Genomic DNA, 57,671 nt, shown 5'->3' with positions numbered 1-57,671 from the left:
TCTTTGGCAGCAAGCGCATGGAGAAGGCAGGTCCTGCCTCTACCCCGTTTGGCAACTCCCAGGAGACCATCAGAGTATCTCGCACAATAGCCTTGGCGAATCGCTCAAGAGCGAACGGCGGATCGTTTCGGAAATAGCAGTAAGTCCATCGAATTGCCCCGCTGCTGTCGTTATAATAGTCCCCGACCATCAGATCATCTCGGCCAGTGCCTCTGTAATCTGCTTGCAGTGCACCGCCATCGTGCCCCATCTGCAAAGGGCCCACGACCGCCGTCGTATCCTCACACGCAGTGTCCTTGGCGGCAAGAGCGGCGCCACCTTTGAAAAGGAGGCAGAAGACGGTGTCTTTCGAGGCATCCGCAAATGGAATGTAACCTATCAGGAGAATATCATCGATCGTGTCGCTTGTGAGGTGGGCAATGTATGCTGGAATGATTGGACGCTCCTCATTGGCTATTCCTTGAACGTACGTCCCCAAGGTTGTGACCCGCGCGGAATCGTAATTTCCCGCATCATTAGCCCAAAATATCTGGGCGCCTGTGAAGAGATCGAGCGTCTTGCCTGTCCGGAGGTGGGCAAAGATGGGTTTGCTCCCGATTTGCTGGTCCGTGAGAATCATCCGCTTGCCGCTGAGGTTGTGCAGATTGAATCCAGACCCCGTCATTGCCTGGTAGTAGGTGCCGGAGATGCTGTCGTGATTGACTCGGTCCAGATCGCCGACAATGATGTTACCCGGGCTGCCGTCTGGACTTGGCCCCAGGTTTTTGATCAGATTGCCTCCCAGCCCCTGACCGTACACCGCGCCATAAATCGTATCGATCTCGCCCGGCACACCGAACTGCGGGAAATAGCAATTCGAATCGAGCGCGGGGCTACTGAATGGCGTGTTTTGAGAATGAGCTTCCCCTCCTACAAAAAGGAGTGCTATCAGGACTATCAAACCCACCGACCGTCTCAGGGCACGTTGCTTCATACTCATAAGAAGACCCGCGAGAAGGCAAAAGGTTACACCCTCTCAGTACAATGGTACGGGATAAATAAGTGACCTGCTTGGAAATGCTTGGATCGCGGGGATCGGTTAAGGAGCCACGATCTGATCCACACACCCCAGAAACAAGTGCCCTGAGCGTCGGCAATGGGCCTCTGGGCCGACTGTACTGGGACATAGAGTTTAATAATCTTAAGATCCGTCGTTTCTGGCAGCTTGAGAGCTTGGCTTCAATGATCAGCCGATCCGTTCTTCCGTTCTTGCTCCTGCGAAGGTGGGTGATAGTTGCCGCCAGCTCGTCCTAGAGACTCCAGTTTTGCGATGAACTCATACGCCGCCAGACCTGAATCCAGGTTCGCGATTTCACGCGTAGTAGTCTTGTCGATGAAGACTCGCGCGATGGCAGCGAGAAATTTGAGGTGATTTGCACGGCCGACCGCAGGTGAAAGAAAGAGGAGGACGATGTAGGCTTTCTCGTCGCGCCCCAACGACATGACGCCTTGCGGAGTAAGCGCCATCATGGCATGAATGTCCGTGATCGCTTCGTAACCCGCCGAGTGAGGAATGGCAATACCGGTATCGAGGAATGTGCTCATCAGCCGTTCGCGCCGCATAATCATATCCAGAATCTCCGTCCGATACTGCGAGAGGCCGGGCGCCTGCTGGATCAGTTGATCGATAAGCACTGAGATTGCTTGTTCCACCGTTTCGACATTTCGAAGATTGGCAACAATAAATTGAGGCCGGAGGAAGTCCGACAGTCGAAGTCGTTCGTCGTGCGGTGGTAGCACCGATGGCGGTGCGGGAAGTAAGTCGCCATCTGAGTCCTCTTTCCTCATCGGCACGATAGAGACACCGACCTCGCCCACCTGCTTCAGCAAATCGCCGACCACTGAGCGCGAAATGAGTCGCTTCCACCAAGCGCGTTGTGTCGCGCCGATCACGAATTGTGTTATTCCTTCTTCCTTGGCAAAATGGATAAGCGTTTCGGCGGTTGAGCGACCCCGCAATTGAACGACCGTCGCGCCAAGCGAGCGAGCCAGCGCGAAGGCTTCTCGCAATGTGTTGGCCTCTTGCTCCGTGGGTTTCGTATCCTCCGCTTCGACGAAGGCGGCAATCCATTTCGCGTTCATACGACCGGCCATGCGGGAGCCATAGCGAACAAGCTTTTGAGCGGCTGATGTCGCCGGTATTGCCACAAGGACCTTTTCGCCGCTCGCCGCAGTGCCCGGCGTATTCGTTTCGTGCCGCGCTTCTTTATCCTTTTGCTCAACATCGTTGGCGAGTTCCCGTAATGCCAACTCTCGCAACATGCTAATATTGCTGCGAGTGAAAAAATTCTTGAGCGACCGCTCGATGCGCTCTTTTGGATAAATCTTGCCTTGTTCGAGACGTTCGCGGAGTTCGTCGGGGGTTACATCGACGATAATCATTTCGCGCGCAAGACTAAAGAATGTGTCGGGCACGCGTTCCTTTACTTCCACGCCGGTCATCCGTTCCACCATATCGTGGACACTCTCCAAATGCTGGATATTGCAGGTGCTGAAGACCGCAATTCCTGCTGCGAGAATATCCTCGATGTCCTCGTATCGCTTTACGTGCTTCGTACCTGGAGCATTGGTGTGTGCAAGTTCGTCAACGAGGACGACTTCGGGCTTCCTGGCGATGACTGCATCAGTATCCATTTCCCGGAGCGACACACCCTTATACTCGTAAGTTTTCGGAGGAATGACTTCGAGCTCACCGACCTGGCTGAGCGTGTCAGGGCGCTCATGCGGCTCGACATAACCGACGACCACATCGACGCCGCGGCGCTTCAGCGCATTCCCGTCCTGGAGCATCCGATACGTTTTTCCAACGCCCGGTGCCGCGCCGAGATAGATTCGGAGCGGACTTTCCTTCGCATATTTGATCTCGTGCAGGAGATCTTCGACTGATAGAGATTCGGTCACGTTACGGTTGCTTGCGATGCTTCAGCAGATCGAGATTGAGTGCAAGTACGTTGACTCGTGGCTCGCCTAAAAATCCCAGATCGCGGCCCTGAATGTGCGACCTCACAAGTGCTTCAACGGCATCCATTTGAAGATTATTCGTTCGCGCCACGATCTTCGCCTGCAGCATGGCATTCGCAATGGTAATGTCCGGATCGAGCCCCGAAGCCGAACTGGTAATCATGTCGGCGGGTAACGCACCAGCAAGCTCAGGATAGAGTTTGCGAAGCGAATCGCGATCGTGAGTCAGGCGATCCATGAGTGCCTTGCTGGTCGGCCCGAGATTGGTCGCGCCAGAGTTTGCCGCATCATAGCCAGTGCCGGCAGCCGACGGTCGGGATCGGAAGAACTTCGCGTCTGCGAACTGCTGCCCGATCAATTCCGAGCCAATCACTTTGCCATCGCGTTCGATGAGACTGCCATTCGCCTGCTTCGGAAACACGAGTTGAGCGATTCCCGTCATCGCCAGCGGATAGACGATGCCAACGAGCACCGTCAGGATGACAGTCATGATGGTAGATGTGATGATTGTCTTTATCATAGTCGTAACCTTCAAATTCCGAATGCCGATACAATGAGGTCGATCGCCTTGATGCCGACGAATGGGATGATAACACCACCTACGCCATAGACCAGAATGTTGCGCCGGAGCACCGCTGCCGCGCCAAGCGGACGGTATTTAATGCCTTTGAGCGCAAGTGGCACAAGAGCTATGATGATAAGCGCATTGAATATGACCGCTGACAGTATCGCACTTTCTGGAGAGTGCAATCCCATGACGTTCAGCGCGCGCAGTTCGGGGAACGCCGCCATGAACATCGCTGGAATGATCGCGAAGTATTTCGCGACATCGTTAGCAATACTGAACGTGGTCAGGGCTCCACGAGTCATGAGCAGTTGTTTGCCGATCTCGACGACCTCAATGAGTTTGGTCGGGTTGCTATCGAGATCGACCATATTAGCCGCTTCTTTTGCGGCCATGGTGCCGGTGTTCATTGCGACGCCGACATCGGCTTGCGCCAGCGCCGGTGCATCGTTTGTGCCATCGCCAGTCATGGCAACAAGCTTGCCACTCGCTTGCTCTTTGCGAATAAGGGCCATCTTGGTCTCGGGCGTGGCCTCGGCGAGGAAATCATCTACGCCGGCCTCCATCGCAATCGCTTTGGCGGTCAGTGGATTATCGCCGGTAATCATCACCGTCTTGATTCCCATGGTGCGCAACTGATCGAACCGCTCGCGCATCCCTTGCTTCACAATGTCCTTAAGATGGATCACACCAAGGATATTTCCATCCTCCGCCACGGCGAGGGGCGTTCCGCCTGAAGTGGCAATTCGCTGGACCTGCACGGTCAGTTCGGCTGGCATTCCATTCAGGCCAGCAAGTTTTGAGATCGCATCAACTGCGCCTTTGCGAATCGCACGACCGCCAATATCCACGCCACTCATGCGCGTATGTGCGGAAAACGGAATGAAAGTCTTATCGGCCTTGAACAAGTCCTCTGGTAACTCCTTGACAGTCTGTTGTGCGAGCGCGACAATGCTGCGGCCCTCGGGAGTCTCATCCGCAAGACTGGATAAGTGGATCGTTTGTGAGAGATATTCGAGCGTAATGCCAGGTGCGGGCAGAAACTCCGTTGCCATCCGGTTGCCAATGGTGATCGTCCCCGTTTTATCCAGAAGAAGTGTATTCACATCGCCGGCGGCTTCGACCGCGCGACCCGACATGGCAAGCACATTGCGTTGCAACACTCGGTCGATACCCGCAATACCAATCGCTGACAGCAAGCCGCCGATGGTCGTAGGGATCAGACACACGAGAAGCGAGATCAAAACGACGACGGAGATCGTGGTCGATAAGTACTGCCCCAAAAAACTCAGTGCGACGACGGCGATCAAGAATATGATCGTCATGCCCGCGAGCAGGATCGTGAGCGCAATTTCGTTCGGTGTCTTCTGGCGTGAAGCACCTTCGACGAGCGAAATCATCCGGTCGATGAACGTCTCGCCCGGATTCGAGGTGATTTTGACTTTGAGCCAATCCGAAATGACGCGCGTGCCGCCAGTGACTGCGCACCGGTCGCCGCCGCTTTCACGAATGACCGGTGCGGACTCGCCGGTGATCGCGGACTCGTCAATCGAGGCGATGCCTTCGATCGCATCACCATCGCCGGGAATGACATCACCGGCCTCGACCAGCACCACATCGCCTTTACGGAGCATGGTGGCGCTGACTTGTGCGGTATTGCCATCCTTGCCTATTTGCTTTGCAACGGTTTCGGTCTTCGTCTTGCGAAGTGCGTCAGCTTGAGCCTTGCCGCGCCCTTCGGCCATGGCTTCGGCAAACGTTGCAAAGAGCACCGTGAACCACAGCCACGCCGAAATCAGACCTGAGAACAAGGCATCGCCATGCACGGCCCTATCCAAGTCGAGAACCCAATAGTAGGTCGTGAGCACCGCGCCGATCTCGACGACGAACATCACCGGATTCTTGTATAGAATGCGCGGGTCGAGTTTCTTCAGCGCATCGAAGCTGGCGCGTTTGACAATCGGCGCGTCGAAGAGCTTCTTCTGTTGATGGATTTCGTGTTTTGCCATGTCCGGTGACGATTAGAATAATTTGCCGGCACCCATAAGCAGGTGCTCCAGAATAGGACCGAGCGATAGCGCGGGAAAGAAGGTAAGTCCAGCGACGATAATAATGACCATCACAAGCAAGGTGCTAAAAAGTGGGGTATTGGTCAGGAATGTGCCTGATGAAGGTGCGACCGCCGTCTTGCGCGCCATGCTTCCGGCAACAGCAAGCATCGGCACAATCACGAAGAAGCGACCGACCAGTTCGGATAGCCCTTGCGTGAGATTATAGAACTGTGTGTTGGCACTTAGTCCCGCAAAGGCCGACCCGTTGTTCCCTGTCGCCGAAGCGAAAGCGTAAAGGATTTCGGTGAGTCCATGAGGCCCAGCGTTGGCAAGGCTCTTGAGCGCCGCCGGATTGACTACCGCCCATGCCGTAAAACCGAGGATACAGAATGCCATCGAGAGAAGCGCGAGCATCGAGAGCTTCACCTCTTTGGATTCGATTTTCTTGCCGAGATACTCAGGCGTTCGTCCAACCATGAGGCCTGCGATGAAGACCGAAAGAATCACGAAGATCATCATCCCATACAGCCCTGCTCCGACACCACCAAAGATCACTTCGCCAAGCAAGATATTGAAGAGCGTGACCATCCCGCCGATCGGCGTGTAACTCTCGTGCATCGAGTTCACCGCACCGCAGGATGCATCGGTCGTTACAGTTGCGAAGAGGGTGCTCTGCGCAATCCCAAAGCGGACTTCTTTCCCTTCCATGTTGCCGCCAGGCTGTGTGTCGGTTGCTGTGCGCTGGATGCCGAGCTTTTCCGTGATCGGGTTTCCAGATTGTTCTGCGGTGTAGCATGTCATCAGCCCAGCCAGAAAGAGGAACGTCATTGCACCCCAAATTGCCCAGCCTTGCTTTTGGTCTTTTGCCATGCGACCGAACATATAGGTCAGACCGGAGCCAATGGAAAAGATGAGGATAACTTGAATGAAGTTGGTCAGCGCCGAAGGATTTTCAAATGGGTGCGCGGAATTTGCATTGAAAAACCCGCCACCGTTCGTGCCAAGAATCTTGATTGCCTCTTGGGATGCGACTGGTCCCATCGCAATGGTTTGTTTGGCGCCTTCGAGCGTTGTGGCCACTACGTATGGCGAGAGGTTCTGGATCATCCCGGTTGCGATGAAGATGATGGTAGCGACAATCGACATCGGCAGTAACACATAAAGCGTGCAGCGAACGAGATCGACCCAGAAGTTGCCGATTGTTTGTACTGACGAACGAACCAGACCTCGCACGACAGCCAAAGCGATTGCGATGCCGACCGCAGCCGAAGCGAAATTGTGGAAGGCAAGGCCAGCCATCTGCGTGAAGTAACTCATTGTCGTTTCGCCGCTGTATGCCTGCCAGTTGGTATTGGTGGTGAAGCTCATCGCGGTTCCGAAACTGAGATCGGGCGCGACGGCGCCGAAACCTTGCGGATTCCACGGAAGCACATGCTGAAACCGCAGCATCCCATAGAGTACAAGCCCGGTCACGGCGCTAAATATCAGCATGGCGCCGGAATATGCTGTCCATTTCATTTCGGTCTCTGGATGAATGCCGCAGAGCCGGTAGATCAGACGTTCCAGGCCGCCCACGAAGGGCGTCAGGATCGTTCGCTCTCCGCGAAAGACTTTCGTAAGAAATACCCCCATCGGTTTCGTGATGAGAATGAGCACCACGAGATAGGCTACGAGTTGTAAGATGCCGTTGGCAGTCATGGCAGTGTGTTAGAATTTTTCAGGATAGAGCAACGCATACATGAGGTACGCGATGACCGCGATGACGAGGCCGAGAAGTATAATTCCGCTCATGATGTTATATCCTGTCGCAATAAGCCTGGAACGCGATGGAAATCGCGAAGAAGGCGATGATGATGGCAACGTATAGGAGATCTTCCATGTGTTGTGTGATTAAACTGTGAGTGGCAGCGCAATCGTGAATGTCGATCCCTGGCCAAGACTGCTCGTGGCCCAAATGCGACCACCGTGGGCTTGGACGATCTCTCGCGCGATAGCAAGTCCAAGTCCCGAGCCGGAGCCAGCGCCCATTGCGCCGGCCTCGACCTGTGCGAACTTCTCGAAGATGCGTTCGATATCTTTTTCCGGGATGCCTTTGCCATGATCGGTCACGGATAGCCAGACTTCGCGCTCAATTGCACTGGCTCGGATCTCGACTGATGCGCCACGCGGAGAGTACTGAATGGCGTTCGACAGCAAGTTCGTTATCGCCCATGCCATCTTGTTCGGATCGACTGATAGCTCAGGTACATCCGGCATCACGACGATGTCGATGCCAACGTTCGCACGATCTGCGTGCATGGCAATCGGCATGATGGCGCTCTCGATCAGGGTATCGGCATCGACCACAGAGCGCTGAAGTTCCAGTGTTCCTGTTTCAAGCTTCGCAAGGTCGAGCAATTCACCGACAAGACTCAACAACCGATTGGATTCGGTTTGGATACTGGTGACGAGTTCGGCTTGCTTCTCGCTGATTGGCCCGGCAATCCCATCTCGCAATAGTGCGCTCGTTGTCTTGATGGCACTGAGCGGGTTCTTCAGTTCGTGCGCCGCCGTTGCCACGAAATTGCTTTTGGCACGGTCCAACTCCTGAAACTCGGCGAGACTTCTCCTTGAGACGGCAACGGCAAGCAGGATCGCAATACTAACGAGCAATCCAGTGATGACGAGTGTAGAGGTCCGAGCGATATTCGCTTTCTCGATCATCGCGTCCGACCGGGCGAACATCGCGCGCTCGTTGAGACGGAGCATTCGCTCGATGGCGGCCATGACCTCGCTGCTCATGGCCGTGAGATTGGACGTGCCACCGGAGATCAAAGCAGTATAGAATTCCTTATAAGAGGCTTCAATCGTTCGCGCCGCTTCCAGTTCGCCTCGCTCTGTAATGTTATGAAATTCCAAATCCAGCGCCTCATGGAAGGCGGCATCTGTACTTCGGATCGCGGCAGAGCCAGGACGCGAGTCGAGGAGGGCGTCGACGGCGTGCTCCATCCTGTGGGCGTATTGGATGCTGCGGTAGTTCGCAATGAATACGTTCTCAGCCACGCGGCCCAACGAGGTGATGCTGTAATATGACCACCCCGCAATCAGAAGCGTAAGAAAAATGACGAGCGAGAAACCCGTCAAAATGCGGATGCGAAGACCTCGTTCCAGGATGCGGTTGGCCATGGGTCGTCTTGGATTGTCTCCAAAACTACGGTATGCGCCGATGATATGTGCGGGATGCCCAGTTAAGAGCAGATCGTTACTTCCACCGACCCACCGCGCAGATCGAGCGAACGCCGCCTGTTGGCGCATCTGGCTTGCGCGCTGCAGGATTCTGGCATCGTTCGCCCGTCCGACCCATATTGCGGCGGGTACGACGCTGCCAATGAAGGCTCCGTTGAGAGTTGCCGCGAACATTTAGAAGCTATATCCTATCTCAACGAGAAAGCTGTCGCCATCGCGGGAGACGTTCGAGATTTGGTAGGCCGGATAGAGGATCCATTTGCCGAAGGGACCGACGAAGAGTCCTGGCGTGACAAATCCCAGTGCATTCTGTCCCGAGTAGGCATCAAGCGCGAGCGTGAGCCAATCATTCAGAGCATACTCGATGCTGCCGAGCGCCCCGACCACATTGCCGATGCCAGTGAATGCGTCCGTTGCGATATAGACGCCGCCATCAAGACGTAGCTTCGTGGCGAGCTTGTATCCTGTCATCGCGTACGCGAAAAAGGCCACGGTGCGACCCGATGTCAGCGGTAAATAGAGATGGACACCTTCCGTCAGAGTCCAGGGAGCTGTCGTATCCAGCACCTGACCATGTTTCAGCGTAATGTGCGCCGCCCAAAGCTTATCACCTATGTTGATGTAACCGGGAAGATTGAGACCCCCTTCAAAATTGTATCCGTAACCGAAGACGACACGCGGCGTTATTGCTACGAACCTTGGTTCATTGGTTCGGAACGATCCATCGACTTCAGCATAGACCGAACCAGGTGCCAGCACGTCCTGACTGGGGACGTTAAAGATTGTCTGCTGTGCGCGACAAAGATTAGGGAATACTGCGGCGAGCCCGATGGCAATGGCGAGTGCTTTCATGGCAGAGAGAGAATACACAACCGGTGCCAGAACAGATAATCGAACAAACTCGCACTGTTTCGCTATCCGCCACGAGCATGCGTATAGCGTTTCGCTACGGTGACCCGTAGCATTCTGCTACTCGATCCCGTACATCCTGAGTTTGCGGTACAGCGTCGTGGTGGCGATATTGAGTTGCTTCGCGGTTTGGAGTTTGTTGCCCCCGTTTCGTTCGAGCAGGTCCAGGATATACTTCTTCTCTACCTCATCAAGCGGGACAACACCGTTCTCAAGCTGGCCAGATGCGATCGCCGGATGCAGAAATAGTTCTTCTGGGAGGTGTTCGAGTTCGATCTGATCGCCATCTGCAAAAATGAGAGCGCGCTCGATGACATTCTTGAGCTCACGTACGTTGCCGGGCCAGTCATAGTCCGCCAGTCCGCGCATGGCATCTGCCGAGATGCGATAGACTTTGCGTCCGGCTTTCATTGCAAGCTCCCGTAGGAGAGCTTCAGCAAGCAACGGGATGTCCTGTTTCCGTTCGCGAAGTGGCGGCAGGTGAACCGAAATGACCTTGAGGCGATAATACAGGTCCTCGCGAAAGGAATGAGTGCGGACCGCCTCCGCGAGGTCCCGGTTCGTCGCTGCGATGACGCGGACATCCACGATTCTGGTCTTCGTGCTTCCGACGGGTGCAATCTCTCCCTGTTCGAGGAACCGCAGTAATTTGACCTGCGTCTCAAGCGACATCTCACCAACCTCATCGAGAAATACTGTCCCACGATCTGCCGATGCTAAGAGGCCTGTCTTATCACGATCGGCGCCAGTGAACGCACCTCGAACGTAACCGAATAACTCGCTCTCTAACAAGTCCCGTGGAATTGCGCCACAGTTGATGGCGATAAATGGCGCGTCCTTGCGGGGACTATTTGTGTGAATCGTTTCCGCAATCAGCTCTTTACCCGTGCCTGACTCGCCCGTTATAAGAACGCGCGATGTCGTTGGAGCGACCCGGCGTAATGTATCCTGAAGCTGCAGGATCGCTGGGCTTTGGCCGACAATCTTCCGAAACGAGAACTCGTTGCCGACCCGTTTGCGCAATCGCTCGATCTCTTGCTTGAGCGTGCGCTTTTCCAACGCCTTCTCGACGACCAGCATGATTTCTTTGTAGTCCGTCTCTTTCGTGAGATAGTCCGCCGCGCCAAGCTTCATCGCCTCGACAGCGTTCTCGAGTTGAGCATGACCCGTTAGAACGATGACCTCGGTTTCCGGCGCGAGCGTCCTTGCTTGCCTGAGCATGTCGAGCCCACTTTCCGAACCCATTCGCATATCGGTAATAACGAGGTCAAACACTCCATTCGAGGAAAGCAGATTGACGCCTTCCTGCACGTTAGAAGCGAGCGTTACCTGATGCCCATAGTGTTCGAGAATTGTACGATAGTTGTCGCGGGTTGAAAGTTCATCGTCGACGAAAAGAATGGATGCCATTTGTAGATTGCCTCTCGTAAGGTAAAAACAGTTGGACAGGGAAATTCCTTACCTGTCTTCGATGATCCAGAGTTCTAATCTAATCCCGCGCGAAGGAGAGTCCGTTTTAATAAAGTCCGCCGATCGTGGTGTTGGATCCATAGGATCAATGCCGAATCCGTGCTTGTACTGGACGCAACATTTTGGTGTTTTCGATGTTATGGGCAATCAGGTAGGAAATTCCGTTCAGACCACTTCTGACGGATCTTCCTGGGACCGCGTTCAAATACCGGCTCCAGCAACCCCCGGAACATATTTTATTCACGTTTCCGCTGGGGTACTTGCGCTCACCTTAAACTACTCCGTGATAAACTGACATGAGGACACGAGTCTTCGCTTGCCTTGCGATTGTGGGCTGTGCTTTTTGGGCACAGCCCGCTGATGGGCAATGGAAAAGGATAGGAAGCTTCAAAGACAGTGTCACTCAGAGAGAAGAACAAATTAATTGTGTTTATTTCTTGGATCTTCCGGGGCCACCTCGGATTGGCTTCGCATGCGCTGATGATCTTTGGAAGACCACGGACGGTGGAAATAGCTGGTTTCGTTTGAGCAGCAAGAATGAACCATACTTTGCTTATGACATTGTTTTTAAGGACACCCTCTTAGGATGGGCCGTCTCACAAGCCATTGGCACACATTATCTTTGTTTTCAAACAACGGACGGGGGATACTCCTGGAAGCCATTATATACCCCCATTTCTGGTGATCCAGATCCGTTTGCTGTTTATTATTCGGATTTCTCAAACCGGCTCTTTCTTGGACTCGTCGATTCCGTGATGCTGGTTTCAAACGATCAGGGCGATACTTGGGAACGTACGCCAATTAAGTGTGCCGTCGCGTTTGCATTTACTTCTCCCGCGAATGGAATCGTCGTTACCAATCCTATAGTGTACCTTCCGACATCGGGCACTCCCACCGTGATCGATAGTCTCTCCCATGTGTTTGTGACATCGGACGGCGGCGTGACATGGCGAATGGGACATCAGCCGTTTAACCGGTATGCAAATGGTTATGCCTTTCAGCCGCTGGCTATTCCGGGCACGTCAACATATTTCGAAGTCGAAGGGCACGATGGTTTTCGAGTATGGCGGAGCGATGATTCTGGAATGAACTGGAGTCTCATTGCCGCCCCGAATGATTCAGCCGTTGTCTTGCCGATTATTCGAGGAACACTGAAACACCTCTACCTTCAGACGATGGATTCGGGAATGTACAAGTCGACAGACGAAGGTATCACTTGGCATCGTGAGGGTGGCCCATCTTGGCCAGCGAATGGCCTTTCTCGATTCTATAGCAATAAAACTGTCACGATCGCTTCGAGAGCATATGACAGTAGTGCTTACGGTCCTTTTTTCGATGGTCTGTGGGAGAAGATCGATCCTGAGTCGAGTGTGAAAGAGAGCCCCGGACCCCCTTCAACGAATCTTTCTGTTTCGCTTGCTTGCGGCACTCTTACCGTGTCGTCGTCGGAGAGCGCGTCGCGGGTGGAGGTGCTTGATGTTCTCGGCCGTGTGGCTGCTGCCAACGAACGACGGGAGGCGAGCATGGCAATCATCGATGTTGGCGGCCTCCCAATGGGCGTCTATTTCGTCCGCGTCTTCCTCGGCACTGGCGAGGTGCAGACGGTCAAGGTTGTGAAGGAATAGCTTACTCTCTGAGAATTCTCCTATTTGCAAGATTGCCTCTCGTGTTGGCCTTCGATCATGCAATTGGACGATTCCGGGAAGAGTCTTCGCTGAGGACTCTATTCGACTAATTCACCCTCGATTCTCCCCAAAGCTCACAAATTTGTTGCTACAGTGATGCTAACCAAAATGAATCAACACTTTTGGAAAGGTAATAAGTCATTGGCATATAAGGACTTGCGGCGAATTCTTGCGGAAGGCCCGGGATTCGAACTCGGAAGCCCTTGCGGGCGGCAGTTTTCAAGACTGCTGCAGTACCATTGTGCCAGCCTTCCAGGTGTGCGGCCCCTTAACTCCGTATCAAAGCAAGGCTGTTCCCGGCGCTGTCTTTGGTGGGCCCAAGTTGCACTATTTCATCGATCTCACGGAGTGAGGACAGAAATTCCGTATTTTTGTAGGACGTTTCGTCCGCTTAGGCGGATGACATGTCATATTCAATCAGTCTAATATACGACAATTTTTTAGGCCGTACACGAGAAGTTATGAGTCAACCCCGTGGCGCCGCTCAGATGACGCTACCGCCGGCGAAATTCCCTCCGCGCAGCGTGCTGTTTCTCTCGACTGAAGTCTTTCCCTATGCGAAGACTGGCGGTCTGGCCGATGTTAGCTCCGCGTTACCGCAGGAGCTCCGCATGCTTGGCCACGATGTTCGCGTCCTCATGCCGAAGTATGGATTTATTGGCGAGAAGAAGCAGAAGATTCATCTGATCAACCGCCTGCAAGGCGTCGATTTTAAGATCGGCGACAAGTACTGCGTCGCAAATATCAAGTCGAGCGCGATTCTTACGCAGAAGACGCGCATTCAGATGTACATGCTCGAAAGCGAAGAGTACTTTCAGCGGATGGGCATCTATCTCGATCCTGAGACCGGAAAGGATTATCCCGATAACGATGAGCGATTTCTGATGTATGCTCTTTCGGCGATCGAATTGTGCAAGCGGCTCATGTGGAAGCCGGATATCATCCATTGCAATGATTGGCAAAGTGGGCTCGTCCCGGCATTGATGAAGCTGATTTACAAAGACGACCCGTTCTTCGAGGGTACGAAAACAGTCTTCACCATTCACAATCTGGCATATCAGGGTAACTTCCCGGAAACGACATTCCCAAAACTTGCTCTACCACCTGAGGCATTCTCGCCTCAGGGACTCGAGTTCTTTGGCAGGGTCTCATACCTCAAGGCGGGTATCGCGTACGCGGACGCGATTGCGACCGTGAGTGAAACATATTCTGAAGAAATTCGCACGCCGGAGTTCGGCTGCGGCATGGAAGGAATCCTCGCCAAGCGCAAAAAGGATCTATATGGGATTCTGAATGGGATCGATCTTTTGGTTTGGGACCCGCTCAAGGATGTGAACATTGTGCGGCCATTTTCCGTCGATGATCTCTCAGGCAAAGAAGAGTGTAAGAAAGACCTTTGCTTTGCGATGGGAATTCCTTACAAAGAGGACCAGCCTGTTCTCGGCATGATCGCGCGGCTATCAGACCAGAAGGGGTTCGATCTCGTAGCGGAGTGCATGGAACCACTTATCAAGAGCGGCGCCCAGTTTGTATTGCTCGGTGAGGGCGAGAAACGCTACGAGGACCTATTCCGCAAGCTCCAGAAGAAACACCCGGACCAGATTGGCGTACATTTCGGATTCCATGATAATTTTGCACACAAGATCGAAGCGGGTAGCGATATTTATTTAATGCCGAGTGCCTATGAACCGTGCGGGCTGAATCAGATGTACTCGATGCACTATGGCACGATCCCTGTCGTCCGCAAGACGGGTGGATTGGCCGATACGGTCATCGACGTCGAAGATGGAACGAAGCGTCTTCCGGCAACCGGGTTTACATTCGAGAAATATGATGCGAAAGCATTTTGGAAGGCGCTCGAGCGCGCGCTTCACGCCTACTATAAAGACAAGAAACTGTGGCGTACGCTGCAGGCCAATGGGATGAAACAGGATTTTTCCTGGGACGCATCCGCAATTCGATATGCCGAAGTCTACGAAAAGATCTTGTGCCCCAGTAAGAAGACTTAAGACGGAAGCGGCAGGAGGTCTGAGGACTTTTGCCTCAGGAACAGAACTCCGCGCTATAGCCTTTAGCCCTGCTCATTCGGATTTTCGAAGACCTTTTTTCCTTCATCCTTTCCATTCGGCTTTGACTCTTCGTCTTTTCGTTCTTCTCTGCCTGGCTCTGGTGGTATCGAGCTGTGAGGAAAAAGTCTCGACGCTCGGCGCGCCGTATTATCGGGATACCGTGCAGTTCAACCGTACCATCCGCACGGATACCGGCTTTATGAAGATGCGGCCAGTTTCGGTGCCGAGAATCGTGCTCGGTGGGAACACCTATTCGATTACGCTCTTCTCACCGCTCCTGATCGTGGGCAAGGTCACGCAAGGTGAAAATATCGAGTCCTGGGGCGTGCTTCAATTCCCGACACTTCCCGACACGACGATCGCTAAAGTCGTTGGGATTCGCTTGCTGCTGAAGGACCAAACATATAAGTATGGAGATACGACTACAAGCCCGAACCGGCTGGACTTGCAAGTCTACGAATATTCTCCGCTGGCTGGCGCCTATCTCGATTCGTTGACCTCTCTATCGAAGTCCGCGCTTGTTTCAACGCCACTGGGCTCATTTCAGGGCGATTTCGCCGATGTGAACGACAGCGTTCTGGCTTTCTCGATCGATACATCCATTGTTAAGAAAGACCTTCGCTCGGCTTCACTTGCCTTTGTGGTCGCGCCTGGTGCAACCATGACAACGGCACGGGGATTCGGCTCAATGGAAAGCGGCGATACGAACGCGCGGCCCCAAATCGAGTATAGCATTAAAGTCGATACCGGAATTCTAGTGACGCGCTTGACGGCGCTGAAGGATCTTCACATTGCGATGGACCAAAGCGATCCGACTCCTGCTGGCGAGTTTATGTTACGCGGCAGTACAGGATGGCGCGTTTTCGACACATTGTCACTGACCCGACCTGGCGATACGGCACAGCTCACTGCATTTTCGACTATTAATAGTGCTGAGTTGATCCTGAGTCTGGACCCGGCACGATCTCGGCGTTCGACGCTTTCGTTTGACACAGCGGGGCCTGCGATCGTGCAGTTGTTAGGTACGAATGATACCGGCGCTGCACTCTTTGCCAGCGGATACCACGACGCGAGCGATCCGAATATTTATCATTTCCAAATACGAACATTAGTCGAGTACTGGCTGCGCAATCCTACGAAAAACTTCGGGTTCGAATTGCGCGCAGGCTATAACACGCGGACATTTGTCGCCGGAGACGCATTCGGTGTTGAAGACAATACGATCAACCGCTGGACATTTTATGGTCAGGACGCGACGGACCCAACAAAGCGGCCGAAATTCATTCTTTCCTATTCCAAGTTGCCATGACGCGAATCGCCTCTCATACTGTCATTGCGAGAAGCGACGAAGGAGCGATGAAGCAATCCCGACTGGATAGCATCTCTTCCCTCGCAATGACGCTTGCAGTGCTTGTTTTTACATGGTTTGTCTTCACGAACTCGGCCTTCGCGCAAGGTTCGACCTATAACTTCTTTGGGTTCGGTACGCCTCTTCCTACCGCCGATCCAACGATCGAAGGGCTGGGTGGGACGGGGGTGGCGTTGCAAGGGACTCGTGTTGTAAACGTCATCAATCCGGCCGACTGGAATTGGCTGACACGGGCTCGCTTTAATGTGGCGCTTCGATATGATTATGCGAACGATCAGCTTGGCGGAATCACCGAGCAGCAACATAATATCACGCTGAGCGGTATTTCTTTTGGTGTGCCATTCTGGAGCGAGCATTCCGCTGCGCTTGCGCTCGGGTACGTCCCTCTCACTGATGCAAGTGGTAAGATCGAAGCGTCAGATTCAATGGCAACGAAGACATATGTTCGCCGAGGTGGTGCCAATATGCTCTTTCTCGGCGCAGGAATGCGGCTTGCGAGCGCATTGGCCATCGGCGCACGGCTCGATCTTATCACCGGAAATATTCGGCATCAGGACCATCTGGCATTTACCGATCTGACGCAAGATTCCGCTGAGTATGAACGCGACTATCTGTTTAATGGATTGCGTCCGACATTCGGCATCGAACTGATCGGTGATTCGATTGCGGACGGTCTTCGCGGCCTTACCATCGGCGCCTCCTACAGCCTCGGAGCCAGCCTGACTGCTACCCGGGAGACGATCATCACGCCGATTTCCAGCACCCTCGACACGACGATCGACGAATCAGGAAAAGGCTACTATCCATCTTCCTTCGCCGCAGGCATTTCATATCATTTTAGCTATCGCTATCGGGCTGAAGTCGATTACTCGGCGCAGAATTTTGCGAGCGCCTATGTGTTCGCGCCATTGACTTCGAGCGGGGATCCATCACTTCGTAATGGTAGCCGTATCTCCGTTGGAGTCGAACGTCTGCCGAATATTTCTGGTGAGTTTGGTACATCGTTCGGGCTTGATCGTTGGGGATTGCGACTTGGCTTTGCATATAGTCAACTTCCCATTGAGGTTGCCGGATTCAACTTTTCTCCAAACGGTACAGGTTCATCATCATCCGGTGGAGTAACCGAACTCGCCCTCTCCGCTGGGCTTGGTATTCCGCTTAGCTTCGAGACGCTGATGAATCTTTCGTTGACCGTTGGTCAACGGAATCCAACGGACGCTAGCGTTGCGCCGAAAGAGACCTTCCTCCGTTTGGGTGCAAGCGTCAGTCTGTCGGATAAATGGTTCGTTCCGACGCGTCGAGAGTGAATGAGATAGAATCCCACAGACTCTCTGGGTTTTCTATCGAAGCTATATTATACAACCATGGATCAAGAAGTATTTAGTGCAATCGATCGCGAACTTGAGCGCCAGCAAACTGGACTCGAACTCATCGCCAGCGAAAATTTCACATCTCAAGCTGTGTTGCGCGCGCAGGGGAGCGTGCTCACTAATAAGTACGCTGAAGGCTATCCTGGTAAGCGATACTATGGTGGCTGTGAGTTTGTCGATCAGGTGGAAAATCTTGCGCGCGATCGAGCAAAGAAGCTGTTTGGTGCAGAGTATGCCAACGTGCAGCCGCACTCCGGCTCGCAAGCCAACATGGCCGTATACTTCACATTTCTGAAGCCCGGCGATCGCGTTCTTGGTATGAACCTCTCGCATGGCGGACATCTCACACACGGTCATCCGGCGAATTTCTCCGGACAACTTTACCAATTCAGTGCCTACGGCGTATCCCGCGAGACAGGCTACATCGATTATGAAGATGTCGAGCGTCAAGCGCACGCGACAAAGCCGAAGATGATCACGGTCGGCGCGAGTGCTTACTCGCGTGATATCGACTTTGCGCGATTTCGCGCCATCGCTGATTCGGTCGGCGCATTTCTGCTGTGCGACATGGCGCATCCGGCAGGACTCATCGCAAAGGGACATCTCACGAGCCCGCTTCCACATTGCCATATCGTTACTTCGACGACGCACAAGACACTGCGCGGACCGCGCGGCGGGCTGATCTTACTTGGAAAGGACTTTGAAAATACTTGGGGCGCGGTTGCGCCAAAATCCGGCCGCACGAAAATGGTCTCGGAGTTGATCGACTCAACCGTTATGCCGGGTATTCAGGGCGGCCCGCTCATGCATGTCATCGCTGCAAAGGCCGTCGCACTTGGTGAGGCGTTGGAGGATAGCTTTACAGCTTACGGAGTTCAGGTCATTCGCAACGCGAAGCGGCTTGCGGACGAACTGGTCAAACGAGGTTTTTACATCATATCCGGTGGTACCGACAATCACCTGATGCTTGCCGATCTTCGCGGCAAGAACGTCACCGGAAAAGCTGCGGAAGAAGCCTTGGACAAGGCTGCGATCACCGTGAACAAAAATGCAGTCCCATATGATGACAAGTCTGCACTAATTACGAGTGGTATTCGTATTGGAACTGCCGCAATCACGACGCGAGGGATGAAAGAACCCGAAATGGATTTGATCGCAGGATTGATTGATCGAGTGGTTACTAGTCCTGCCGATGAAAGCGTTGCGCGCCAGGTCAGGGATGAAGTCAAATCACTAACGGCAAGGTTTCCACTTTACGCCTGAGTTACCGAATCCATAGATTCTTTGGAATCTATGGATTCGGTAATGTGCAGTTATCGCTCGTGCGGTGGACCATGAGGTCGTGGCGGCCGCGGTGGTGGAGGGGGCGATGGTGGTCTCCGAGGAGGCGGTGGAATATTCGTTGGCGGTGGAGCATGATGCCCATGTCGCCACCCGTGATGACCATGCCTGTGTGACCAAGGCCACCACCACCAGCGAATCCAGAGTCCTCGCAGGAAACGACGGTGCTCATGGTATAGGTCAAGGCTCCTTGCTCGATCCCGTTGCCAGGGCTCTAGTAATTCGTCATATCGGCTGTCGTAAGAAATCATATTCCTTGCATATTCCTGTTGCAGCCGTTCCTCATCGTTCACAGGTGCCGCTTCGAGCCGAGCACGATCTTGCTCCGCCTGGATTTCTTGCTCGGTCATGATCGGTCGCAGACGTGCGGTCTGGTCCGGAGTGAGTTCGAGGGCCTTCCGCCATTTTTCTACCTCAGAGTTCACACGCTGCTCTCGATCGGCCGGTCGCGTCTGGGCTTGAACTGTCGAGAAGGCTGTAAATAGGCAAAGAAGTGAGAGGGTGAGATATTTCTTCATAGTATTTCACCTGAAGGCGAGCGAAGATGCGTGCCTGAAACTCGAATCGCACAAAAAGCGCGATTGTGGTGGGTTTGACCTATGAGGTTAATACTAATGAGGGTAAACTATTTCCGGTTGGGTTTAGGAAAGTCTTAAGGCACTTTGAAAACAATTGCGAGCTTTTCGTAACTTGTTGTTTGAACAAGTACAAAATGAAAAACTAAGAAAAACCGCCTATATTCATGAAAAACAATTCTATTGTTAAAATGATGGAAGAGGCGAGCTTGCTCGCAGAAAACAGGGACGAAAGCAAAGGCAGCCGCGTTTAGCGCGGGCCAATGAGCAAGAAGGTAGAGATTCCAGCCATCGAGGGTAGTGTGCCGAAAGCGGATCAGGAGATGTCGCTTTGGGAGCATCTCGAGGATCTGCGCTGGACAGTAGTCCGGGCGGTGATTGGAATCATCGTGGGCATGATCCTGTGCGGGATTTTCTTCGATCAGATCACCGCCTGGGTCATCACTGATCCAACATCGAGCACCACGCCGCCGATGAAGCTGATGAATACAGAGGTGTATGGTCAGCTCTCGGTGTGGATGCAGATCGTAATGTGGGGTGGAATCATCGTCTCATTTCCCTACACGCTGATCCAGATTTGGAAGTTCATCGCTCCCGGGCTTCATGAGAAGGAGAAGGCGAACGTCGCGAAGATCACATTCTTCACGATCCTGAGTTTCCTGTGCGGAATGGCCTTCGCGTATTATGTAATGCTGCCGATGGTGCTGAGCTTCGCGATGGGCTTTGTGATCGGGACCGTTACGAACATGATCGAGGTGCATAAGTACCTTTCGGTCTTCCTCGAAATCATATTGCTGAGTGGGATCGTCTTCGAACTACCCTTAATCGCCTATTTCCTCGGGCGCATGGGAATTCTCACGGCGACATTCATGCGGCACTACCGTCGTCACGCCATTGTGATGCTGCTGGCGATTGCTGCAGTGCTATCGCCGGGAGGTAATCCGCTATTGCAGTTGATCTTGTTCGGACCGCTTTGGGCATTGTTCGAAATCTCAATCCTTGGAACGGCACTTGCTGTTCGACAGCGCCGGAAGAATGCAGCATCAACAGCATCGTAACTTTGTGGTCACGTGAACTCGCTCTCTACCAAGTCCCGAAGTGCGAATCTTGACGAGATAGCCTCTCCGGTCGAGCGGGAGATGGTGGGATTCAACCAAGAATTTCGGCGCGCGATGATCTCCGAGGTGCCGGTTGTCAATCTCGTTGCGAAATATATTATTCGGACCAAGGGCAAGCAGGTTCGACCCATGCTGGTCCTGCTGGCCGCGAAGGCATCTGGCGAAGTGACCGAAGCGACATATCGCGCCGCGACTTTGGTCGAACTTCTGCATACCGCAACGCTCGTACACGATGATGTCATTGATGAGTCCGATACGCGCCGCGGCTTCGCAAGCATTCGTGCCCTATGGAAGAATAAGGTCGGAGTACTCATGGGCGATTTTCTGCTTGCGCAAGGTTTGCTTCGGACGGTGGAGACGCAGGAATATCACTTTCTGCAGATTACTTCACGAGCCGTCCGGAGAATGTCCGAGGGGGAGCTCTACCAACTTCAGAAGTCTCGGCAGCTCAATGCCAATGAAGCAGACTATTTCCGGATCATCGGCGATAAGACGGCATCGCTCTTCGCGACATGCTGCGAATTGGGAGCGGCAAGTGTGAAAGAAAACAGCTACCAGTTGGCGATGCGCGAGTACGGCGAATGTGTCGGTATTGCATTCCAGATCCGTGATGATTTGTTTGCCTTCGATCCATCCCTAGGCTCGATCGGTAAACCCGCAACAACCGACTTTAAAGATAAGAAGCTGACTCTTCCGTTGCTTCATGCGCTCTCGAAATCGTCCGACCGCGATAGGCGGCACATCCTTTCGCTCATCAAGAATGGCAAGGCGGCAACGCGTGCTTATGGAGAAGTGCTGGAGTTTGTCGAATATCACGGAGGGGTGAACTATGCGGTCTCGAAGGCCGAGGAATATTCCCTTCGGGCCAAGGAATCGCTCCAAAAACTGCCGCAAAGCGAATCTCGGCACTCACTGGAGGCATTTGCCTCGTATGTTATCGATCGGGTGAAGTAAAATAGCCCGAAGAAAGTGGCTTTTAGGGTGTAACTTTCGGTCCGTGGCGGTGTTATTCATCGTACTCATCACAAATGGAGGTGTCCATGAAAGTCCATCTTCCGCTTCTCGGTCGTAGCATTCAATACGCAGGTTTGGTCGTGTCAGTAGTTTTGGTTTTTGCGGCTGCAGGTTGCCGCCGGGCATCGGAGCCACCGACAGGGCCTGATATTCAGGCGGGTCAGCCGATGATCCCTGGGTCTGTCGGTGTGATCGGCGTTAAGGCAATCAGCGAACTTGGCAATGCCGGTGATTTCGAACTCGATCTGTTCCTGACCGATTCGAACGGAAAGCCCATTAATACCCTCGATCCTTCTTCGATCAATATTGCCTCGGCGATAGATACCTTGTTCTCATCAACGGGTATTGCAGCCGCTATGACATTGGCCAATGGGCCGTTCTCCGCAGAAGTCCTGATCGACCAATCGAATAGTATGGCGTGGAACGACCCAATGAATCTTCGATGGATGGCAGCGGGCCTATTCCTTGGCACTGTCACTCCCGCGTTGGGTGGTGATGAGGTTCAGCTTTCCACCTTCAATGACTATACGTTTGGTATCAACACCTATGGTCCATTTACCTCGAATGGGCATGCGTTCGATCGCGCAATTGACAGTTTAGAGCAGGTACTCGGACCTGGCACGCCGCTCTATGATGCTATGTACATCATGGCGGATTCGCTTTCACAAAATTCTCATAATTCGAACAAAGCGCTCATCGTTATGACCGATGGTGATGACAATGAGTCTTATCATTCGCTATGGGAGTCAATCAATCACGCGAAGGATCTTGGAATCAAGGTCTTTGCGATTGCTCTTAAGACCGGCAAGGATACCGACTCTCAAATCGCACCCGGTAGTGAGTGGGCTTTATTTAACGCTGCGATGAGCACGGGTGGTGGAGTGATGAAGACTTCCGATCCGCAGCAGGTCGTTAATTATTACGCTGGTCTGCCGAAGCTCGTGTACGGTGGGACCTCCTACCTAAAGACCACATGGCATGTGAAGCTTGCTAATACCGCGTCCCTTGCTGGAAGGCAAATCAGCGGTACATTGCATGTCGCGAGCAAGACGAACGGAATGCTAAGTGCGCCATTCCAGGTGACCTTCCCATAACGGTGTTTTTTCCCTCGATCGGGCAACCCGGAAGCAGTATGGCTTCCGGGTTTTTTGTGCACATTGACAAAGTATGACCTTTCATACGTCTTGCATCATGCAAGATGCCATCGTGCGACATCCTGCAATGTACACGAATTCAGGAACGATGATTGCCCCAAATGGGCTAAACAGGCCGATTCTCGCGCTGGCATTTTACTGTATATACTCAAAGTAGAATCTCGACCACGATTTTTAGAAATCCAACCTAAGACATGAAGAAGAACTCACTTTTTGTAACGATCGTCATTGGTGCGGCCTTCATTGCAGCCGTGCTGATTTACATGTTTGTTTTCGGTGCTGGTTCGCACTTCGCCGATCCCGGTGTTCGCGAGCATCCGAAGGATGTCATGGGCATCATCTACACAGGCGGAATTATCGTGCCGCTTTTGCTCATGCTGACCATCATGGTCTTCACCTTCATCATCGAGCGTTTTCTTTCGCTTGCAAAGGCCAAAGGATCCGGCGACATGACGAAATTTCTCGTGAACGTCGAGACTCGCCTCAAGGAAGGGAACATTGACGCCGCCATTGATCTCTGCTCCAAACAGCGCGGGACAGTAGCGAACATCATGCGTGCCGGACTCGAACAATTCAAGACACTCAAGAGCGAAGGCAGCATGGATGCATCTCGCAAGATCGCGGAAGTCAAGCGGACGATCGAAGAGGCGACGATGATCGAGACTCCGCTTCTCGAGCGTAATCTCGTCGGGCTTTCGACAATCGCGTCGATTTCGACGATGGTTGGACTGCTTGGAACCGTGCTTGGTATGATCCGGTCGTTCCGCGCACTTGGCGAAGCCGGTGCGGCAAGCGCAACGCAGCTCTCGATTGGAATCTCGGAAGCTCTTGTGAATACGGCATTTGGCATCTTTGGCGCTATCATCGCCATTGTGTTCTACAACTTCTTCACCAACAAGGTGGATGCATTCATCTATACGATTGATGAGGCTTCACTAAACTTGGTCGAGACGCTCAACACACGCTTCCTCGGTAAGGGCGACTACGCGGGATAACTGGCTGTAGTGGCGAGGTTTTCCCGCAAACCACGCGGGAAACCGATCCACTACAAAATAACGGAAACTATGGCAAAAGTAAAAATGAAACGCCACGGCTTTCGGCTTGATATGACGCCGATGGTCGATGTGGGTTTTCTATTGCTGACGTTCTTCATGCTCACGGCGAAGTTCAAGCCGCAGAGCGATGAGGCGTTACAAATCTCGTTGCCTGTCGCAGTCGCCGACACAACGAAACTGCCGGATATGAATCTGGCGACGATCAGTGTTGGACTCAAGGGCGCGGACACGGTGATTCTGTTCGGCGTCTCGAACGAAAAAGATCGCGCGCCGATCCTGAAACCATTGAACCTCGCCGATCCAAAGACGGGTCAGCCACTCACGGATGCTGAACTGGCAACCAAAGGCGATGTCCGCGTTTCGCTGGCTTCGCTTGAGACTGTCATCCAGCAATCCCGTTTGCAGAATCCCTCGATGCGTTATGCGATCAGCGCTGATAGCTCGATTAGCTACGGGACGGTCGATGATGTCATGCGCGCGTTACAGAAGTATGGCGCGACGCGGTTCAACTTAGTCACCATGAACAAGGAGAAGGGCTAATGGCAGAAGTAGTACAAGGCGGAAGCCGAGGACACAAAGGCAAGAGGCACAAATCGCGCATCGGCGTGCGGTTGGACATGACGCCGATGGTAGACGTCGCATTCTTGTTGCTCACGTTCTTTATGCTCACGACCACGCTGCTAACGCCGCAGGTCATGGAGATTTCGTTGCCGCCGGATAGCAAAGTCCCGGTGCAGATCGCGGAGTCGAACTTGTTGACTCTCCGCATCCGCGCGGACCAGACGGTGTTCTGGAACATGGGCAGCGAGGCGCCGCAGAAGATGGCAGAGAAGGATGTACCGGTGATGTTGAAGGAGCATTTGAAAGTCAATCCAAAACTTTCGACGCTCATCAAGATCGATCGTAACGCGAAGTATCAGGCGCTCGTCAACATGATCGACGACCTGAACCTGACACAGGCGCAGTTGGGGCAGACTGAAAAGCGGTTCAGCCTCGTCGCCATGGATGAGAAGGACCATGAGTTGGTCAGTAGTTTATAGAATGTTCGCAATGACAAGCGAGAGGATTTATGGCACTCAGTAACTTAGTCGTAGAAAAATTAGAGCAGTACGGCGGGATCGATCTCAAGCGAAACCAGCAGAAGTACTTCTCGAATGCACTCGGGATTTCGATCGGAATCCATCTGATCGTCATTCTTCTCTACATTGGATGGTCGTGGTTCTCGAACGATGAGAAGCGCGTGCCGCACATCCGTATTCACTCGATTGCGGAGCTTGCGCCGCCGCCATCCACCGAAAATCAGGAAGAGATGCAGCCGGTCACTCCGCCGCCGCCGAGCGATGTCGTGCGCCCGAGCCTTGGCATTCCCGTACCAGTGCCCGACGCCATTGCGCCGCAACTCACGTTGCCGAACATGAACGAACCGGCTCCGCAAGCTGCCGTGCAAAGCAACGGTCCAGTCCAGGCTGCACCCGATCTGCATATCAATCAGCCGGTCGAAGAAGCCGAGCCATCCAAGGATGAGTTTATCGACGTTTCTCAGGAACCGGAGCCGATCACGCCAATCGAAAAACAGATTCAGTATCCTGAAGTGGCAAAACGCAGCGGACTCGAAGGCAAAGTCGTGGTTCAAGCGCTCATCGCAAAAGATGGACATGTCGAGAAAGCCGAAGTGCTTAAGTCGGACTATGACGTCTTCAAGCAGCCCGCAATCGATGCGATGCTCAAGGCAAAGTTCACTCCGGCACGGCAGAATGGCACACCACTTCGGATCTGGATTACACGTACGATCATCTTCAAGCTTCGCTAAGTCGTTGAGTGATGGGACACTCGACGTGTGCGTTGCTGTTGATAGCCGGCATACTTCACGCGTTCGGACTTTTCTCGGATAGTGCTTACGGGCAACGGGCGGATACTGCCACTGGAATTCTGAAAGCCGATACCGCTGTATTCGAGCCATCGTCCAAACGATTCGATGGTGAAGAGCCAGTAGCGATTACGCCGATCGAGAGACTCATTGTGTATCCTGACGTCGCAAAGCGAAGCGGACTCGAAGGTCGGGTCGTCGTACAGGCTCTCATCGCAAAGGATGGACACGTAGAGAAGGTGCAAGTGCTCAGATCGGACTACGATGTTTTTAGGCATCCGGCCGTTGATGCATTGATGAAGGCGAAGTTCGCTCCGGCAAAATATCATGGAGAGCCCGTTCGCATTTGGATCACTCGGACGATCACCTTTAAGCTCAGGTAAATATGCTACAGCGCGATAAGATTCGAGAGCGACCGCCGAGCAGGATCTCGGGGTTGGTCTATATCCTGCTCGGAATGTTCGCGTTGTTCATTTCGGGCTTTGTTGCACTTGTACCCGGAAGCTTTTTCGGTGTCAATCCAATGGCACGTGTCGGGTTCGCGGTTGTGATCGGGCTTTACGGCGGTTTCCGCATATTCACAGGGATTGCTGCGATCCGCAAAGCCGCGGAAGCCGAAGGTAAGTACAACTTGAACGGAAAGTCGAAGAGCATATGACCTCTCGATTACTCCCATTTATGATTGTACTGGTTTTGGTCGCATCAGGCTGCGGCAAAACTGAGAACCTTCCCACGGGCGAGACAGCAACTTCCGGCTCATTCGAACTGGTTGCCGATGAAGTCCTGAAGCCCGTGATCGACAGCCTCGTGCAGGGCTTCACTACCGAGAATCCTTCGGCGAAGGTTACGGTCAAGTATGTCAGTGCGGGCGAAGCGGTGCGAGAATTGATGAATCATGAGGCTCGCGCCATCATCATCGATCGGGGACTCACTCCGATGGAGCGCGAGGTTCTGGCGAAGGATTCGGTGACTCTCCCGGTGTTTCGCATGGCTGAGGATGGGATTGGATGCATTACTTCACGACAAAGCAAACAGGATACGGAACGACTCTCTGATATTCTCGAGCGTATCCAAGAATTGTCGCCGCTTGTTTTTCCAGAGTACCCGAGCAGTATCGAGTATATTTTGGATTCCATGGCTGGATCGAAATGGGTCCAAATGATTCGATTTGCCACGACCGATAGTATCCTAGCATACATCGCTAAGAATACTGGCGCGCTCGGGTTTGTCAGCTCCGCTTGGAAGCATAAACTTGAAGTTGCAGGTGATACGAGCGTTAAGTTCTTGCCGATCATTCCGCACGATCTTAGTTCGCAAGGCATTTCGGAGCCGGTGATGCTGCACATTGCCTACATCGCTGAAAAGGCTTATCCGCTCACGACCATCGTGAACGGCTATACGTCGGAAACGGCAAACACGGTGCCGCGTGGATTTTTCGTCTATTGCATGACGGCTCACGGGCAGACGGTGTTCAAGAATTTTGGTCTGCTGCCGAAGACGCAACCAATCAAGCTGATTCGGAATGCCGAGGACACGAAGGGCGCGACGAAGTGAGAAATAATTAACGGCCGAGTCCGCGGAATAACTCAAGTGTTACGTAGAAGAGAGAAAATGTTGAACGTGAGAACATCGAATGGAATTTTCGCATCGGCCTTGTTAGCCTTTTCCATGCTATGCACCGGCGTGATCCACGCTCAGGCAACGGACGGCCGAGTGAAAGCGGCGTTGCGGCTGATCGATCTTGGAAATGCTCGTGAAGCGATAAGCACACTTCAGCAGCTCGTGCAACAGGAGCCGAAGAATGCCGAGGCCCACGCGGGACTCGCGCTTGCCGATGTCGAAATTAACAATGTGGGCGCTGCACTGACGGAAGCGCAAGAAGCATTCGATCTTGATCGGCGTAATGTGCTCGTTCGTATTGCGCGGGGGACGGTATATGGCAAACAAGGGCACGTGCAGGATGCGCTCAAGGATTTTCAGGATGCGCTCAAATCGAATGACAAAGAGATCGGTACCTATCTTGCGCTCAGTCACTACTATATTTCAATCGACTCGCTGAAGCCTGCTGAGATTTTGTTGTATCGGGCGCAGCAAACAAATGACAAAGACGTCCGCTCTTATCTCGGGCTTGCAGAGTTGTATGAGCGCCAGCACATTCCCGATCTTGCGATCGGCCAATACGAGCAGGCATTGCAGCGCGACCCCAATGATGTGATCGTCCACGCAAAGCTTGCGGGTCTATACTTCAGAACTCGAAAGTATAACGAGTCGGCCGGCGAGTGGCTGAAGATCATTCGCATCGACTCGACTTACGGAGACGCCTATTACCAGATCGCGAATCTCTATTTTCTCGCACATCAATATGCGAACGCGGCGATGTACGCCACGAAGTATGCCGCGTTGCGTCCGAATGATATTGCCGGTCAATGGCTGCTTGCTCGTGCGATGACCGAGAACGGCCAGTATAAGGAAGCTCTCCCAGCGCTTCAGGCCGTCTCTTCAAACGATTCGCTTCGCGCGCTTTCGCAACTCTTGCTGGCGCGGAGTTACTTCTTTTCCAAGGACTATCCGAAGGCACTTGATATTTATCGTAACGCGAAGACTCTCGGTCCTCTGGATTTAAGCAATTACGCTGCGATTTTGATCACGCAAGGTGACACGGCCGGTGGCATTGATCAGTACAAGAAATCACTGGTTGATGATACTATTCGTTCGGCGCAGGAGAAGTTACAGACCCAAATTGCGATCATCAATCTCCTATACAAACAAAAACGGTACGAAGAGGCCGGTCAGATGTTCGCCGAGATGGCGCAGGCCACTCCATCGGTTCATTGGTATCTCTCTGCGGGTCAGGCATATTCGTCTGCCAAGAAACCTGAACTTGCGAAACAGTATTATGACAAAGCGTTGGCGCTCGAGCCGAATTCGGTTGCGGTCCGCTACCAGATTGCTTTCGATGCTCTAACCAGCGATGCAGGGACTCAAGAGGCTCTTGATGCCTTCGACAAACTCGAAGCCACAGCCAAGGCTGCCGGCAGCACCGATACCGTGGCGCTCGCCGAGGGTTTCATGGCATATCATTTTGGAGCCCATAAGGACTGGGCAAAGGCCGCCACTCATCTTGAAGATGCAGTCAAGCCACTTGAAGGAGGCAAGTCGCCCTTTCTCATGAACTTCGAGCTCCTGCTGGCCCAATCGTATCACCAGCAGCATGAAATCGAAAAAGCAAAGGTCTGGTATGAAAAAGTACTGAAGCTCGATCCGGATAATAAAGGCGCCAAAGAAGGTCTGGAATTTATCCGCCAAGCTCCATCTGAAGAAAAATCTGGCAAGAAGAAGAAATAAGATCGGAGTTTCACCGAACCCTCTCACCGGTTGGTGCGGTTTTTTCATTGCTGCTTCCAGCGGAAATCCTTCCGCTAGCAGTAATGCATCAAACAATGACCGGCGAACCCACAGTGCTCGAACCAGGGGCCGAATTTCTTGCCCGCTTCGGCCGGCACTTTGCCCACGAACTCAATAATCCGATTGGAGCGATCTCCAGTGCCGTATTCCTCATCGAGGATTTTATGAGCACTGGGACCGATGGCTCAGTGCAGATCGAGCAGATTCAGCCGTTCGTCGAGTCTATCCGCGAAGAATGCGACCAGTTGCGAGAACTTGTGCAGGAGTTCGTGAAGTTCGTCTCAACAGATCGGGTCCTCGCGCTTCCACTTGATCTGGTAGAATTCTTGGGAGCGCGCGCTGCCGAAATGGCACGAGAAGGGTTGCCGGTAACGTTCGAAGAGAGCCGCACCCCAGAAATGAGGCAAACCGCGAATATACTTGGCGATGCCGGAAGCCTGGGTACTGTGCTCCGTCTGCTAACCGATAATGCCGTCGATCGTGGTGCGAAATACGTGCGAATTGGCCAGCCACAGACGGATGATCGCCAGTGTTTGATCCATATTCGGGATAATCGCCAACCACAACTTTCGCCGGAAGTGGCTCAGCAATTGTTCGAAGTAAACTTCGATCGCCGCAATTCCGGGTTGGGGCTCAAACTTCCGTTTATTCGGAAGGTCATCGAACTGCACAATGGCTCAATCGAAGCAAAATCAGAAAATGGCGAACTGGATATTTGCATCCGACTGCCGATTGTCGCCAGCAGTTAAGGCTGGATTTGCCGATCGGTTTCTGTCCGCAATGTAGTAATAGTTCAACATCGATATCTAAAATTATACCTTACTATGGCATCGGTACTCTTGGTTGATGACGAGCAGAATATTCTGTTGACGTATCGCACGGTCCTGGAGCGGGGCGGTCATCGCGTATCGACCGCATCCACGGCTGAGGATGCCATCCGAATCTTTGAATCCGAAGGCGCTGACGTAATCGTAACAGACATGAACATGCCGGGCATGTCCGGCATTGAACTCGTCAAGCTGTTGCGACGGCGTTCGCCTGGAACCGAAATTATCGTGATGACGGGCGCCGGGAGCGAGCGCACCGGCATTCAAGCCATGCAGGCCGGCGCGTATGATTATCTTCGGAAGTCGGATATCCAACCGGATGAACTCATTTTGCTCGTGGAGAAGGCGGCGGAAAAAAGCAGCCTCCAGACCGCAATCGATCTGCGCACGCGTATTGCTGGGTTACGCGAAGGCTTCGAAAATATTATTGGCGAAAATCCGCAACTGCTCGATGTGCTCAAAGTCGTGAAGAAGGTTGCTCCGACCGACTCGACCGTGCTAATCAATGGAGAGTCCGGAACCGGTAAAGAATTAGTCGCCGAGGCCCTGCACTCGAACTCTGGTAGAAAGATGAAGCCCTTTGTGCCGATCAATTGCGGCGCATTGCCGAAGGACCTTCAGGAATCGGAGTTGTTCGGGTATGTCAAAGGCGCATTTACCGGAGCGCAAACGAACAAAAAAGGTCTATTTGAGGAGGCCAACGGTGGGACGATCTTCCTCGATGAATTGGGCGAAATGGAATTACCATTGCAGGTGAAATTACTGCGATTCCTTCAGGACCACAAGATTTTTCGGATTGGCGATGCCAAACCGATCACCGTGGATGTCCGTGTAATTTGCGCGACCAATAAGGACCTGAAGGCATTGATCTCCGAGAAGAAGTTTCGCGAGGATCTCTATTATCGGGTCAACGTGATCTCATTGATGCTTCCGCCACTCCGTGACCGTAAGGATGATATTCCGGTGCTGGCGCAGTTCTTTGTCGAGAAATATTGCGAGCGGTTTGCGCGACCTGCTTGCCAGTTATCGCAGACAGCCATCACCGAACTAACAGCGTACAATTGGCCGGGAAATATTCGGGAATTGCAGAACGTCATTGAGCGATCGGTTATTCTAGCTGAATCGACGGAGATCGGCACGGAGCATTTCCCGAAGGATCTCATGGAGCCGCATATCTCGATCGGTGCAATCCTGGAGGACAATCCGACACTCGATGAGCTCGAGCGCCGTTACATCATCGAGACTCTCCGTGCCGCACAAGGAAACAAAGTATTGACCTGTGAGCGGCTTGGTATCTCGACAACCACTCTTTGGCGCAAACTCAAGGAGTACGGGGTAAGCGATAAGGCCATTACCGAAGAAGAAATCGTTGCCTGATCATTTCGGGTGCTGAATTTGGACGGATTGGTGTTCATAACATCCGGACTCTGACGCTGAAAAACGACATGTGGTTTTTGATCGCAATTCTCATTCTATTGTGGTTGATCGGCTTCATTAGCTTGGGCCAGACGGCATATTGGATCCATCTTCTTCTGGTAGGGGTGGTCATACTAATAATAATGCATGCGCTTCGAAACCGTCGAAAGTCGGCGTGAAGGGCAATATATGCACATTCTGCCGTTTTCTTTTCTCAGGCCTTTGTTTTTGGTATTTTTGAGTCCAATATAGCAGAATTGGAACGTGCATTGCGTGTCCGACAATGGGATTCATGTCCGAATACGAACTTCAAACAGGAACGGTGATGCCATCGAGCGAGGAGGCTTCGGCAAATGGGCCAAAGCCAACGGGCTCTGGAACCGCCATATCGAGCAAGCAGGAAGAGGAGTCCATTGGTGGCTGGGCGAGATCGCTCACGCTCCTGGGAGGCCTCTGGCTTTTCGGTGTCCGATTTTTCAAGACTCTCACGCGGCCGCCCTACGAATTCCGAGAGATCGTCCAGCAATTGAATGCGATTGGACTTCGATCGATGTCGCTGGTAACTGTGGTCGGGATTGTGATCGGTGCAGTGCTCACGATGCAAAGCCGCCCGACAATGCTGAAGTTTGGCGCGGAGGCGTTTATTCCTGTCATGGTTGCGATCAGTGTCATGCGGGAGCTATCGCCAGTGTTGATTTCGGTGATTCTGAGCGGTCGAGTGGGAGCAGGAATTGCTGCCGAGCTCGGATCGATGCGGGCCACTGAACAGATCGATGCAATGGATGTTTCGGCGCTCGATCCTTACAAGCTTCTGGTTTTTACTCGGGTTGTTGCCTGCATGGTCGCGCTTCCGCTACTTTGCATTTACGCCGATTTTCTGGCGCTTGTAGGCTCCTGGATTGTCGAAAAACTCGATGCCGGGATGAGCATCAACCTATTCATCAATAGCGTTCAGGCCGGAACAGAATTCTCGGATTATTTGCCGGGTGTTGCAAAGACCATCTTTTTTGGCTTTACAATCGGAATCGTAGGCTGCTACGAAGGCTATAACTCGAAGGGTGGCACAGAGGGTGTCGGGAAGTCCGCGACGGATGCCGCTGTCACAAGTTCGTTATTAATCATTTTACTGGACGTGCTCTTCGTCAAGCTTACACTAATGCTCTGGCCGACATGAAATTATTTCATAGCCACCACGACGCTCCGGTGCCAGAAGGACCGCTGCTAACGGCCGATCACCTTGCTATCGCATTCGATCATCCGGTCTTGCGAGACGTTTCGATTCAGGTGGATCATGGTGAGACGCTGGCAGTTCTTGGCAAGAGCGGCACCGGTAAGAGCGTTCTGCTCAAGCTCGTTGTTGGTTTACTCACACCGGATGACGGTAGCATTCTGTACAAGGGGAAGGACATTACTCGGCTGAACGAACAAGGGCTGATGGAGCTTCGGAGCGAGATCGGATTTCTATTTCAGGGTGCCGCACTGTTCGATTCCATGACTGTTGGCCAGAACATTGACATCGTGCTGGCAAAGCATACCGATTTGCCAGATTCGGAACGCGAGCAGAAGATTATCGAGGCGCTGGAAATGGTGGATTTGGCAGATGCTATCGACAAAATGCCGAGCGAGCTCTCTGGTGGAATGAAAAAGCGAGCAGGACTTGCGAGATCCATAGTACTCGAGCCAGAACTCATGCTCTATGATGAACCTACTACAGGCCTCGATCCGCTGACCGCTTCCTCAATCGCCGAATTGATTCTCGGATTGCAGACACGGCTTGGCATTGCCTCGATCGTCGTTACCCATGATCTGCCGACGGCATTTACCGTCGCTGATCGGGCGGTGGTGTTGAACGAGGGATTTGTGGCCTTCAGCGGCAAAGTAGAGGATTTGGAGCACTCCAAGGATGAATTCCTTCGAGAATATTTGAGTGCCTCACAACTGAATCGCAATCGACGAGAAGGAATTCTTCATGCCTCCCCGCGGAGACAGAGAAAACTCTCGCTCACGAGCGAGGCTGCAAGCACACAATTGGGCGCGGCCACTTGAAACGGCTTTGACCGAGCAATCGTATAAGATTTAACACTCCATGAAACGCAAAGCCGTTCCACTCCTTCGAATCGGGATCTTCGTTCTTGCGGGATTTATCATCCTGATTGTATCGATCTTTTATCTTGGCAGTAAGGAGAAGCTGTTTTCTTCGACCACGCAGGTTAAGTCCCGTTTCTCCACAGTCAGCAATCTCAAACGCGGCGCGGAAGTGGACATGGCCGGTATTAATATCGGAAGCGTCCAGGAAATCCGATTACCTCGTAATGCTCGTGATTCCGTCACCGTCACAATGAAAGTGTTGACGGATGCAATGAAGCTGATCCATACTGATTCGAAGGCTATGATCACGACAGCAGGGCTGATCGGGGATCGACTCATCGTAATCACGATGGGCAGTGATTCCACTCTCGCCGTGGAGCCCGGAAGCACAATCATGGGGCAGTCGCCTCAGGATTTTTCCAAGTTGTACGATACACTGAGTGCCGTGATTGATCAGTTGGATTCCGTTGGGATCCAGGCCACTCGTCTCGTAAAGAAGATCACGGAAGGTCACGGCACGCTTGCCAAATTGGTTAATGATGATGCGCTGTACGTCAATGCGAACCGCATGGCCGCGAATGCCAGCGAGACATTCGCTCACGCTCGAGATGCAGTGGATCGCATGGAGACCAGCGTCGACCATCTCACCAATGGGGTCAATGATGTGGTTCAGCGAGTCAACCGCGGCGAGGGCTCGCTTGGGAAGCTGCTCACGAAAGACGATGTATACGAGAATGCTCGTCGTGCATCTGAAAACCTCATGACTTCGAGTTATGATTTGCATGATGCTCTGGCGAAGATCGCACTGGGCTCGGGCCGCTTTGCGGAGGTCATGGAGGCATTTAAGCATAATTTCCTTGTCAAGAGCTATTTCGAGAATCGAGGATATTGGGATGCTCCAGAATTCGAGATGACAATCGACCGGAAAATCGATTCGCTCAATCACTTACGTCAGATTATCGATTCGCGCTCCGGTGCGCAAAAATAGTGGTTCGCAACTTTGTTCTGGGTGGCAACTCGGCGCAGAGCAACGAATCGACTGAAGCACTTCTGTACCATCATACCTCAGTACTTAGGGCTTCCCCAAGACCATGTTTAAGAGCCTACGATCGAAAATCCTTGCCGGCTTCCTCCTGGTGATCGGTTTCATGGGAGGGATTGGCGCGTGGGCAATCAATCAACTCTCGGATATTCAGAGCACGACCGGCGCGACACTTCAGCGCCGGTTCGAAGTCGTCAACGCTCTGAACACATTCGATACATTGGCAAGCCATATGCGCACCAATGCGACTCGGATGTTGCTCATGCCCGGTGATTCAATTGTTGCAGCGAAGTTTCGGGTCTATGAAACGTCGACGACACATGAACTCGAGCGCATTTCATCGGGGGTGGGTCCGCTTTCATCGGATCCAAGACTCTATCGGTCATTCTATCAGATTGCCCACCTGATGACACTGATCCGTAATGAGATCGACTTCGAGTTCGGCTCAGAGTTCGGGCTTAGTGGCGGAGTCCCGAAGGGTGCGAAGCCGATGGGAATCGAGACCCGGAGCCAAATCTTTTTGAGCGAGATTGATCCGCTCTTCGATAGCCTAAAAACCCGAATCGATTTTGTGCAAGGCAATTACCTGAGTTCGATTGGTTCGCTTTCGACGGTTTCAATCGAGGAAGGCGCACGGATCCGGACTGAAGTACTCGTTCTCGGCTCGATCGTCTTCGTATTTTGCATCTTTCTTTCCATCCGATTTGCATCCGTAATCGTTCAGCCCGTCGTTGAACTTACTGAGAAGACTGAACGCATCACTGCTGGCGAATTGAATCAACTTGTTATTCCACGCACGAACGACGAAGTCGGCCGGCTGGGCGAGCAGTTCAATGCGATGGCCCAGAAGCTTGCCGAATTCGAAGAGCTGAATCTGAAGAAAATCCTCGAAGAAAAAGCAATATCGGAATCCATCGTCCAGTCGATGGATGATGCGCTCATTTTGATCGATCGATTTGGGCGTATTCTTTCCATCAATCGTCGAGCGCAAGAAATCTTTCATTTGACTGCAGTCGAGAATCGTAATTGCCTGGATGTGGCACACGGCATTCCAGCCCTCGAATGGCTCTGTACCGCTGCGCTTAAAGGTACGTGGCGCGAGTCGAACCGACACGAGGTGATTGAATTCATTCCGCCATCTTCTGAACGTGATCATCGAAGACCGGTTCACATGTATGTCAACCGAGATGTGATACCGATCCAGTCTGGGGATGCTCCTGGCGTTGTCGGCTATCTCCTCCTCATCCGCGATGTGACGCAATCGTATGAACTCGAAAGAATGCGATCGGACTTTGTGGGAATGGTCTCACATGAATTGCGAACGCCCCTGACCGCGATTCGAATGAGCGTCGATCTGCTCGCCGAGCCTACGCTTGGACCCATGACCGAAGTGCAGGCCCAATTTGTTCAAGCGATTCGTGAAGAGTCTGAACGGCTGCTTCGGATCGTCAATGATCTCATGGATCTCGCGAAGATCGAGTCCGGGACCTTTGAAGTCCGGCCATCGGGAATCGATCTCTCGCCATTCTTTGAACATTTATTAGTACCATTTACGGCTTCATCGCAGGAGGCAGGCATCACAATCGACGTCAGGCCGGATCCCAAACTTACGAGCGTATTTGCCGATCCGGATCGATTAAAGCAAGTGTTTGTCAATTTGATCTCGAATGCCCTGCGGTATACGCCCCAGGGCGGCACGATCACGATCGGAGCCGGGTTGGCGCCGGAACCCGGATTTGCGAGATTTTTTGTCCGCGACACAGGATCGGGCATTCCGCCTGAGTTTTTGCCTCGAATCTTCGACCGATTCACTATTCGATCCAAAGATGCCAAAGCTGGGACTGGACTTGGCCTGGCAATTGCGAAAGAAATTGTTCAGGCTCACGGAGGGTCAATTAGCGTGGCCAGCGAATTACACAATGGGACCGAATTCTCATTCACCATACCCATGAAATCACCGCCCGAAGCCTCGAAAGCTCAGCCATCGAATGACGAGGCAATATCGGGCGCGAAACCACCACTCTCTGATGTTAACCAAACTTCCTGATGCCTTTTCCTATCTTTCCTGAAATGACCGCTACTTCGACCCCGTCCATGACATCTCAGATTGTCGGACATCTCACCATCGATTTCCGATCGATCGATTGACCATGCCAGATCACACCACCGCAACTCCAGCTCCGATGACGACAGCGCCTGCCGAGCAGAATTCCCTGAAAGCTCCCGTCCGCAAACGCCATATTCTTGTCGTTGATGACGAGAAGAACATCCGGCTGACCGTCCAGCACTCGCTCATGGCGGCGAACTATGACGTCGATACGGCCGCCGATGGTCTGGAGGGTCTCACCAAATTCCGGGACGACCACTACGATCTTGTCCTCATGGACCTCCGAATGCCACAGATCAATGGTATCGAAATGCTTCGTGAGATCCGCGAGCGCGATAAGCACACTGCGGCAATCGTGATAACGGCATACCTGACAATTGACACGTTACTTGAAGCTTTTTCACTTGGGGTCTCCGATTATATTCGCAAGCCGTTTTCGCCGAATGACGTCCGCGAGACCGTTCGCCGGGTCTTGGCTCGCGAGACGCTCGACACTGGACAACCGGCGCAGCAAGCTACAGTGAACCTCGAAGCCGCTCGTAAGGCGCTGGCGGAGCAAGACATACCCCGCGCAATCGAACTGGCTACTCGCGCGGTCTCACTCAACTCGAACGATCCCGATGCCTATGCCTTCTTAGGAATGCTCCAGCACCTGGATGGCAATCCCAAGGCTGCCGAGCAGTCGTTCCATGAGGCACTACTGGTCGATCCCCAGCACCAACTGAGCCGCGACTACCTCTTCTGGATACAATCCAAACGCAACGGATAGTAACCGCACGGCTGGCTACGCTTCGGTCAGCGTCCCATCCTCGAGATGAAACTGCCGGTCTGCCTTTTGGGCGAGATCCACGTTGTGGGTTGCGATCAGGAATGTCTGACGATGCTTCCGCGAGAGATCCAGGATGATATTGAACAGCAACTCACTGTTGTGCGTATCGAGATTGCCGGTCGGTTCGTCGGCAAGGATCAGCGCGGGTTTCATCATAAACGCGCGCGCCACTGCGACTCGTTGCGCCTCGCCGCCAGAGAGCATCGAGGGCCGATGATCCAACCGCTCCGCGAGTCCCACGTCTGTCAATAGCTCCACCGAGCGATCCCGTACGTCGGCGAACTCCTTGCCCGCGATCATCGCCGGCATCGCTACGTTCTCGACTGCGGTGAACTCCGGCAGCAGGTGATGGAATTGGAAAATAAATCCGATCCGCTGGTTCCGAAACGCGCTGGCCTCGCGGTCGCTCATGCGGGCGACGTTCTTACCCTCGATCTCAATCTCGCCATCGCTTGCGGTATCCAACGTTCCAAGCAGGTGGAGGAGGGTGCTCTTGCCCGAGCCGCTTGGTCCAGCGAGCGAGGCAAGCTCGCCCTCCGCCAGTGCAAAGCTGAGACCGGCAAACACCTCGACATCCGCGTGCCCAGCGACAGGATACCGCTTCGTCAAATTTCTGGCTTCGAGAATACTACCCATCAGCGTGAGCGTTTGTGCTTCATTAATATTGGCGATTGCAATTCGCAATCACAATCTTGCATCCTGACACAACAAAATATTTTGTATTTGATTTTCGGATGTTTTTCATGAAACACCGAAACCGTTTCTATTAGACCAAACCTATCACAGGTGCCCATCAATTCACCTCTAATAACTCCGAGAATCGGATTTTGTTACACCAAGGATCGCATTATTCATCAAATATTTTGATGTATTAGCCTAAAGAAAGCTTTTCGATCTCACCGACAATCCGCACCGTCTCCATACTCACGGTCACAACTTTGCGGATCAGACTTACGATGTACATCTCATCGTCCGCGCGGTTCGGGTCGTTCGTGATGCCCGAGCGTTTGTCGGTCGAGACCTGATACTGGTCGATGATCCAGTCGATCGCCGAGCGATTGCCAAGACGATACTCGAATGCCTCCGGCGGGATACCGCGAAGCGTAAGCTTGTCGTTATACACGATCCCGGTCTTGTCCTTCGTCAGTTTCATCTTCTCGACATGAAGATCGAGCGCCGTGTTCTCCTTCCACTCTTCCACCAGCGGATACTCCTTCGCCGATTCGTAATTCACATGAAGATCCGCGAGCTTCTTACCCGCCTCGGAGATTGCCCAGAAATCCGGCGAGATTGGAATGCGCGGCAACTCCCGACGCAGGTTCGCCGCGTATTTCGTCCGGTACTCCGGATGGTGCAGGAGACCATAGACGTAGTAGAAGATGTCCCACTTGGAGATGACACGCTCTGTGTGCGCGGAAGCGCTGCTTCCGCGACCCTTCTTATCCGAAGACCGGGAAGCAGCGCTTCCCGGCACACTGGCGAGAGTCTGCCGAAACTCCCCAAGCGCCCAATCCGTGATGTTCTCCGTCCGGTGGCTACCGTCTTCCGAGTACGTGTAGAAGGGGAAGCATTGAAATAGATCAGACGCTGAACAAAGATGAAGATCCGGTATCTGTTTCGCAGCAATAAGAGAGAACGGTGTTCGATTGCCCTTATCGCTGACGCATATTACAACGTTCTCGGAATCCCGCATAGGAAATATTTCCCCGAAGTGACCTGGTCTATGAATTAATATGTGGTCATAATAGACTGATTGTTTCGTAAACGGTCGATAGAGTGCGGGTCGGATATTACCGTCCTGAAATTCGTCGGTAGTCCCTCTCGCAAGACGTTCTTTAAGGCGGCTACTCCAGCTTATTTCTTTCGGGTTATTCGAAACGAACGAGTCCACGTCCGGCTTTATAACAAGCCTGCGGTAACGCTCGACATGCTCATTGTAAATGTCGAGTGTGCGACTCACATTTGCGGCAACAGAATTCGCTGAAAAATTATAGACCCATGCGTCCCGAGCGGTTTCAAGGCCGCGGCTGTATACTGAGAAGATTGCTTTCTTCGTCGAATCTACCCCTAATTCTATGAATGCTCCGAAGCCCGCCTCCATGCCAGTGCTAAGCCAGTTTTGGCTCTCATCTGGCTTTACCGAGGCCCAATTCACACCCTCTATACTTCCAGAAGTCTTTAAGAAGAGCAACTTCTCCTGCTTCTTAGCATCTTCAGGCAGTCGGGCGTAAAAGATGTTGGCAGGTGAGTGCGCCTTGGTATCTTCGACCGGCGAAGCCTGCATCCTTAAAGCCCTCTTTCGGACAAGAAGTGCAATACTGACCCCAACTTGAATTCCGAAGACGTTGTGGGTGGTCCCAGAAAGTTTCGGATTCTTCCGAACGTTTCCGCCAAGATCAAGCACAAATATCTCGTCAAAGTTCTTATGTAAGTGCTTTCTCATCCCGTCGAAGGCAATATCTGTGAGGTAGCTGTTGGTGCTCACAAAAGCTATGATACCACCTTGGTCGTGTACTTTACCGTATGCAAATCGAAAGGCTTTTACGTAAGGATCACTGAGGGCATTCTTGTTCTGCGCCTTACTCAGGCGGGCATAGGTATCCGCAACATCCCGGTCTATACCATTAGGATACCTTCGGTTCTTATTGTTATCGTTCTCATTCTGCTGCCAAGCGTTGTAGGGCGGATTGCCCATCACAACGAAGATAGGAGCCTCTTTTTGCCGTTCGATTCGCTTCGAATTCTCATCACTCATGGACTTAATCTGCCCTTGGCCTTCGCGTAGTTCGAACGTATCGACCAAGCAGATGCCATCGAACGGTTTGTAGTCGCCGGTCTGCGTGTAGTACTCGTGCTCGATGTTCATCGAGGCGATGTAATAAGGTAAAAGCATGACCTCGTTGCAGTGCAACTCGCTCGCGTATTTCTTCGGGAGCTTCGTCTTTTGCGTTGCGGCGATCTCCTTCATGATGCGCATGATGAAGTTGCCGGTGCCGACGAAGGGATCGAGGATGTGGACGCCTTCATCGGCCAGCGAGCGGTTGAACTCGGTTTTCAGAATATGCTGCACCGAGCGGACCATGAAATCGACGATGGGCTGCGGCGTATAGACGATGCCGTGCGTATCGGCGACTTTAACCGCGAAGCCCTGGAAGAACTTCTCATAGACGGTGTTGAGGAAGCTCTGCTTCTCGCTCCAGTTGGTGATCGACTTTGCCCTGTTCTCTAACGCGACATAAAAATGATCGAGCGGTTTGTAGAAATCCTTACGATTGAATTTCTGCGAAGTGAGCGCATCGACGACGCGCTCGATCTCGGCGGCGATCACGTTGCGCCGGACGAACTCGGGATTATCGAAGACGGTCTCGAAAATCCGCGCGGTGAGGATATGCTGGACGAGCATCTCTTCGATGGCTGCATCCGCAAGGTTTGGATTGATCGAGGCCCGGCAGAGTTCGGCGAAGGTCTGGAAGGCGGACTGGAAGCGCTTGTTCGTCTTCTTCTCCTCCTCGATCATCGCGATGAGCTGCTTCGCGTTCTCGGGAATCCGCTCTTTGAACTGATCGACAATATCCGACCATTCGGCCTGATCGTTGGCTTTGTAGCCAAAAAAATCTGTCAGGCAGGAGACGAGATTCTCGGGCTTCGATATATCATAGTCGTTGACGAGTCCGCCATCCTGATAGAGCACCGCGCGCAACGGCGATTGAAACAGGATGTTGTTCTTCGGATATCCGATCTCGAACTTGTGCTTGATCTCCTTCTTGAAATCGTCGTCCGAGTCCTTCGCTTCCCAGTATCCCATCAGGACGGTGAACTCGTCCATCACCACACCATCGACGGAGCCTTTGTTTTTGTTCGTGAGTGCGACCGGATGCTCTGCAGTGAAGCTCCACTTCATCTTGCGGGCGTACGTCGTGAGCACTTCCTGAAACGCGGCACGGACGGAGGTCTCTTTCGTGACGCCCTGCTTCTCGAACTCTTCGAGCGCGGCGTAATACTGTTTGATCGGTTTGTGGGAGGTCTTGATCTCTAACAGGGGCATGGGGATGAAATAGTGAGAGACATCGGCGCTGAGAACAGACCGAAATCAGAATGTAGTGCCGAAGGAATGTAGTGCCGGAGGATAGAATTCACTCCCGCCATAGCATGTGAGAAGGGGAGCCTTCTGGCGCTTCGGCACAATTTTCGAATGGAACAACTCCTGACGGATCGGGGACCCCCATATTTCTCACCCTCGTCCGCTGTTCACTTCTGTTCTCCTCATGCACGATTGCCTTCCCCCGGCGTCAATTTTGGCGATTGCGGCCAAACGCAGTACGTTTCTTTTGACGCAGTACGATGTTTTCGTCCGCGAATGCGCGGAAAGAAATCTTACGGCCGACTATAAGCTCTTCTTACTTTGGCTTACGTCCAGATTGGAGGCAGCGCATTTCACGGCCGACCAAATTGGCCTATTTATCACGGGCAGTGCTACGGAGAGCTCGCGATGGGAATCGGGGCCGGCTACTCCCAGCGGAGCGCCGTCGCCGGCTCCACTTTGGCAGCGCGCCGGCTCGGCAGCAGCGAGCATATAGCCGTCAGCCCAAAGGAGCCGAGAGCTACGGCCACAAAGTCCTGCCATCGTAATTCGACCGGTAGTGCAGGGATAATATACACGCTGGAATCCAGCGTGAAGAACCCGAATTGTTTTTGCGCGAGCACCACCCCAAGACCGAGCACGCACCCAAGCACCGTGCCCAGCGCGCCGATGAGCATGCCCTCGTAAAAATAGATATTCCGAATACCAATGATCGTCGCGCCGAGCGCGCGGAGGAGTCCAATGTCCCGCTGCTTCTCGAAGACCGTTAGCGTGAGCGAACTGAAAATATTGAACGCGGCAACGGCCACGATCAAGAATAAAATGATGTATGCCACCCAACGCTCGACCTCCATCACGGAGTAAAGCTCCGTGTGCAGATCGTACCAGGATTGAACGGTATACTTCGGACCCAGCGCGGCCTTCAACCGGTCTCTGACGTCGTTTGCATCCCGCACGTTCTTGATCCGAATATCGATTGTTGTTGCGGCATTCGACGGCAGGTCGAAGAGTTCGCGCGCGGTCTCCGCGCTAACATACGCGTTGGTCAGGTCGTAGTCCCGGTTGTTCGCGGCAAAAATTCCGCGCACGATCAGCCGCTTCATCCTCGGCGCGATGGGATCAGTGAGAATCCGCTCGAGTCCGGTCGGACTGTAAATCTGCAGGCTGTCTCCAAGTTGGAGTGCTAGTTCATCGGCAAGAATTTGCCCGACGATGACAGCATCGGAATCGAGTTTGAGTTCACCCGATTGAATGCTCTTCGCAAGTCCCGAGACCGTTCTTGCATCGGTATCCGAAATGCCGGTCAGATCGACGACCTTCGGAAGCGTATAATGCACGAGTACCGCTTTGCCATGAATGGCCGGCGCGGCATGGAGGACTTCCGGCTCGCGTCGCGCCGCCGTGAGGATCCGTTCGGTGTTCGTGATAAGCGCAGGGCCCGTGGTGTTTGTACTATCGGCGAGCGAGTCCGAGGCAAACGAGTCTGAAGAGGCCGCTGAGATGCGAACGTGGGGATCGAACTGGACATAGACGTCCGTCACGACGGAAGAAAATCCATTGAAGACCGAGAGCACCACAATCAGCGCTGCCGTGCCGACCGTCAGCCCCGCGATCGAGATGATGCTGATGATCGTGATGAAATTCTCTCGCCGTTTCGAGAAGGCGTACCGTCGGGCGAGGAAGTATTCATAGCGCATGGGGTACAAAATTACGGCGCGGAAAGAATCTTTAATGGAGAAGAGGGATTTAACACTCGCTACCCGCGCAGATGGCTGGTAATCAAATAGGTCTTATGAAGTCTCTACTCACATCTTTTGTCGTTCTTGCTGCGCTCGCCGGTAATGGGCTGGCGCAGACCGTGGCTCGTGGCATCGTGATAAACGAAGTCTACATTGGGTCGGGTCCACTTATCGGCGATCAGTTCATCGAGTTGTATAATCCGCAGAGCTCGACGCAATATCTCGACGCGAATATGATTGTTCAATTTGGCGCGAATGGCGGCGCACTCTCGGGTCGCGTGCTTACAGGCGCGGTGACCGCCTGGAAATTTCCGGGCAGGCCCGGTGGCCGCCAGCTCCCGCTCGGTCCCGGACAATTTGCCGTCATCGCGGCCAGTGCCACGAACGGGAAGGCCCTCGATCTTTCGAAGGCTGCGTATGAAGCTCACGGGGCGCTCGCTTCGGGAAACCCGAACGCGACGCAACTGCATACGCTTTCACCCGCGATGTCGTATCCCGGTCTGACACCTTCACCCATTGCCGACGCGATTGTGCTCACCGATGGTACGGATAGCGTCATCACCGATGGAGTGCTGCTAACATCCGTCATCGATGGCATGCAGTACGATACGGCGTGGATTGCAGGTCATTTACCTGCTTCGATCGATGCAGGACATACCGGCGGCCCAAACCTTAAGTTTGGTGTCTCGATGGAGAGAAATTCTAAGGGTGTGACGACAAGGAATTCGTCAACCGATTTCGCACTGTACCTTCCAACGCCAGGAGTTCAACATGGCTCGTTGCCACCACCGACGCCAGTCACGCCCAAGATTCTTTATCCGCTGGATCTCGGTCGCTTTGTGGATTTGAATCATTATGACACGTCATCGACGGACGGCACCATTACCAAGTACCGCAGTTCACAGACCGTCATGGGCACTGGCCTGAATTTTCAGGGCGTAAGTGGCGTCGGCTGGGTGCGCGATTCGAGTTATGTCAGCGTGAGCAGCAGTGCCGTTTCAGATCTTCATTTTCATGCGACGGCCGCGGGCGATATCCAAATTTTTGGCGATCAGGAGCTTCTGAACTATGCGCTCGGGAGCATGGCGTCGAACTTCACCCCTCCCAACACATGGCTCGACTACTTCAAGATGACATCGGGCGTTGGCACGAGCTATCCGGTCGGCACGGTCAATGGCACTTATGGCAGCGGCTTCGCCTCGGCAACAATCACCATCACGTTCACGGGAATGTATAAAGGCATCGAGCGCGTCGTCGTGCCGCGTGGGACGTATGATTCCGCCTATCGCTTCGATCTCACGGCGAGTGTCGTAATATCGAGTCTCCTCGGCCAGAACAGCTTCAACTCGGTCAACACGTTCTTGCTCGTGCGTGGGATCGGAATAATCCGTGTGAGCAATGCACACGCGGGTACAACGGTGGGGGGCAATCCTATCAATATCGATGGCGCCGAGAAGGAGATGACCGCCTATGGAGTTCAATCTTTGGCGGTCCATGAAGCGCCGACTCTGCCGCGAGCGCTTCCCCGTATTTATCCAAATCCGGCCTCCGATGCCACTACTATTATGCTCGAGCTGCCGGCGAGAGAGATTTTGCTTTATGGCGCAAATGGTGAACTCATCCGTTCGTATTATCTTGCCGGTGGCCAGCAAACAGCTCTGCTATGGGTCAAGGACATTCCAAATGGGAAATACTTAGCCTCCATTCGATACGCAAACGGTTCTTCTGCAGTCGCTCCTATCGTTGTTTCTCACTGAAGAGCGATAGCGCGAAGCTACTTGCATTTGGCAGAAGTGGGGGAAAGTGTTGACTTTTGGATTTTTTCTTCGTATATTGAAGTTTCCAATCCACATCGCAGCCTCACTCGGGCCGCCCTTCAGGGTAGCCCCTCCAAGTCCGAGCGCCGTTGCGTAGCCCCGGTTTATTTTTTGCACCGAATCAACGTGGTGTAGCACCCGACGTACATCGAGATTTCGAGTGAACTCGCGGGAGTTCACTTCGAGAAACCGTGGATGTCTTCTTATTCACCACACAAGTTGAACCGGATGACCATAAATGGGTTTTTGTGAAAGGATGATTAGCAACGTGACTGAAAACAGAGACCGAATGAAACGAACCCCGAACCGAACACCCATGCTGTCGCTCCTGCTTGCGGCATGCATTGTCGTGGGCGGAGCCGCACTTGCCGCCTTATCCGGCTGCGCCAGTGCACCTCGCGCCAGCCATCAGGAACAAGCCGCCCAGCAAGTGACTCCGAAAGCCGATCCGTTTGCCATGCTCGATGAGCAGGTCAAGACGGGCAACATCGATCCGCACCTCGTCAGCGAGCGTGTCGATGCCGCCCGTCAGGAATGGCTTCGCGCTCTTGTTGCGCAACAGAAAAATCAGAAGGTCGAAGTCGTAAAACATTTCGAAAACTCGATCGAAATTCTCGACCGACTTTTGACGTACCCGGGACTCGACACCAACAAGGATTTTCAGGACGTTTCCAAAAGCGTGATCGGGGATTATGAAAAATTCGTCGCTCGAATTGATTCATTACCGCCGAATGCTTCGATCTTCGCATTCCGCGAAAAATTCAATCAGGAATTAGCGAAGATGGATGTGAAGAATGTACCACTTCCTCGCATCGACCTTTCCAAGACGCAGATTCCGCTGACGATGAACACCGAGGTTCAGCAGACGATCGCATACTTCACACAGGGCAATGGGCGTCCGTTCATGGCTAAATGGCTGGCCCGCACGCAGCGATACTTCCCGATGATGAAGAAGATCATGAAGGAAGAGGGCGTTCCGGAAGAGATGGTCCATTTGGCGATGATCGAGAGCGGACTCAATCCTTCGGCTGTGAGTTGGGCCAAGGCAGTAGGAATGTGGCAGTTCATTGATGCGACTGGCTCGCGGTATGGACTCCATAACAACTGGTGGTATGACATGCGGCGCGATCCGGTTGCTGCAACGCGTGCGGCTGCTCGGCATCTGCACGATCTCTACAACGAGCTTGGCGATTGGCATCTCGCGCTCGCGGCATACAATGCCGGTATCAATCGGGTTCGTTCGGCCATGGCTCAGGCTGGCTCCAACAACTTCTGGGATATCCGACCATTCCTTCCACGTGAGACGCAGAATTATGTACCGCTCTATATAGCGGCGACACTGATCGGTTTGGATCCGGCTCGTTATGGATTTACGGACATCGTCTACGAGGCACCGCTCAAATACGATACGGTGCACGTTCACGAGGCGATCGATCTCAATGCGCTGGCCAAGGCTGCCGGTGTCACTGAGCTCGAAGTCAAAGAATTGAACCCCGAGTTACTGCAGCCATCTACGCCGCCGGTTGAATTATGTAATTCCGATGGCTATTGCCTTCGGCTGCCGGCAGGAACGTCATCGAATTTCTACGATCGGCTCGCCGCCATCCCGGAAACTCAACGCCGCCCATGGTTGCTGCACACCGTTGGCAGGGGAGAGACGCTCCACTCCATCGCGCATGCCTATGGCATCCCCGCTTCCCAGCTTGCCGAGTATAACGATCTCATCCCAAGCGAGCGCGTCCGCCGAGGCGAACGGCTTCGCGTACCGATGACGGTGATGGCTCCGCAGACGGGTGAATCTGGTTCAGAGGAAGCGAGACCGGCAAGCGATGTGACTCCGGCGAAGAGTAATGCCGTGGACGGCAAACTGCGCCTAATCTCGCATCGTGTAACTCGCGGAGAGACTCTCTTTTCGATCGCGCGCAAGAATGGCGTTTCCGTCGCCGAACTAAAGCAATGGAATCACCTCGGGCGCCGGGCTCATGTCCGCAAGGGTGAGACAATTCGCATCTATCATCAGCCCAAGAATGTGGTCGCGGCAAAATCGAAGCCCGCCTCATCTGAGGCCAAAGCGGTCGCTGCTGTTGCTCCGGCGACGAAGCGAACGGACAGGCTTACGCTCCGTTCCGAGAAACAACAGAAGCTGATGAGCTATCGCGTCAAGAGGGGCGATACACTCTATTCCATCGCAGACAAGTATGATATCGCGATTTCCGATCTCAAGCGGGCCAATCATCTCCGGGGCTCCATGCTCGCGGCCGGTACCCGCCTGAAAATCCCGGAATAATCTCCGATTTTCGAGTGACAAATGACGAATGGTGACCAGTGAAGTCATCGTTCGTCATTTGTCTTTTGTAATTCGTCGGCGAAGGTGGGAACCAGAAAACTCCAATCCGCTTTGTGTGGCCGCGCTTAGCCGTGCGGATTCCGTGCCGCGCTTCGCGCCGGCGTAGCTCAGTTGGTAGAGCAGCTGATTTGTAATCAGCAGGTCGTCGGTTCAAGTCCGTCCGCCGGCTCAGGTTTTTATTAGGGCAGATACTCAAGCGGTCAACGAGGACAGACTGTAAATCTGTTGACGAATGTCTACGAAGGTTCGAATCCTTCTCTGCCCACACCGAATCGCTCACGTAGCTCAGTTGGTAGAGCACGTCCTTGGTAAGGACGAGGTCACCGGTTCAATCCCGGTCGTGAGCTCTTCTCCACGATCTCCCGAGCCGTGCGTATAGCGCAGCGCCTCCCGACCTCGTTCTTTGGCTTCTACCATCGGCGGTACTTAGAGATGAATTGTACCAAACTCATCCTTCTTTCTAGCATGCTATTCGCAGGATGTGCTAGCAGTCCGTTATCAACGAATCCTGAGGTTTCAGAGAATATTCTTCGAGCAACCACGCAGCACGCGGCTCACGTGAAGCTCGCTGGAGGTGTTGAACTAGATCGTTATTGCATTTCTCTTCGCGTGGACTCGACCTCTTGGAGGCGAACCGTTGATGGCCCCCAAACTTCAGTTGCCACGGAAGACATTGCTTCGATCGCAATAGGCACACCCCAGGTTGCCTTGGGAATTCTCGCAGGAGCTATAGGAGGCGTCCTTTGTGGGACATTCCTTTCTCCAGAACCGTCATCTGCCCCGGCTACTCCGATCGCCCATGACATTGTTGTAGCTTTTCATTCGGCGGATGGCGCTCTCATTGGTGGGGCTCTTGGGGCGATGCTTGGGGGAGTAATCGGTGCGGCCAACACTACCGTGTATGCGCGAGCAGACAGGTTGCCGCCATCAGGGCAGAACTTGAAGGTGCCAAAGTGAAGAAATCAGGCCGGGAATCGCTTTTCAATCCCGTTGTTACATTCGATAGTGCTCATGCGTAAACCAGTACGGACGCGGAGCGGCACGCTTTATGAAGTGCTATGAGAAAAAGCGGCTGACAATCGCTTTTTTTAGGTAAGAAATGGACAGAGTTCAGGTAGAGATATTAGGAATTTCAACCAGCCCATCGACGAGTGGCGCCTATGCGCTCATCCTTCGCGAAACGGCGGGACTTCGGCGTATTCCGATCATTATCGGAGGCTTTGAAGCACAAGCAATCGCGCTCGAAATGGAAGGGATCAAACCACCCCGTCCGCTTACACACGATCTCCTCAAGCAAATGGTGGAGTCGCTTGGTGGCTCGATCTCGGAAGCATCGATCAACGAACTTCGCGACGGGACGTTCTTTGCCAGCCTTCGACTATCCGACGAACAGGAGATCGATGCCCGGCCTTCCGATGCCATCGCGCTTGCAATCCGATTTGGTGTGCCGATTTATGTGACCGAGAGTGTCATGACCGAAGCCAGCTTTTTGCCTGAGGAAGGCGAAGAGGAAATTGAGGAGGGCGAGGAAGAGGAAGACATGGGTCTCGAATCGCAACTCGCAGCAAAATCCGAAGAGAAGCCCGCCAAGACCAACAAGCCGCTTACCTTGCTCGATCAACTCAATCAGCAGCTCAACGAAGCGATCAAAAAAGAAGAGTACGAGCGAGCCGCAAAGATCCGCGACGATATTCAGAAGCACCTCGCCGAGCGAAAGCAGTAAGGACCGCCGTCAAGTCAAAGCTCGGCCCGTGCCATTTTCGAATTCCTCGATCAGATAGACTGCATAGATTTCGCAGCCATTCGCGCGAAATACGCGTTGCATCGGAATGTTGTCTGGCGGCGTCGATCCAACATATTTCTTCGCACCCAGCGCACGAAGGGATTCGAGGCCATGCGCATGGATGATCTTGCCATAACCTAGCCCTTGAAACTTTGGGAGGATGCCAACATGGAAGATCGAACCCAAATCCCCAACGTCTTCATAGATCTGCGGAAAGACGACACCAGCCGGCTCATCATCTAACATCGAGATAAACCAGTGTCTTGGATCGTATGCTTCGCCAGCATGAAGCTCGAGCAGTGTTGGTCCGCGAGAGCCTCCAACCGCGGATAGAATTCGATCGATTTCAATGGGCTTGAAATCAAGGATCGAGCGGTATTCGAACGGATCGCTATAGGGCGAGCGGTAGTCGTCCAGACGCCTGCGAGCGTAGCATTTTAAGAATACGCGTGCGACGCGTGGTTCGACTGCTTGCACCGGGTTCATCGATAAATCATTGAGCGCATGGAAGCCGAACCGAAGTCAAAATCCGAGTTGAAGAACTCAGGTTGCTCGTTTGGATCCGTCGCGCCAAGCACATAGAGTAAAGGCAGAAAGTGATCGTAGGTCGGATGCGCCATCTGTGCGAGCGCCCCGAGTTTCTGAAATTCGATTGCGGTTCTATGATCACCATCTTGAATTGCCTTCGCCATGATCGCGTCAAACTCAATCGCCCAGTCATACGGCGGACCGCCATCGAACCGGACGCGACGAAGATTGTGCACCAGATTGCCGCTGCCCATAATAAGTACGCCTTGCTCCCGCAATGCGCGGAGCTGTTGCCCAATCTCGTAGTGGAACTCTGCCGGCTGACCGTAATCAATTGAAAGTTGATAGACCGGAATGTCGGCTGCGGGAAACATCGGGAGTAATACGCTCCACGTTCCGTGATCGAGTCCCCAATCCTGATCGAGGGCAATAGGCACACGAGTTACAGCATCCTGCGTGGCTTGAGCGGCTTCGGGAGCACCAGGTGAGGGATACTCCACCTGATAAAGCTCATTTGGGAATCCGCCGAAATCATGGATGGTCTTCGGCCGTGTCATGGCCGTGACCATTGTGGTTTCCGGCGTGATCCAATGTGCCGAGATTGAAAGGATCGCCCTCGGATTCGGTAACGTCTTGCCGATCTCGCGCCATGTACGACTAAAAGTGTTATCCACGATCGCATTCATCGGATTGCCGTGCCCGACGAACATTAGTGGCATGCGGTCGCTGGAAGAGTTTTGGATGCAGTCAATCATAAAGCCGGATTAAGCTGATTATTTCTAATTGTACTGATGGACTGTGAAAAAGATTCTTGGAAGATTCATCAGTGTAATCAGCAAATAATCAGCATTATCCACATTCAGAATGCTTCCAGGATAGAAAAATAGATCTGGCGCGAATCACTCCCGATGCCATAATCCACCCTGGCGCTAATATGCTCGCGGGGAACGACGAGGAGTCTCACACCCAAGCCAAAGGATGGATGCAAGCCGTCGAGCCTGAAATCCGAGAGTGTGTGTCCGACCTCACCCGCCCCGGCGAAGATGGCCGCTCCAAAGCGCCACCAGACAGGGAAGCGGTACTCTGCCTGCAGAAGTCCCATATCATTGTCGCGAAAGCGCAGGAGATAATACCCGCGTAATTTCGAATCACCTCCAAGTCCCGCCATCAGATAGAATGGCTCGTTGCCATTCGCGAGCACGCCATACGCTTGCACCGCCAAAGTCTGCGATTCGGTCAGGGGAATAAACCGCCGGAGATCGAGCGTATACCGATTGAAGGTGTAATCGCTTCCAAATGATCTTCCATAGAAGATCGCCTCGATATCTTCATAGTGGCCATCATGCGTGGAGTACTTGTTGTCGCGCGTATCGAACAGGGCAAGCGCACCAATGCCATCTGACATGCCACCGCTCGCGCCCGGTATTGTGCCGGATGCAACAATCCCGCCCGGATTTGACGAGAGAATTTCGTCGTTGCGAAATTCCGCCTGGATTCCCGCATTGAATCCTTCGCCACGCGGACTCCGAATCAGGTTCTTGGTAAAATAGAATTCCCCGCCACGCCGGATCGGCGTATAATTATCTAATGGACTCGATGGGCTGTAATTCCCGACACCAAAAAAATCCAGTGGGATCCGCTGGTAGTGTACGCCGGCATTGAAGTGATATGCGTCATGCACGAAATATTCGTCGGTATTGATGCCTATTGAATATTGATGCTTTTGGCTGTACATGACCCCTGCCGAAAAATCGGACGGCCGTGTATCGTGGACAGAAGTATCTCCACCGATATAAAAATAATACAGTCCGACCAACCCTCCGACCCATCCGGTCTCGGGAGAATATTTGATGTACGGGGCTCCTGCAAAACCTTGCGGCTTTTTGGCGTCCGTGAATTGAGCGGCCAGACGAAGCGGAATCAAACAAAAAGCGAGCATTGCTACAAAAATCCCGGTCCAGTGGGACGTGCCGGTATGAATTTGGTTGAGCTTCATAATCATAGTATGATTCTTAAAGAATAATTTTTGCACATATAGGATATGAAGACTCTAAATCCATGCCTCTCTCACCTTGTGTACATTAAGGTTGCTTCATGGAGCATCGCGCTGATGCTGCTCCTGACCGGCACCGCCTCCGCACAGGGACCGGAAGGGAAGAGCTTTGGCTTCGGCCTCATAATTGGCTCACCTTTGGGTGGGACCATCAAGGGCTGGCTCAGCCCGGAAAATGCCCTCGTGGCCGATATTGGGGCCTCTTATTTCGGAGATCCCCGCATTCAGGCTGATTATCTGTGGCATTTCGATGTCTTCCACAGTCGGATCGTTAAGATGTACGCTGGGCCGGGACTCGCAATCGGGTTCGGCAATGAGATTACCGGCTTCCGCTGGCACCGGGAGGACGTCATCGTGGACAATACCACCACCGTGGGGTTCGGGATGCGCGCCATTTTTGGTCTGAATGTTATTCCCTCTCGTACCCCGCTCGAAATCTTCGCTGAAGTAGGACCGCTGATCGCATTCAGCCCAGGCTTCGGCGTCGGTCTCGATGGCGCGATCGGGATACGGTTCTATCCGTAGAGCAAATACAAATCGCCCTCCTGCACGAGGCAAGAGAGCGGTTAATCTGAGAAGGAACGTGGAGACTTGGGGTGGTGAATGGCTACTTCGTTTTCACGTCTGCCACCGCACCTGGCTTAGGCATCAGGCCAAGCTGACCGATCCTTGCCGCTTGTTCCTCAACTACCACTTGGCCAGTCGTTCTGCCGCCGCTTTGATCTTCGCTGGATTCGGCAGCGTCGCATCTTCGAGTACTTTTGCAAATCCGACCGGCGTGAAGAGCGAACCAACGCGCTGGACCGGTGCATCGAGCGATTGAAATGCATGCTCGGTGATGAGAGATCCAATCTCTCCGCCGAAGCCGCCGGTCACTTTGTCTTCGTGCACGACAAGTGCGCGGCCCGTCTTCTCGACCGATTTGAGGATAGCATTGAGGTCCAAAGGATAGAGCGAGCGTAAATCGAGCACATCGCACTGGATGCCCTGATCCTTTGCAAGTTCTTCGGCAGCCTGAAGTGAAAAGTGTGTCGTCGTGCCGTACGTGATAATCGAAAGGTCGCTACCTTCGCGGCGCAATCGCGCTTTACCAAACGGGACAAGTTCGTTGTCGGCCAGCGAATTCGCTTTTGCCTTCGGATGATAGTACAGTACTTTAGGCTCGAGGAACATCGTGATCCCCCGCGTACGAAGTGCCGTCCGCACGAGGCCTTGCGCGTCGTCCGCGAACGACGGAATGACGATCCGAATGCCGGGGATGGTGGTGAACGTCCCTTCTAAATTCTGCGAATGATAGAGTCCTCCACCGATGTAGCCACCGGAGGCGAGCCGGATCATGATGTTCGGCATGTACTGTCCACGCGTGCGCCATGCCTCGTGCGTCAGCTCGACGAAGGACTCCATGGCCGGCCAGAAGTAGTCGGCGAACTCCGCGCCTTCAACCACGCACCAGATGTGCTCCTGATCGACGCGGCAGAATCCATCGGCCGAGCCGAGAATAAAATCTTCGGCAATCGGCCCGTTGAAGACGCGCTGGTTACCGAACTCCTGCAGCATTCCCTTCGTCACATTGAAGACGCCGCCTTTATTTTTCGAGGCCACATCCTGACCCCAGAGGAAGGTGTTCGCATTCAGGTGAAATTCTTCTTTGAGCGTGCGGTTGATGCCCTCGATAAATTGCATCCCCTCATCCTTGCCGCTCGGGATTGTGAAAGGATAGAACTTCACATCAATATCATCCGCCTGGAATTCATGCGGAGCTGGCGATACGATCGTATCCGGCGCCAGCAAATATTCGAGCACGGTCGAAGCATCCGGCGAAGGCGCCCCTTCGGCTTTCGTTGATGATTCGTTGAAGATTTTCTGGTTGTCCGCGTGGATCGTATGAAGCTCCTCAACCGTCGCGATTTCGTTTTGTACCAGCCAATCGCGCAAGCGAATCAGTGGATCGCGCAACTTCACTGCTTCCAACTCTTCTGGAGAGCGGTAGAGATCGTGCCGGTCGGAGTTCGAGTGTGATCCAATCCGTACGCAATCAGCATGGACCATCGCCGCGCCCCGGCCACTCAGACACCACTCATACGCTTCCTGCATTGCGCGGTAGGAATCCAGCATGTCTGTGCCGTCGCAATACGTGATCAGCAGATTGTCGAAGCCCCGGAAATTATCGGCAACTCGTGTGTTTGCCGATTGGTCCGTGACTGGCACCGAGATGCCATACTTATTATTTTGTATTACAAAAATCGCCGGGACTTTTTCGCGAGTCGCCCCATTGACGGCCTCATAGAAGAATCCTTCGCTCGTGCCGGACTCGCCGCCGGAAAAAATCGCGACCGCGCCGAGCTTGTAATACTTGATCGCCCGCGCACAACCGGCGACATGCTGCGCGTGATTATTCGTGAGCGACGACCCATTCTGAATGCCGATCGACATCTTCGCGAAGTGATTCGACATGTGGCGTCCGCCGCCAGCAATATCAGTGGCTTTCGAAAGCCCATTCAGCACGATCTCCTCGACCGTCATGCCAGCCGAGAGGCACGTCATGAGATCGCGGTAATAAGGGAAGAGATAATCCTTCTTTTGGCGAAACGACTGTCCGATTGCAAGCTGGATGCCTTCATGTCCGGCGCAGGGTGCATGATAGCTCCATCCCATCGCCTTCTTGAGGTAATTCGCGGCGGCAACATCGGTAATGCGGCCAAGATCCATCAGGCGAAACCAGGCAAGCAATTGCGCGCGATCGACTCCGGCTTGCTCGAATGTCCCATTGAAGCTACGCGCGCCATCGGCGAGCGGCCCGCGAAGTTCAGCGCCGTTCGGCATGCGTTTCAGCGATACCGGCGCGATCTGCGGCGCGACAGCTTCGGTGATCTGTTCGATCTCTGCAACCGTATTGCTGCCAGAGGAGTCGACCGCGCCATCGCCCGTGAGTTTATGCGTCGGGTCCCCCGGCTGTGAGGCGCCGCCCGTGCCTGCGACGGGAATCGGGGGAGTGGCTGGCGTCTTCTTCACCTCACCGCCATTGACCGATCCCTTTCCGTTACCGTTGCTGGATTTTGTGACTGCTGTAGTTTCCTTAATTGCTTCTTTTTGCGACATTTCCTCTGCGACTTTGGCGTTCCTGGCAACCGTTTCCGACGTGGGCTTTGACTTCTTAGCCATTGCAAATTGTAAAACAAGTTGGAGAGTGAATTAGTGGCAATTGGGCGTTCGTTGCTCAAAAGCGCCTATCGTAAGGCTTTTTGTTCGCGAACAATGGCGGCAAATGCTGAATTGTTTCGGAGTGACAGTAAGAGTGGTTCATGCTGGATATCGAGTTTAAGGCCCTCCCGAACAGATCGGCGGAGCAGCGGGATAGCTTCCGGAGCATGCAAAAATGCATAGACCTCCGAAAGGGTGAGTAGCGTATACGCGCTGACAGAAGGATCGCTCGCAACCAATTTGAACTTATCGAGCATGTCCCAGAAATCCCCGTGATTACCAAAGAGACTTGAAATCAATCGTGCATGATTATCGTCCGGGTGCCGCTGAGCATATACGGCCCATCGCGCCCGGCCTCGTGGCATGAGTGTGTCATTCCAAAGCCGATTGAATCTTGCCGTGTCATGCTCGTAGAGCGCGCCGGCGGCGAACGCAAGATTGACATAGGTCCATCGATCGGTCGAGTCCAGACGGAGCGCATGAGAATAGGCTTGCACCGCTGTGCGGACATCCCCATCGACTTGACACACGTATCCGTAGTTGGAGTAGGACGAAGCATTGTTGGTGTCGAGAGCAATCGCCTTTCGGGCAGCGATGGTTGCCGCCGAGAGATCGCCTTTGACCGCGGAGAATCGCGCCAGCGCCGCATAGCCCACCGGCTCGCGCGGACTCACTTCGATTGCCTTGAGTGCATACTGGTATGCCGCGCTGCTGATGCTGTCGCTTTGATCGAAGAGATGATAGTAATCGGAATAGATTTGGGCAAGCGCGCCGTAACACTGATGGAAATTCGAGTCAAGCTGCAACGTTTGTTGAAGGAGCGAGATCGCATTCTGAAAATCGCGGGGGCCATAGTGCCAACGAAGCTCCCAGGCTTTGAGATACAACTCGTATGCCTCCGGGTTCGTCGTGTATCGCGGCGTCAGACGCGAACCTGTAGAGGGGAGTTTGACCCGCATCGCGTCCACAAGTCCGCTTACCATTTTCTCCTGGAGTGCGAAAAGATCGGCCATGCTGCCGGCGTACTGATTACTCCAGACCACTTTGCCACTGGTGGCCTCGATGAGTTGGAGCGTTGCGTGCAGCTCGTCGCCGCTGCGCTCAAGCCGTCCGGAGGTCACATAATTCACACCAAGCTCGCTGGCCACGCTGAGCGGGGAGGCTCCGATCTCGTTATAATCATTGATCGTGTTCTGCGGGACGACACGCAGGCCGGGCAGTTTGGAAAGCGAGCCGGCTATTTCGGCGCTGATCCCGCTTGCGATATATCGATTGGAACGGTCGGGGCTGCCGTCTTCCAGCGAGAGCACGGCAAGGCTCAGCGATTCGGGACCCGCACTGACCGGACGGGAGCCACGCACCAGAAAGAACCCGAGCACCAGAATGGCCAACAGCGAGGGCCCGGCAATGAGTTGAAAGGTTCGACGGTTTCGCGGCGCGGCCGACAGAATGCGTTGCGTTTGCGCAGCACGGGTATCCGGCAGCGTCAGGACTCGCAAAATTCCTGCTAGATCATTGAGCGCGAGATGCTGCAAGCCAGCGAGTTGATAGCGAATGGAAATCGGGATTTCGACGGGCTCGAGTATGACCGGGAGAATGCGCTTCTCACGCTCGAAGGCGAGCATGACTTCGCGCTCGACATGGCGGGAGCTGACGGAACGAGGTGATAGCAGGAGGAGCAACGTGCCGCAATCCTCGATGGCCTTCGCAATCTCGCTGCCCCATGAGGAGGAGCCTTCGATGCCAGTACGGTCGATCCACGTGTCTATTCCATTCGATCGAAGCACATCGAGAAGTTCGAGCGCCTGCGAGGAATCGGAGCGAGAATACGAGATAAATACGTGGGCCATTATCGAAACCAGTGGAGGAAAAGAATAGGATACGCCCTAAAAAAAGACAGAACGCCGGCGAGATTAGTGCCAAATATTGACAGATATGAAGCATTGCATATTTCCTCGTTGGTTTTGCCGGCCCCATGGCAAAAAAGTGCAGGCAAGAAAGCTGGAATGAGATTCCTGCACACAGGTGTTTACCGCCCCTCATTCATTGACCCATGGAACACCAACAATCAGAACCTGGACCCGAATCGAAATCAGAGCCTGGACCCGAATCCCAACCAGAGCCCGAGCCTGAGCCTTGTGAATCCACGGGCCGAGGACAGAGTCCCCAACGTCTCACTCCACTATCGTTTCGTCCGCCTCGTAGCCTCGGCCACGCGGGGGATTCCGGCACAGTCATATTGGTAGGGCGCAATATGATATTCCTTTCCGTTTGTGCGATCGATTCCATTGCATATCAAGTGCGACTCCAATTCGATGGATTAACCGTTATCGTTTTGCCGGTCCGGGTGTTTGAGGCTGTGAATAAGGAACTCGTAAGATAACTGCTGCATGAAGCTCGTTCTCATTATCGTCCTGAACGCTGGCCTGCTGGGCCTGTTCGTCTACCTCCTGCGAAAGAAGAACCTGCTTTCCTTCATGGATGGCGGGAAGTGGTGGCTGACGTGGCTCTCGATCGCCATCATCACGCTGATGGACGAGTTGACAAGCGTCTTCTATGTCGCCGCGGAAT

At 53.3% G+C, this 57,671-nt stretch carries 46 protein-coding genes and 4 tRNA genes (2 of these 50 running past the window's edge); 32 read left to right on the top strand and 18 right to left on the bottom strand.

Translation table 11 applies throughout. The features are described from left to right. The 8 genes from Q8902_10030 to Q8902_09995 form a co-directional block, all read right to left on the bottom strand. A protein-coding gene (locus Q8902_10030) for a T9SS type A sorting domain-containing protein (protein MDP4199893.1) crosses the window boundary here: on the bottom strand, nucleotides 1–973 show its 5' portion. 818 nt of this gene lie to the left of the window's left edge; only the first 973 of its 1,791 coding nucleotides appear in the window; its start codon is at nucleotides 971–973; its stop codon lies beyond the left edge, outside the window. 245 nt (nucleotides 974–1,218) lie between these two features. Then, on the bottom strand, nucleotides 1,219–2,940 hold the full coding sequence (locus Q8902_10025; GenBank protein MDP4199892.1) for a PTS sugar transporter subunit IIA: 1,722 nt from the start codon (nucleotides 2,938–2,940) through the stop codon (nucleotides 1,219–1,221). Nucleotide 2,941: 1 nt separating this feature from the next. Then, nucleotides 2,942–3,520: a potassium-transporting ATPase subunit KdpC gene (kdpC, locus tag Q8902_10020; GenBank protein MDP4199891.1), complete on the bottom strand. Its 579-nt coding sequence runs from the start codon at nucleotides 3,518–3,520 to the stop codon at nucleotides 2,942–2,944. An 11-nt stretch (nucleotides 3,521–3,531) separates the two neighbouring features. Continuing rightward, nucleotides 3,532–5,574 carry a potassium-transporting ATPase subunit KdpB gene (gene kdpB, locus Q8902_10015; protein MDP4199890.1) on the bottom strand — a complete coding sequence of 681 codons (2,043 nt, stop codon included), beginning with the start codon at nucleotides 5,572–5,574 and terminating at the stop codon, nucleotides 3,532–3,534. Between the two features lie 12 nt (nucleotides 5,575–5,586). After that, complete coding sequence (kdpA, locus tag Q8902_10010) at nucleotides 5,587–7,314, bottom strand: potassium-transporting ATPase subunit KdpA (protein MDP4199889.1); 1,728 nt, start codon at nucleotides 7,312–7,314, stop codon at nucleotides 5,587–5,589. A gap of 192 nt (nucleotides 7,315–7,506) precedes the next feature. Continuing rightward, the gene (locus Q8902_10005) at nucleotides 7,507–9,015 is read right to left on the bottom strand and encodes an ATP-binding protein (GenBank protein MDP4199888.1); all 1,509 of its coding nucleotides are present in this window, start codon (nucleotides 9,013–9,015) and stop codon (nucleotides 7,507–7,509) included. Further along, the gene (locus tag Q8902_10000) at nucleotides 9,016–9,693 is read right to left on the bottom strand and encodes a hypothetical protein (protein MDP4199887.1); all 678 of its coding nucleotides are present in this window, start codon (nucleotides 9,691–9,693) and stop codon (nucleotides 9,016–9,018) included. It lies immediately after the preceding gene. Nucleotides 9,694–9,810: 117 nt separating this feature from the next. After that, on the bottom strand, nucleotides 9,811–11,160 hold the full coding sequence (locus Q8902_09995) for a sigma-54 dependent transcriptional regulator (GenBank protein ID MDP4199886.1): 1,350 nt from the start codon (nucleotides 11,158–11,160) through the stop codon (nucleotides 9,811–9,813). A gap of 356 nt (nucleotides 11,161–11,516) precedes the next feature. Between Q8902_09995 and Q8902_09990 the strand changes: the two genes are divergently transcribed. Next, a complete protein-coding gene (locus Q8902_09990) occupies nucleotides 11,517–12,845 on the top strand; it encodes a T9SS type A sorting domain-containing protein (GenBank protein MDP4199885.1) in 1,329 nt (442 codons plus the stop codon). A gap of 232 nt (nucleotides 12,846–13,077) precedes the next feature. Here Q8902_09990 and Q8902_09985 read toward each other — a convergent pair. Beyond that, nucleotides 13,078–13,159, bottom strand: a tRNA-Ser gene (locus tag Q8902_09985). A 207-nt stretch (nucleotides 13,160–13,366) separates the two neighbouring features. Here Q8902_09985 and glgA point away from each other — a divergent pair. The 4 genes from glgA to glyA all read left to right on the top strand — a co-directional run bounded on the left by glgA (nucleotide 13,367) and on the right by glyA (nucleotide 18,976). Continuing rightward, nucleotides 13,367–14,914, top strand: a complete 1,548-nt coding sequence (glgA, locus tag Q8902_09980; GenBank protein ID MDP4199884.1) for a glycogen synthase GlgA — start codon at nucleotides 13,367–13,369, stop codon at nucleotides 14,912–14,914. Nucleotides 14,915–15,035: 121 nt separating this feature from the next. Next, nucleotides 15,036–16,283, top strand: a complete 1,248-nt coding sequence (locus Q8902_09975) for a hypothetical protein (protein ID MDP4199883.1) — start codon at nucleotides 15,036–15,038, stop codon at nucleotides 16,281–16,283. After that, a complete protein-coding gene (locus Q8902_09970) occupies nucleotides 16,280–17,650 on the top strand; it encodes a hypothetical protein (protein MDP4199882.1) in 1,371 nt (456 codons plus the stop codon). The genes Q8902_09975 and Q8902_09970 overlap by 4 nt, the downstream gene beginning before the upstream one ends. A 57-nt stretch (nucleotides 17,651–17,707) precedes the next feature. After that, nucleotides 17,708–18,976 carry a serine hydroxymethyltransferase gene (glyA, locus tag Q8902_09965; GenBank protein MDP4199881.1) on the top strand — a complete coding sequence of 423 codons (1,269 nt, stop codon included), beginning with the start codon at nucleotides 17,708–17,710 and terminating at the stop codon, nucleotides 18,974–18,976. Nucleotides 18,977–19,004: 28 nt separating this feature from the next. Here glyA and Q8902_09960 read toward each other — a convergent pair whose 3' ends face one another. Next, complete coding sequence (locus Q8902_09960) at nucleotides 19,005–19,226, bottom strand: hypothetical protein (protein MDP4199880.1); 222 nt, start codon at nucleotides 19,224–19,226, stop codon at nucleotides 19,005–19,007. 666 nt (nucleotides 19,227–19,892) lie between these two features. Between Q8902_09960 and tatC the strand changes: the two genes are divergently transcribed. The 19 genes from tatC to Q8902_09865 all read left to right on the top strand — a co-directional run bounded on the left by tatC (nucleotide 19,893) and on the right by Q8902_09865 (nucleotide 37,491). After that, nucleotides 19,893–20,687, top strand: a complete 795-nt coding sequence (gene tatC / locus Q8902_09955) for a twin-arginine translocase subunit TatC (GenBank protein MDP4199879.1) — start codon at nucleotides 19,893–19,895, stop codon at nucleotides 20,685–20,687. 12 nt (nucleotides 20,688–20,699) lie between these two features. Continuing rightward, complete coding sequence (locus tag Q8902_09950) at nucleotides 20,700–21,701, top strand: polyprenyl synthetase family protein (GenBank protein ID MDP4199878.1); 1,002 nt, start codon at nucleotides 20,700–20,702, stop codon at nucleotides 21,699–21,701. Between the two features lie 86 nt (nucleotides 21,702–21,787). Continuing rightward, complete coding sequence (locus tag Q8902_09945; GenBank protein ID MDP4199877.1) at nucleotides 21,788–22,855, top strand: vWA domain-containing protein; 1,068 nt, start codon at nucleotides 21,788–21,790, stop codon at nucleotides 22,853–22,855. 254 nt (nucleotides 22,856–23,109) lie between these two features. After that, nucleotides 23,110–23,910 (top strand): MotA/TolQ/ExbB proton channel family protein, encoded by an 801-nt coding sequence (locus tag Q8902_09940; GenBank protein ID MDP4199876.1) that lies wholly within the window; start codon nucleotides 23,110–23,112, stop codon nucleotides 23,908–23,910. A gap of 69 nt (nucleotides 23,911–23,979) precedes the next feature. After that, nucleotides 23,980–24,510, top strand: a complete 531-nt coding sequence (locus tag Q8902_09935; GenBank protein MDP4199875.1) for a biopolymer transporter ExbD — start codon at nucleotides 23,980–23,982, stop codon at nucleotides 24,508–24,510. Continuing rightward, nucleotides 24,510–25,010, top strand: coding sequence for a biopolymer transporter ExbD (locus Q8902_09930; GenBank protein MDP4199874.1), 501 nt, complete (start codon nucleotides 24,510–24,512; stop codon nucleotides 25,008–25,010). The genes Q8902_09935 and Q8902_09930 overlap by 1 nt, the downstream gene beginning before the upstream one ends. 29 nt (nucleotides 25,011–25,039) lie before the next feature. Further along, complete coding sequence (locus Q8902_09925; protein ID MDP4199873.1) at nucleotides 25,040–25,780, top strand: energy transducer TonB; 741 nt, start codon at nucleotides 25,040–25,042, stop codon at nucleotides 25,778–25,780. 11 nt (nucleotides 25,781–25,791) lie between these two features. Further along, on the top strand, nucleotides 25,792–26,220 hold the full coding sequence (locus Q8902_09920; protein ID MDP4199872.1) for an energy transducer TonB: 429 nt from the start codon (nucleotides 25,792–25,794) through the stop codon (nucleotides 26,218–26,220). A gap of 2 nt (nucleotides 26,221–26,222) precedes the next feature. Then, on the top strand, nucleotides 26,223–26,495 hold the full coding sequence (locus Q8902_09915; protein MDP4199871.1) for a hypothetical protein: 273 nt from the start codon (nucleotides 26,223–26,225) through the stop codon (nucleotides 26,493–26,495). Between the two features lie 20 nt (nucleotides 26,496–26,515). After that, nucleotides 26,516–27,391: a substrate-binding domain-containing protein gene (locus Q8902_09910; protein MDP4199870.1), complete on the top strand. Its 876-nt coding sequence runs from the start codon at nucleotides 26,516–26,518 to the stop codon at nucleotides 27,389–27,391. Between the two features lie 66 nt (nucleotides 27,392–27,457). Beyond that, a complete protein-coding gene (locus tag Q8902_09905; protein MDP4199869.1) occupies nucleotides 27,458–29,182 on the top strand; it encodes a tetratricopeptide repeat protein in 1,725 nt (574 codons plus the stop codon). Between the two features lie 95 nt (nucleotides 29,183–29,277). Further along, entirely contained in the window at nucleotides 29,278–29,991 is a 714-nt protein-coding gene (locus Q8902_09900) for a HAMP domain-containing sensor histidine kinase (protein ID MDP4199868.1), read from the top strand. Between the two features lie 75 nt (nucleotides 29,992–30,066). Then, a complete protein-coding gene (locus Q8902_09895) occupies nucleotides 30,067–31,446 on the top strand; it encodes a sigma-54 dependent transcriptional regulator (protein ID MDP4199867.1) in 1,380 nt (459 codons plus the stop codon). A gap of 68 nt (nucleotides 31,447–31,514) precedes the next feature. Continuing rightward, nucleotides 31,515–31,664: a lmo0937 family membrane protein gene (locus Q8902_09890; GenBank protein ID MDP4199866.1), complete on the top strand. Its 150-nt coding sequence runs from the start codon at nucleotides 31,515–31,517 to the stop codon at nucleotides 31,662–31,664. A gap of 113 nt (nucleotides 31,665–31,777) precedes the next feature. Then, the gene (locus Q8902_09885) at nucleotides 31,778–32,659 is read left to right on the top strand and encodes an ABC transporter permease (protein ID MDP4199865.1); all 882 of its coding nucleotides are present in this window, start codon (nucleotides 31,778–31,780) and stop codon (nucleotides 32,657–32,659) included. Then, nucleotides 32,656–33,531, top strand: coding sequence for an ATP-binding cassette domain-containing protein (locus Q8902_09880; protein ID MDP4199864.1), 876 nt, complete (start codon nucleotides 32,656–32,658; stop codon nucleotides 33,529–33,531). Before Q8902_09885 ends, Q8902_09880 begins: the two co-directional genes overlap by 4 nt. A 40-nt stretch (nucleotides 33,532–33,571) precedes the next feature. Continuing rightward, on the top strand, nucleotides 33,572–34,561 hold the full coding sequence (locus Q8902_09875; protein ID MDP4199863.1) for an MlaD family protein: 990 nt from the start codon (nucleotides 33,572–33,574) through the stop codon (nucleotides 34,559–34,561). 103 nt (nucleotides 34,562–34,664) lie between these two features. Continuing rightward, nucleotides 34,665–36,662, top strand: coding sequence for an ATP-binding protein (locus Q8902_09870; GenBank protein ID MDP4199862.1), 1,998 nt, complete (start codon nucleotides 34,665–34,667; stop codon nucleotides 36,660–36,662). 103 nt (nucleotides 36,663–36,765) lie between these two features. Further along, nucleotides 36,766–37,491 (top strand): response regulator, encoded by a 726-nt coding sequence (locus Q8902_09865; GenBank protein MDP4199861.1) that lies wholly within the window; start codon nucleotides 36,766–36,768, stop codon nucleotides 37,489–37,491. 15 nt (nucleotides 37,492–37,506) lie between these two features. Here the strand turns inward: Q8902_09865 and Q8902_09860 are convergent, their stop codons facing one another. The 3 genes from Q8902_09860 to Q8902_09850 all read right to left on the bottom strand — a co-directional run bounded on the left by Q8902_09860 (nucleotide 37,507) and on the right by Q8902_09850 (nucleotide 43,329). Beyond that, a complete protein-coding gene (locus Q8902_09860; GenBank protein ID MDP4199860.1) occupies nucleotides 37,507–38,187 on the bottom strand; it encodes an ABC transporter ATP-binding protein in 681 nt (226 codons plus the stop codon). Between the two features lie 235 nt (nucleotides 38,188–38,422). Continuing rightward, the gene (locus tag Q8902_09855; protein MDP4199859.1) at nucleotides 38,423–41,596 is read right to left on the bottom strand and encodes a type ISP restriction/modification enzyme; all 3,174 of its coding nucleotides are present in this window, start codon (nucleotides 41,594–41,596) and stop codon (nucleotides 38,423–38,425) included. 461 nt (nucleotides 41,597–42,057) lie between these two features. Continuing rightward, nucleotides 42,058–43,329, bottom strand: coding sequence for an ABC transporter permease (locus Q8902_09850; protein ID MDP4199858.1), 1,272 nt, complete (start codon nucleotides 43,327–43,329; stop codon nucleotides 42,058–42,060). Nucleotides 43,330–43,424: 95 nt separating this feature from the next. Between Q8902_09850 and Q8902_09845 the strand changes: the two genes are divergently transcribed. From Q8902_09845 to Q8902_09820, 6 genes are all read left to right on the top strand, one after another. Next, on the top strand, nucleotides 43,425–45,128 hold the full coding sequence (locus Q8902_09845) for a hypothetical protein (GenBank protein ID MDP4199857.1): 1,704 nt from the start codon (nucleotides 43,425–43,427) through the stop codon (nucleotides 45,126–45,128). Nucleotides 45,129–45,477: 349 nt separating this feature from the next. Then, entirely contained in the window at nucleotides 45,478–47,475 is a 1,998-nt protein-coding gene (locus tag Q8902_09840) for a LysM peptidoglycan-binding domain-containing protein (GenBank protein MDP4199856.1), read from the top strand. Between the two features lie 156 nt (nucleotides 47,476–47,631). Beyond that, nucleotides 47,632–47,704: transfer RNA gene (locus Q8902_09835), tRNA-Thr, on the top strand. Between the two features lie 13 nt (nucleotides 47,705–47,717). Continuing rightward, a tRNA-Tyr gene (locus tag Q8902_09830) sits at nucleotides 47,718–47,800 on the top strand. Between the two features lie 9 nt (nucleotides 47,801–47,809). Next, a tRNA-Thr gene (locus tag Q8902_09825) sits at nucleotides 47,810–47,882 on the top strand. A 752-nt stretch (nucleotides 47,883–48,634) separates the two neighbouring features. Continuing rightward, nucleotides 48,635–49,258: a bifunctional nuclease family protein gene (locus Q8902_09820; GenBank protein MDP4199855.1), complete on the top strand. Its 624-nt coding sequence runs from the start codon at nucleotides 48,635–48,637 to the stop codon at nucleotides 49,256–49,258. A 9-nt stretch (nucleotides 49,259–49,267) separates the two neighbouring features. Here the strand turns inward: Q8902_09820 and Q8902_09815 are convergent, their stop codons facing one another. The 3 genes from Q8902_09815 to Q8902_09805 all read right to left on the bottom strand — a co-directional run bounded on the left by Q8902_09815 (nucleotide 49,268) and on the right by Q8902_09805 (nucleotide 51,842). After that, nucleotides 49,268–49,795 carry a GNAT family N-acetyltransferase gene (locus tag Q8902_09815; protein MDP4199854.1) on the bottom strand — a complete coding sequence of 176 codons (528 nt, stop codon included), beginning with the start codon at nucleotides 49,793–49,795 and terminating at the stop codon, nucleotides 49,268–49,270. A 5-nt stretch (nucleotides 49,796–49,800) separates the two neighbouring features. Beyond that, on the bottom strand, nucleotides 49,801–50,601 hold the full coding sequence (gene ygiD, locus Q8902_09810; protein MDP4199853.1) for a 4,5-DOPA dioxygenase extradiol: 801 nt from the start codon (nucleotides 50,599–50,601) through the stop codon (nucleotides 49,801–49,803). Between the two features lie 104 nt (nucleotides 50,602–50,705). Further along, nucleotides 50,706–51,842: a BamA/TamA family outer membrane protein gene (locus Q8902_09805; GenBank protein MDP4199852.1), complete on the bottom strand. Its 1,137-nt coding sequence runs from the start codon at nucleotides 51,840–51,842 to the stop codon at nucleotides 50,706–50,708. 45 nt (nucleotides 51,843–51,887) lie between these two features. Between Q8902_09805 and Q8902_09800 the strand changes: the two genes are divergently transcribed. Beyond that, nucleotides 51,888–52,424, top strand: coding sequence for a hypothetical protein (locus Q8902_09800; protein MDP4199851.1), 537 nt, complete (start codon nucleotides 51,888–51,890; stop codon nucleotides 52,422–52,424). 162 nt (nucleotides 52,425–52,586) lie between these two features. Here the strand turns inward: Q8902_09800 and Q8902_09795 are convergent, their stop codons facing one another. Both Q8902_09795 and Q8902_09790 read right to left on the bottom strand, forming a co-directional pair. After that, nucleotides 52,587–54,608, bottom strand: a complete 2,022-nt coding sequence (locus tag Q8902_09795) for a thiamine pyrophosphate-dependent enzyme (protein ID MDP4199850.1) — start codon at nucleotides 54,606–54,608, stop codon at nucleotides 52,587–52,589. A gap of 518 nt (nucleotides 54,609–55,126) precedes the next feature. After that, the gene (locus Q8902_09790) at nucleotides 55,127–56,950 is read right to left on the bottom strand and encodes a TIR domain-containing protein (GenBank protein MDP4199849.1); all 1,824 of its coding nucleotides are present in this window, start codon (nucleotides 56,948–56,950) and stop codon (nucleotides 55,127–55,129) included. 540 nt (nucleotides 56,951–57,490) lie between these two features. Between Q8902_09790 and Q8902_09785 the strand changes: the two genes are divergently transcribed. Continuing rightward, nucleotides 57,491–57,671 carry the start of an APC family permease gene (locus tag Q8902_09785; protein MDP4199848.1) on the top strand. It continues 1,694 nt past the right edge of the window, so the window shows 181 of its 1,875 coding nt (coding positions 1–181); its start codon is at nucleotides 57,491–57,493; its stop codon lies beyond the right edge, outside the window.

This window comes from Bacteroidota bacterium (genome assembly GCA_030706745.1).
Taxonomy (GTDB): domain Bacteria; phylum Bacteroidota; class Ignavibacteria; order Palsa-1295; family Palsa-1295; genus PALSA-1295.
This window is presented reverse-complemented; position numbering and strand designations above follow the sequence as displayed.

Excerpts from the sequence above, each read along its gene's own strand:
- kdpC (MDP4199891.1), bottom strand. The coding sequence starts at position 3,520 with ATGATAAAGACAATCATCACATCTACCATCATGACTGTCATCCTGACG.
- kdpB (MDP4199890.1), bottom strand. The coding sequence starts at position 5,574 with ATGGCAAAACACGAAATCCATCAACAGAAGAAGCTCTTCGACGCGCCG.
- kdpA (MDP4199889.1), bottom strand. The coding sequence starts at position 7,314 with ATGACTGCCAACGGCATCTTACAACTCGTAGCCTATCTCGTGGTGCTC.
- Q8902_10005 (MDP4199888.1), bottom strand. The coding sequence starts at position 9,015 with ATGTTCGCGGCAACTCTCAACGGAGCCTTCATTGGCAGCGTCGTACCC.
- Q8902_10000 (MDP4199887.1), bottom strand. The coding sequence starts at position 9,693 with ATGAAAGCACTCGCCATTGCCATCGGGCTCGCCGCAGTATTCCCTAAT.
- Q8902_09995 (MDP4199886.1), bottom strand. The coding sequence starts at position 11,160 with ATGGCATCCATTCTTTTCGTCGACGATGAACTTTCAACCCGCGACAAC.
- Q8902_09990 (MDP4199885.1), top strand. The coding sequence starts at position 11,517 with ATGAGGACACGAGTCTTCGCTTGCCTTGCGATTGTGGGCTGTGCTTTT.
- glgA (MDP4199884.1), top strand. The coding sequence starts at position 13,367 with ATGAGTCAACCCCGTGGCGCCGCTCAGATGACGCTACCGCCGGCGAAA.
- Q8902_09970 (MDP4199882.1), top strand. The coding sequence starts at position 16,280 with ATGACGCGAATCGCCTCTCATACTGTCATTGCGAGAAGCGACGAAGGA.
- glyA (MDP4199881.1), top strand. The coding sequence starts at position 17,708 with ATGGATCAAGAAGTATTTAGTGCAATCGATCGCGAACTTGAGCGCCAG.
- Q8902_09960 (MDP4199880.1), bottom strand. The coding sequence starts at position 19,226 with ATGAGCACCGTCGTTTCCTGCGAGGACTCTGGATTCGCTGGTGGTGGT.
- tatC (MDP4199879.1), top strand. The coding sequence starts at position 19,893 with ATGAGCAAGAAGGTAGAGATTCCAGCCATCGAGGGTAGTGTGCCGAAA.
- Q8902_09945 (MDP4199877.1), top strand. The coding sequence starts at position 21,788 with ATGAAAGTCCATCTTCCGCTTCTCGGTCGTAGCATTCAATACGCAGGT.
- Q8902_09940 (MDP4199876.1), top strand. The coding sequence starts at position 23,110 with ATGAAGAAGAACTCACTTTTTGTAACGATCGTCATTGGTGCGGCCTTC.
- Q8902_09935 (MDP4199875.1), top strand. The coding sequence starts at position 23,980 with ATGGCAAAAGTAAAAATGAAACGCCACGGCTTTCGGCTTGATATGACG.
- Q8902_09930 (MDP4199874.1), top strand. The coding sequence starts at position 24,510 with ATGGCAGAAGTAGTACAAGGCGGAAGCCGAGGACACAAAGGCAAGAGG.
- Q8902_09925 (MDP4199873.1), top strand. The coding sequence starts at position 25,040 with ATGGCACTCAGTAACTTAGTCGTAGAAAAATTAGAGCAGTACGGCGGG.
- Q8902_09920 (MDP4199872.1), top strand. The coding sequence starts at position 25,792 with ATGGGACACTCGACGTGTGCGTTGCTGTTGATAGCCGGCATACTTCAC.
- Q8902_09915 (MDP4199871.1), top strand. The coding sequence starts at position 26,223 with ATGCTACAGCGCGATAAGATTCGAGAGCGACCGCCGAGCAGGATCTCG.
- Q8902_09910 (MDP4199870.1), top strand. The coding sequence starts at position 26,516 with ATGATTGTACTGGTTTTGGTCGCATCAGGCTGCGGCAAAACTGAGAAC.
- Q8902_09900 (MDP4199868.1), top strand. The coding sequence starts at position 29,278 with ATGACCGGCGAACCCACAGTGCTCGAACCAGGGGCCGAATTTCTTGCC.
- Q8902_09895 (MDP4199867.1), top strand. The coding sequence starts at position 30,067 with ATGGCATCGGTACTCTTGGTTGATGACGAGCAGAATATTCTGTTGACG.
- Q8902_09890 (MDP4199866.1), top strand. The coding sequence starts at position 31,515 with ATGTGGTTTTTGATCGCAATTCTCATTCTATTGTGGTTGATCGGCTTC.
- Q8902_09885 (MDP4199865.1), top strand. The coding sequence starts at position 31,778 with ATGTCCGAATACGAACTTCAAACAGGAACGGTGATGCCATCGAGCGAG.
- Q8902_09880 (MDP4199864.1), top strand. The coding sequence starts at position 32,656 with ATGAAATTATTTCATAGCCACCACGACGCTCCGGTGCCAGAAGGACCG.
- Q8902_09875 (MDP4199863.1), top strand. The coding sequence starts at position 33,572 with ATGAAACGCAAAGCCGTTCCACTCCTTCGAATCGGGATCTTCGTTCTT.
- Q8902_09870 (MDP4199862.1), top strand. The coding sequence starts at position 34,665 with ATGTTTAAGAGCCTACGATCGAAAATCCTTGCCGGCTTCCTCCTGGTG.
- Q8902_09865 (MDP4199861.1), top strand. The coding sequence starts at position 36,766 with ATGCCAGATCACACCACCGCAACTCCAGCTCCGATGACGACAGCGCCT.
- Q8902_09860 (MDP4199860.1), bottom strand. The coding sequence starts at position 38,187 with ATGGGTAGTATTCTCGAAGCCAGAAATTTGACGAAGCGGTATCCTGTC.
- Q8902_09855 (MDP4199859.1), bottom strand. The coding sequence starts at position 41,596 with ATGCCCCTGTTAGAGATCAAGACCTCCCACAAACCGATCAAACAGTAT.
- Q8902_09850 (MDP4199858.1), bottom strand. The coding sequence starts at position 43,329 with ATGCGCTATGAATACTTCCTCGCCCGACGGTACGCCTTCTCGAAACGG.
- Q8902_09845 (MDP4199857.1), top strand. The coding sequence starts at position 43,425 with ATGAAGTCTCTACTCACATCTTTTGTCGTTCTTGCTGCGCTCGCCGGT.
- Q8902_09840 (MDP4199856.1), top strand. The coding sequence starts at position 45,478 with ATGAAACGAACCCCGAACCGAACACCCATGCTGTCGCTCCTGCTTGCG.
- Q8902_09820 (MDP4199855.1), top strand. The coding sequence starts at position 48,635 with ATGGACAGAGTTCAGGTAGAGATATTAGGAATTTCAACCAGCCCATCG.
- ygiD (MDP4199853.1), bottom strand. The coding sequence starts at position 50,601 with ATGATTGACTGCATCCAAAACTCTTCCAGCGACCGCATGCCACTAATG.
- Q8902_09805 (MDP4199852.1), bottom strand. The coding sequence starts at position 51,842 with ATGAAGCTCAACCAAATTCATACCGGCACGTCCCACTGGACCGGGATT.
- Q8902_09800 (MDP4199851.1), top strand. The coding sequence starts at position 51,888 with ATGAAGACTCTAAATCCATGCCTCTCTCACCTTGTGTACATTAAGGTT.
- Q8902_09795 (MDP4199850.1), bottom strand. The coding sequence starts at position 54,608 with ATGGATCTTGGCCGCATTACCGATGTTGCCGCCGCGAATTACCTCAAG.
- Q8902_09790 (MDP4199849.1), bottom strand. The coding sequence starts at position 56,950 with ATGGCCCACGTATTTATCTCGTATTCTCGCTCCGATTCCTCGCAGGCG.